The 55,897-nt window shown below is 41.8% G+C and carries 63 protein-coding genes and 1 pseudogene (2 of these 64 only partly in view); 28 read left to right on the plus strand and 36 right to left on the minus strand.

Annotated elements, in window-relative coordinates:
• From livF to EAE89_RS03660, 3 genes are all read left to right on the plus strand, one after another.
• Positions 1 to 255, plus strand: partial view of a high-affinity branched-chain amino acid ABC transporter ATP-binding protein LivF gene (livF, locus tag EAE89_RS03650; protein WP_054477094.1) — the final stretch only. It extends 447 nt beyond the left edge of the window; 255 of the gene's 702 nt are visible here — the last part of the coding sequence; its start codon lies off the left edge, out of view; it ends in the stop codon at positions 253 to 255.
• Between the two features lie 1,010 nt (positions 256 to 1,265).
• Positions 1,266 to 1,667, plus strand: a complete 402-nt coding sequence (locus EAE89_RS03655) for a hypothetical protein (protein WP_149615867.1) — start codon at positions 1,266 to 1,268, stop codon at positions 1,665 to 1,667.
• A 29-nt stretch (positions 1,668 to 1,696) separates the two neighbouring features.
• Positions 1,697 to 2,956, plus strand: a complete 1,260-nt coding sequence (locus EAE89_RS03660) for an insecticidal delta-endotoxin Cry8Ea1 family protein (RefSeq protein ID WP_054477090.1) — start codon at positions 1,697 to 1,699, stop codon at positions 2,954 to 2,956.
• Between the two features lie 282 nt (positions 2,957 to 3,238).
• On the opposite strand, the gene EAE89_RS03665 is transcribed toward EAE89_RS03660, so the two are convergent.
• Entirely contained in the window at positions 3,239 to 4,018 is a 780-nt protein-coding gene (locus tag EAE89_RS03665; protein WP_054477088.1) for an AraC family transcriptional regulator, read from the minus strand.
• A 103-nt stretch (positions 4,019 to 4,121) separates the two neighbouring features.
• Between EAE89_RS03665 and EAE89_RS03670 the strand changes: the two genes are divergently transcribed.
• A complete protein-coding gene (locus EAE89_RS03670) occupies positions 4,122 to 5,285 on the plus strand; it encodes a multidrug effflux MFS transporter (RefSeq protein WP_054477086.1) in 1,164 nt (387 codons plus the stop codon).
• A 157-nt stretch (positions 5,286 to 5,442) separates the two neighbouring features.
• Here the strand turns inward: EAE89_RS03670 and fis are convergent, their stop codons facing one another.
• The 5 genes from fis to EAE89_RS03695 form a co-directional block, all read right to left on the minus strand.
• Complete coding sequence (fis, locus tag EAE89_RS03675) at positions 5,443 to 5,739, minus strand: DNA-binding transcriptional regulator Fis (protein WP_010847912.1); 297 nt, start codon at positions 5,737 to 5,739, stop codon at positions 5,443 to 5,445.
• Between the two features lie 25 nt (positions 5,740 to 5,764).
• A complete protein-coding gene (dusB, locus tag EAE89_RS03680) occupies positions 5,765 to 6,730 on the minus strand; it encodes a tRNA dihydrouridine synthase DusB (protein WP_054477163.1) in 966 nt (321 codons plus the stop codon).
• Between the two features lie 284 nt (positions 6,731 to 7,014).
• Positions 7,015 to 7,905: a 50S ribosomal protein L11 methyltransferase gene (gene prmA / locus EAE89_RS03685; RefSeq protein WP_149615863.1), complete on the minus strand. Its 891-nt coding sequence runs from the start codon at positions 7,903 to 7,905 to the stop codon at positions 7,015 to 7,017.
• 39 nt (positions 7,906 to 7,944) lie between these two features.
• Positions 7,945 to 9,390 carry a sodium/pantothenate symporter gene (gene panF / locus EAE89_RS03690; protein WP_054477081.1) on the minus strand — a complete coding sequence of 482 codons (1,446 nt, stop codon included), beginning with the start codon at positions 9,388 to 9,390 and terminating at the stop codon, positions 7,945 to 7,947.
• A complete protein-coding gene (locus EAE89_RS03695) occupies positions 9,380 to 9,622 on the minus strand; it encodes a YhdT family protein (protein ID WP_214085382.1) in 243 nt (80 codons plus the stop codon). The genes panF and EAE89_RS03695 overlap by 11 nt, the downstream gene beginning before the upstream one ends.
• A 374-nt stretch (positions 9,623 to 9,996) precedes the next feature.
• Here EAE89_RS03695 and lhgO point away from each other — a divergent pair, with 374 nt between their 5' ends.
• On the plus strand, positions 9,997 to 11,184 hold the full coding sequence (lhgO, locus tag EAE89_RS03700; protein ID WP_149615861.1) for an L-2-hydroxyglutarate oxidase: 1,188 nt from the start codon (positions 9,997 to 9,999) through the stop codon (positions 11,182 to 11,184).
• A 213-nt stretch (positions 11,185 to 11,397) separates the two neighbouring features.
• Here lhgO and accC read toward each other — a convergent pair whose 3' ends face one another.
• The 5 genes from accC to EAE89_RS23960 form a co-directional block, all read right to left on the minus strand.
• Positions 11,398 to 12,747 carry an acetyl-CoA carboxylase biotin carboxylase subunit gene (accC, locus tag EAE89_RS03705; protein ID WP_054477075.1) on the minus strand — a complete coding sequence of 450 codons (1,350 nt, stop codon included), beginning with the start codon at positions 12,745 to 12,747 and terminating at the stop codon, positions 11,398 to 11,400.
• Between the two features lie 12 nt (positions 12,748 to 12,759).
• Complete coding sequence (gene accB / locus EAE89_RS03710; RefSeq protein ID WP_054477073.1) at positions 12,760 to 13,230, minus strand: acetyl-CoA carboxylase biotin carboxyl carrier protein; 471 nt, start codon at positions 13,228 to 13,230, stop codon at positions 12,760 to 12,762.
• 29 nt (positions 13,231 to 13,259) lie between these two features.
• Positions 13,260 to 13,712, minus strand: coding sequence for a type II 3-dehydroquinate dehydratase (gene aroQ / locus EAE89_RS03715; protein WP_054477070.1), 453 nt, complete (start codon positions 13,710 to 13,712; stop codon positions 13,260 to 13,262).
• A 210-nt stretch (positions 13,713 to 13,922) separates the two neighbouring features.
• Positions 13,923 to 14,900: an acrylyl-CoA reductase (NADPH) gene (gene acuI / locus EAE89_RS03720; RefSeq protein ID WP_214085383.1), complete on the minus strand. Its 978-nt coding sequence runs from the start codon at positions 14,898 to 14,900 to the stop codon at positions 13,923 to 13,925.
• A 472-nt stretch (positions 14,901 to 15,372) separates the two neighbouring features.
• Positions 15,373 to 15,495, minus strand: coding sequence for a hypothetical protein (locus EAE89_RS23960; RefSeq protein WP_262499856.1), 123 nt, complete (start codon positions 15,493 to 15,495; stop codon positions 15,373 to 15,375).
• A 33-nt stretch (positions 15,496 to 15,528) separates the two neighbouring features.
• Here EAE89_RS23960 and mreB point away from each other — a divergent pair, with 33 nt between their 5' ends.
• The 10 genes from mreB (at position 15,529) to EAE89_RS03770 (ending at position 27,635) form a co-directional block, all read left to right on the plus strand.
• Positions 15,529 to 16,572, plus strand: coding sequence for a rod shape-determining protein MreB (gene mreB / locus EAE89_RS03725; protein ID WP_036768430.1), 1,044 nt, complete (start codon positions 15,529 to 15,531; stop codon positions 16,570 to 16,572).
• Positions 16,573 to 16,681: 109 nt separating this feature from the next.
• Positions 16,682 to 17,716 carry a rod shape-determining protein MreC gene (gene mreC, locus EAE89_RS03730; protein ID WP_054477161.1) on the plus strand — a complete coding sequence of 345 codons (1,035 nt, stop codon included), beginning with the start codon at positions 16,682 to 16,684 and terminating at the stop codon, positions 17,714 to 17,716.
• Positions 17,716 to 18,204 (plus strand): rod shape-determining protein MreD, encoded by a 489-nt coding sequence (gene mreD / locus EAE89_RS03735; protein WP_054477066.1) that lies wholly within the window; start codon positions 17,716 to 17,718, stop codon positions 18,202 to 18,204. Before mreC ends, mreD begins: the two co-directional genes overlap by 1 nt.
• 406 nt (positions 18,205 to 18,610) lie before the next feature.
• Positions 18,611 to 19,198 carry a Maf family protein gene (locus EAE89_RS03740; RefSeq protein ID WP_214085384.1) on the plus strand — a complete coding sequence of 196 codons (588 nt, stop codon included), beginning with the start codon at positions 18,611 to 18,613 and terminating at the stop codon, positions 19,196 to 19,198.
• Positions 19,195 to 20,664, plus strand: coding sequence for a ribonuclease G (gene rng, locus EAE89_RS03745; RefSeq protein WP_054477062.1), 1,470 nt, complete (start codon positions 19,195 to 19,197; stop codon positions 20,662 to 20,664). Before EAE89_RS03740 ends, rng begins: the two co-directional genes overlap by 4 nt.
• Positions 20,665 to 20,708: 44 nt before the next feature.
• Positions 20,709 to 24,521 (plus strand): AsmA2 domain-containing protein YhdP, encoded by a 3,813-nt coding sequence (yhdP, locus tag EAE89_RS03750; protein ID WP_244866130.1) that lies wholly within the window; start codon positions 20,709 to 20,711, stop codon positions 24,519 to 24,521.
• Complete coding sequence (gene nit1 / locus EAE89_RS03755) at positions 24,518 to 25,369, plus strand: deaminated glutathione amidase (RefSeq protein ID WP_054477057.1); 852 nt, start codon at positions 24,518 to 24,520, stop codon at positions 25,367 to 25,369. Before yhdP ends, nit1 begins: the two co-directional genes overlap by 4 nt.
• A 13-nt stretch (positions 25,370 to 25,382) precedes the next feature.
• Positions 25,383 to 26,828, plus strand: coding sequence for a metalloprotease TldD (gene tldD, locus EAE89_RS03760; protein ID WP_054477056.1), 1,446 nt, complete (start codon positions 25,383 to 25,385; stop codon positions 26,826 to 26,828).
• 44 nt (positions 26,829 to 26,872) lie between these two features.
• Positions 26,873 to 27,352 (plus strand): ribonuclease domain-containing protein, encoded by a 480-nt coding sequence (locus EAE89_RS03765; RefSeq protein WP_054477053.1) that lies wholly within the window; start codon positions 26,873 to 26,875, stop codon positions 27,350 to 27,352.
• 4 nt (positions 27,353 to 27,356) lie between these two features.
• Positions 27,357 to 27,635 carry a barstar family protein gene (locus tag EAE89_RS03770; RefSeq protein ID WP_054477051.1) on the plus strand — a complete coding sequence of 93 codons (279 nt, stop codon included), beginning with the start codon at positions 27,357 to 27,359 and terminating at the stop codon, positions 27,633 to 27,635.
• A 147-nt stretch (positions 27,636 to 27,782) separates the two neighbouring features.
• On the opposite strand, the gene yjgA is transcribed toward EAE89_RS03770, so the two are convergent.
• The gene (gene yjgA, locus EAE89_RS03775) at positions 27,783 to 28,322 is read right to left on the minus strand and encodes a ribosome biogenesis factor YjgA (RefSeq protein ID WP_054477049.1); all 540 of its coding nucleotides are present in this window, start codon (positions 28,320 to 28,322) and stop codon (positions 27,783 to 27,785) included.
• Between the two features lie 200 nt (positions 28,323 to 28,522).
• Here yjgA and pmbA point away from each other — a divergent pair, with 200 nt between their 5' ends.
• Positions 28,523 to 29,863: a metalloprotease PmbA gene (pmbA, locus tag EAE89_RS03780; RefSeq protein WP_054477047.1), complete on the plus strand. Its 1,341-nt coding sequence runs from the start codon at positions 28,523 to 28,525 to the stop codon at positions 29,861 to 29,863.
• A gap of 46 nt (positions 29,864 to 29,909) precedes the next feature.
• Here the strand turns inward: pmbA and map are convergent, their stop codons facing one another.
• The 15 genes from map to EAE89_RS03855 form a co-directional block, all read right to left on the minus strand.
• Positions 29,910 to 30,686 carry a type I methionyl aminopeptidase gene (map, locus tag EAE89_RS03785; protein ID WP_054477045.1) on the minus strand — a complete coding sequence of 259 codons (777 nt, stop codon included), beginning with the start codon at positions 30,684 to 30,686 and terminating at the stop codon, positions 29,910 to 29,912.
• A complete protein-coding gene (locus EAE89_RS03790) occupies positions 30,679 to 30,885 on the minus strand; it encodes a ParD-like family protein (RefSeq protein ID WP_054477043.1) in 207 nt (68 codons plus the stop codon). The genes map and EAE89_RS03790 overlap by 8 nt, the downstream gene beginning before the upstream one ends.
• Positions 30,886 to 31,384: 499 nt before the next feature.
• Positions 31,385 to 32,926: a phosphoethanolamine transferase gene (locus EAE89_RS03795; RefSeq protein WP_054477041.1), complete on the minus strand. Its 1,542-nt coding sequence runs from the start codon at positions 32,924 to 32,926 to the stop codon at positions 31,385 to 31,387.
• A gap of 327 nt (positions 32,927 to 33,253) precedes the next feature.
• The gene (gene rnk / locus EAE89_RS03800) at positions 33,254 to 33,664 is read right to left on the minus strand and encodes a nucleoside diphosphate kinase regulator (protein ID WP_054477039.1); all 411 of its coding nucleotides are present in this window, start codon (positions 33,662 to 33,664) and stop codon (positions 33,254 to 33,256) included.
• Positions 33,665 to 33,853: 189 nt separating this feature from the next.
• Complete coding sequence (npr, locus tag EAE89_RS03805) at positions 33,854 to 34,126, minus strand: PTS phosphocarrier protein NPr (protein WP_054477037.1); 273 nt, start codon at positions 34,124 to 34,126, stop codon at positions 33,854 to 33,856.
• Positions 34,126 to 34,977: an RNase adapter RapZ gene (gene rapZ, locus EAE89_RS03810; RefSeq protein WP_054477035.1), complete on the minus strand. Its 852-nt coding sequence runs from the start codon at positions 34,975 to 34,977 to the stop codon at positions 34,126 to 34,128. Before rapZ ends, npr begins: the two co-directional genes overlap by 1 nt.
• A 75-nt stretch (positions 34,978 to 35,052) precedes the next feature.
• Positions 35,053 to 35,520 (minus strand): PTS IIA-like nitrogen regulatory protein PtsN, encoded by a 468-nt coding sequence (gene ptsN / locus EAE89_RS03815; RefSeq protein ID WP_054477033.1) that lies wholly within the window; start codon positions 35,518 to 35,520, stop codon positions 35,053 to 35,055.
• A gap of 139 nt (positions 35,521 to 35,659) precedes the next feature.
• Complete coding sequence (gene hpf, locus EAE89_RS03820; protein ID WP_015835763.1) at positions 35,660 to 35,947, minus strand: ribosome hibernation promoting factor; 288 nt, start codon at positions 35,945 to 35,947, stop codon at positions 35,660 to 35,662.
• A 23-nt stretch (positions 35,948 to 35,970) separates the two neighbouring features.
• Positions 35,971 to 37,410 (minus strand): RNA polymerase factor sigma-54, encoded by a 1,440-nt coding sequence (gene rpoN, locus EAE89_RS03825; RefSeq protein WP_054477031.1) that lies wholly within the window; start codon positions 37,408 to 37,410, stop codon positions 35,971 to 35,973.
• Between the two features lie 27 nt (positions 37,411 to 37,437).
• On the minus strand, positions 37,438 to 38,163 hold the full coding sequence (gene lptB / locus EAE89_RS03830) for an LPS export ABC transporter ATP-binding protein (protein WP_172909367.1): 726 nt from the start codon (positions 38,161 to 38,163) through the stop codon (positions 37,438 to 37,440).
• 9 nt (positions 38,164 to 38,172) lie between these two features.
• The gene (lptA, locus tag EAE89_RS03835; protein ID WP_214085386.1) at positions 38,173 to 38,706 is read right to left on the minus strand and encodes a lipopolysaccharide ABC transporter substrate-binding protein LptA; all 534 of its coding nucleotides are present in this window, start codon (positions 38,704 to 38,706) and stop codon (positions 38,173 to 38,175) included.
• Complete coding sequence (gene lptC / locus EAE89_RS03840) at positions 38,687 to 39,265, minus strand: LPS export ABC transporter periplasmic protein LptC (protein WP_054477025.1); 579 nt, start codon at positions 39,263 to 39,265, stop codon at positions 38,687 to 38,689. The genes lptA and lptC overlap by 20 nt, the downstream gene beginning before the upstream one ends.
• Before the next feature lie 17 nt (positions 39,266 to 39,282).
• Positions 39,283 to 39,846, minus strand: coding sequence for a 3-deoxy-manno-octulosonate-8-phosphatase KdsC (kdsC, locus tag EAE89_RS03845; protein WP_054477024.1), 564 nt, complete (start codon positions 39,844 to 39,846; stop codon positions 39,283 to 39,285).
• A gap of 17 nt (positions 39,847 to 39,863) precedes the next feature.
• Positions 39,864 to 40,832 (minus strand): arabinose-5-phosphate isomerase KdsD, encoded by a 969-nt coding sequence (gene kdsD / locus EAE89_RS03850; RefSeq protein WP_054477022.1) that lies wholly within the window; start codon positions 40,830 to 40,832, stop codon positions 39,864 to 39,866.
• A gap of 23 nt (positions 40,833 to 40,855) precedes the next feature.
• Positions 40,856 to 41,830, minus strand: a complete 975-nt coding sequence (locus tag EAE89_RS03855) for a calcium/sodium antiporter (protein WP_214085387.1) — start codon at positions 41,828 to 41,830, stop codon at positions 40,856 to 40,858.
• Between the two features lie 229 nt (positions 41,831 to 42,059).
• Between EAE89_RS03855 and mlaF the strand changes: the two genes are divergently transcribed.
• The 7 genes from mlaF (at position 42,060) to murA (ending at position 47,100) form a co-directional block, all read left to right on the plus strand.
• Positions 42,060 to 42,863 carry a phospholipid ABC transporter ATP-binding protein MlaF gene (gene mlaF, locus EAE89_RS03860; protein WP_054477018.1) on the plus strand — a complete coding sequence of 268 codons (804 nt, stop codon included), beginning with the start codon at positions 42,060 to 42,062 and terminating at the stop codon, positions 42,861 to 42,863.
• A 10-nt stretch (positions 42,864 to 42,873) separates the two neighbouring features.
• Positions 42,874 to 43,656 (plus strand): lipid asymmetry maintenance ABC transporter permease subunit MlaE, encoded by a 783-nt coding sequence (gene mlaE, locus EAE89_RS03865; protein ID WP_214085432.1) that lies wholly within the window; start codon positions 42,874 to 42,876, stop codon positions 43,654 to 43,656.
• A gap of 4 nt (positions 43,657 to 43,660) precedes the next feature.
• Positions 43,661 to 44,167, plus strand: coding sequence for an outer membrane lipid asymmetry maintenance protein MlaD (gene mlaD / locus EAE89_RS03870; RefSeq protein WP_054477016.1), 507 nt, complete (start codon positions 43,661 to 43,663; stop codon positions 44,165 to 44,167).
• 33 nt (positions 44,168 to 44,200) lie between these two features.
• A complete protein-coding gene (gene mlaC / locus EAE89_RS03875; RefSeq protein ID WP_054477014.1) occupies positions 44,201 to 44,833 on the plus strand; it encodes a phospholipid-binding protein MlaC in 633 nt (210 codons plus the stop codon).
• Position 44,834: 1 nt separating this feature from the next.
• Entirely contained in the window at positions 44,835 to 45,131 is a 297-nt protein-coding gene (mlaB, locus tag EAE89_RS03880; RefSeq protein ID WP_054477012.1) for a lipid asymmetry maintenance protein MlaB, read from the plus strand.
• A gap of 397 nt (positions 45,132 to 45,528) precedes the next feature.
• Complete coding sequence (ibaG, locus tag EAE89_RS03885; RefSeq protein WP_149615858.1) at positions 45,529 to 45,783, plus strand: BolA family iron metabolism protein IbaG; 255 nt, start codon at positions 45,529 to 45,531, stop codon at positions 45,781 to 45,783.
• A 51-nt stretch (positions 45,784 to 45,834) separates the two neighbouring features.
• Complete coding sequence (gene murA / locus EAE89_RS03890; RefSeq protein ID WP_054477007.1) at positions 45,835 to 47,100, plus strand: UDP-N-acetylglucosamine 1-carboxyvinyltransferase; 1,266 nt, start codon at positions 45,835 to 45,837, stop codon at positions 47,098 to 47,100.
• 124 nt (positions 47,101 to 47,224) lie between these two features.
• Here the strand turns inward: murA and dkgA are convergent, their stop codons facing one another.
• The 3 genes and pseudogenes from dkgA to EAE89_RS03905 all read right to left on the minus strand — a co-directional run.
• Positions 47,225 to 48,097 (minus strand): 2,5-didehydrogluconate reductase DkgA, encoded by an 873-nt coding sequence (gene dkgA / locus EAE89_RS03895; RefSeq protein ID WP_054477005.1) that lies wholly within the window; start codon positions 48,095 to 48,097, stop codon positions 47,225 to 47,227.
• A gap of 360 nt (positions 48,098 to 48,457) precedes the next feature.
• Positions 48,458 to 49,129 (minus strand): DedA family protein, encoded by a 672-nt coding sequence (locus EAE89_RS03900; RefSeq protein WP_054477002.1) that lies wholly within the window; start codon positions 49,127 to 49,129, stop codon positions 48,458 to 48,460.
• Positions 49,130 to 49,467: 338 nt separating this feature from the next.
• Positions 49,468 to 49,763, minus strand: a pseudogene (locus EAE89_RS03905) (nucleotidyl transferase AbiEii/AbiGii toxin family protein); the annotation flags it as partial.
• Between the two features lie 615 nt (positions 49,764 to 50,378).
• On the opposite strand from EAE89_RS03905, the gene EAE89_RS03910 reads away from it, so the two are divergent.
• Complete coding sequence (locus EAE89_RS03910; protein ID WP_422615500.1) at positions 50,379 to 50,591, plus strand: type II toxin-antitoxin system RelE/ParE family toxin; 213 nt, start codon at positions 50,379 to 50,381, stop codon at positions 50,589 to 50,591.
• Between the two features lie 93 nt (positions 50,592 to 50,684).
• Positions 50,685 to 51,023, plus strand: coding sequence for a helix-turn-helix domain-containing protein (locus tag EAE89_RS03915; RefSeq protein ID WP_036850009.1), 339 nt, complete (start codon positions 50,685 to 50,687; stop codon positions 51,021 to 51,023).
• 68 nt (positions 51,024 to 51,091) lie between these two features.
• On the opposite strand, the gene EAE89_RS03920 is transcribed toward EAE89_RS03915, so the two are convergent.
• Positions 51,092 to 51,415 carry a hypothetical protein gene (locus EAE89_RS03920; protein WP_036843602.1) on the minus strand — a complete coding sequence of 108 codons (324 nt, stop codon included), beginning with the start codon at positions 51,413 to 51,415 and terminating at the stop codon, positions 51,092 to 51,094.
• 118 nt (positions 51,416 to 51,533) lie between these two features.
• On the opposite strand from EAE89_RS03920, the gene EAE89_RS03925 reads away from it, so the two are divergent.
• Positions 51,534 to 51,893 carry a type II toxin-antitoxin system RelE/ParE family toxin gene (locus EAE89_RS03925; protein WP_118987844.1) on the plus strand — a complete coding sequence of 120 codons (360 nt, stop codon included), beginning with the start codon at positions 51,534 to 51,536 and terminating at the stop codon, positions 51,891 to 51,893.
• Positions 51,890 to 52,228: a helix-turn-helix domain-containing protein gene (locus EAE89_RS03930; protein WP_214085388.1), complete on the plus strand. Its 339-nt coding sequence runs from the start codon at positions 51,890 to 51,892 to the stop codon at positions 52,226 to 52,228. Before EAE89_RS03925 ends, EAE89_RS03930 begins: the two co-directional genes overlap by 4 nt.
• A gap of 79 nt (positions 52,229 to 52,307) precedes the next feature.
• On the opposite strand, the gene EAE89_RS03935 is transcribed toward EAE89_RS03930, so the two are convergent.
• Entirely contained in the window at positions 52,308 to 52,631 is a 324-nt protein-coding gene (locus EAE89_RS03935) for a hypothetical protein (RefSeq protein WP_046975949.1), read from the minus strand.
• Between the two features lie 176 nt (positions 52,632 to 52,807).
• Between EAE89_RS03935 and EAE89_RS03940 the strand changes: the two genes are divergently transcribed.
• Positions 52,808 to 53,155 (plus strand): hypothetical protein, encoded by a 348-nt coding sequence (locus EAE89_RS03940; protein WP_214085389.1) that lies wholly within the window; start codon positions 52,808 to 52,810, stop codon positions 53,153 to 53,155.
• Between the two features lie 174 nt (positions 53,156 to 53,329).
• Here EAE89_RS03940 and EAE89_RS03945 read toward each other — a convergent pair whose 3' ends face one another.
• The 4 genes in view from EAE89_RS03945 to EAE89_RS03960 are tightly spaced (at most 1 nt apart) and all read right to left on the minus strand, a layout consistent with a single transcriptional unit that may run on beyond the window.
• Complete coding sequence (locus tag EAE89_RS03945; protein WP_214085390.1) at positions 53,330 to 53,782, minus strand: tail fiber assembly protein; 453 nt, start codon at positions 53,780 to 53,782, stop codon at positions 53,330 to 53,332.
• A complete protein-coding gene (locus EAE89_RS23460) occupies positions 53,783 to 54,760 on the minus strand; it encodes a gp53-like domain-containing protein (protein ID WP_244866132.1) in 978 nt (325 codons plus the stop codon). It abuts the gene before it with no gap.
• Between the two features lies 1 nt (position 54,761).
• A complete protein-coding gene (locus EAE89_RS03955) occupies positions 54,762 to 55,337 on the minus strand; it encodes a phage tail protein I (protein WP_407072876.1) in 576 nt (191 codons plus the stop codon).
• Positions 55,330 to 55,897 carry the 3' portion of a baseplate assembly protein gene (locus tag EAE89_RS03960; protein WP_214085391.1) on the minus strand. Its footprint extends 536 nt past the window's final position, so the window shows 568 of its 1,104 coding nt (coding positions 537-1,104); its start codon lies beyond the right edge, outside the window; it ends in the stop codon at positions 55,330 to 55,332. Before EAE89_RS03960 ends, EAE89_RS03955 begins: the two co-directional genes overlap by 8 nt.

Raw genomic sequence — 55,897 nt, forward strand, 5'->3', positions numbered from 1 at the left:
AGTCAGCCACAGTTATTGTTACTGGATGAACCTTCATTGGGGCTGGCACCGATAATTATCATTCAGATTTTCGATACTATTCAGCAATTGCGGGAAGAGGGAATGACAATCTTTCTGGTTGAGCAGAATGCAAATCAGGCGCTAAAACTGGCTGACCGGGGATATGTACTAGAAAACGGTAAGATTGTACTGGAAGACAGCGGTTCTGCATTACTGACTAATGAAGCGGTGAGAAATGCGTATTTGGGGGGATAGGGACATATTTTTTTCGCATGATAAGGAATATCAGATGGTTGATTATCCTTGTAGTGCTGGAAAGGTTATTTCTCCCAAGGTGATGGCCCCATTAATGATGCTTTAGGTTGGGGCCAAGGCAACTAGTGTGGCTCCAAATGCTTTGAAATCTTCCTCATTTAAATGCAAAAAGCGTTGGGCTGGCAGAATGTTTTAAGCTTCCCGACCAGCAATAGCTAAAATATATAGTTAAAATTATTTTGCTATTAAGTTAATTTTCTATTATCAGAAATAGAATGTTTTTAAAAATATGATTGTGTATAAGATATAACTAATTTTCAATAATAACGTTGTTAATGTGGATATAACATATACCCAATGGATTTCAAGATGGATCGCGACGGCAAGGGAACGAATCCCCGGGAGCATAGATAACTCTGTGACTGGGGGGAGTGAGTGCAGCCAACAAAGAGGCAACTTGAAAGATAACGGGTATAAATATATCTCCAGAATACTGGGCTGTTTTATTTATTATCATTTAAATATTGTGAGTGGATTATTATCGCTCTCTAAATAAAGTTAAATTTATAAAGTGAAAAATAGAATTATATAGCACTGTAGTAACCAAGATTAACATTGTAAATTCAGTGAATAACATAATAGTAATAATTTTAATGTTTTTTTATATATTGTTTGTGTCTCGTATTATTTCAATAATTCCTAAATAATAGTAATTGCATTGAAGCATGGTGTTGACACGAACTATATTTCTGCTATATTTTTATATCATTGCGATTTTTTTTAGATATATCATCATTAATGATTGATTTATAGTATGGATATTTTAATGTTCTGGTAAGTTATGGTGGTATGTGAAGTCCACATAATAATCGGGGAATTAAGTTTCAAAGGTAATAGTGGTTCTATACTGGTTAAAGCGCGTCTTTAATTAAGTGGTAATACTGTTTTTTTGAAAATATTTATATGTAAGTTGAGTGAGTTTTATTTAAATTTTAATGAGGAAAATAAATATGTCTAGAATAACCATTGTTATTGATTCAGATGAACAGAAAGCAGAGAATTATTCTAATTCTCCTGTTCCGGTACGTAAAGACTTTAATACAGTTGCTATTTTGAGTGATCTGACTATATCACCTCATTCTAGTGTAGAAGTATTTAGAATAGATACACCAGTAATTCCAGAATCCAGAAGATCTCTGAGAGTTGTAAATACGGGGTTGGCAAGTAGTGTTACGGCTAAATTTTATTGGTCTCATAGTTTTACCTCTGAATGGTTTGAGTCTGGTTCTATGGATGTAGGATTAGGCGAAGATAAGGTATTAAATGTGCCTAGCAACTCTTTTTATTATAGTAAATTCATTATCTATAATAACACGGATAAAGTTGCTTATGTTACGGCAAATTTGGTTTAAATATCTTATTTTAATTGAAGGGTTTGATTATGCAGACAGAAAATGTTTTAGACATAAGAACTATTGTAGCTAATGAATATACTGTAAAAACGAGTGCATTAGAGTGGGATGTTACTGATATTGTAAAAAATGCAATCATAGGGGGAATATCCTTTATACCTTCGGTTGGTCCTGCTATATCTTTTTTAGTCGGTTTATTCTGGCCTCAATCGAAAGAAAATATATGGGAAGGGATTGTCAAGCAAATTGAGAGGATGATAGAGGAATCTGCATTAAAGACGATTAAAGGTATCCTTGCTGGTGATATTGCCTATATACAAGAGAGGATGGCAACCGTTGCTGAACTTCTTGAGAAACATCCAGGATCTGAAGAAGCGCGGAGTGCTTTTAATAATCTGGCAGAAAATATAGATGGTTATCATAAGAAATTTAATAATTTTTCGGATGATATTAACTATCAGATATTACCCATGTTTTCTACTACGGTTATGATGCAGATAACATATTGGGTTGCAGGTTTAGAGAAAAAAGATGAAATAGGGCTTAGTGATATTGATATTGAAAAAGTTCGAGGATTAATTAAAAAGACAGTAGAGCAGGCTAATAGTTATATTAATAATATATATGATAGAGAGCTTAATGATGCTCTTAATAATTCGACGGCTAATACTGTTGCAAACAATGTTATGTCTGTTCATGGTCACTGTCGTTTACATGGAATTGAATATATCAGTATTTGGAATAAATTAAGTGAAGCTGAGTCTGTAAATAACAGAATCTATGTTGATGTTTTAAGTTATTCAACTTTCTTTGACCGTCAAACAGCAAAAGCCAGAATTCAGGCATTGACGCCAGAGAAAGATATGACTCCACCTCTCAAACCGGCTCTTAATGGAGAAAATAGAAGAAAGATAAATTCGCTAATGGGACATATTGTACGCATTGGAGGCGCTCCGAGAGTAGGAGGGCTGACAGTTGTATTCGATGATGGTAGTCGACATCAATTAGGTACAATCTCTGGTGAGACGACATCTATTTCTCTGGATGGTAGTCGAATTACCAGTTTGGAAGTATGGGGCAATGGTGCTGTTGATAAAGCCATCTTTACTTTGAATGATGGCCGTTCGTTGTCATTTGGCGAACCCGGAACATCTAAATATCGGAAATTTTATGTTGGTGAAAGTCACTACATTTCAGGGATCTATTTGTCCAGTGATTACAGCCCATTAGCAGGTCAGGCAGCAAATATTGCTGTATCTTATCAGCTGATAAATGAGGATAAAAAATAATAGCTTTTAATAAGTATATTTTATGTACGTAGAATGTTATTAGCTTTTATACCCTTCATCTTTCAAGCTGCTGCTTTGTTGGCTGCGTTTACTTACCCCAGTCACATAGTTATCTATGCTCCTGGGGATGCGTTCACTTGCCGCCGCACTGCAACTTGAAATCTATTGGGTATATTTAATTATCTGCTTTATTTGATGCACTTGCCGATGTCTATGTTCATATGGTGAATAGTTCTTTTGATGTCGGCAATTTTTTGTATATTATCTCAATAACTACTTGCCTCAATAACTACGTTCCTTATAAGCAGACATATATTCTCTCGGTGGTTGCCCGGTCATTTTCTTGAAAAAGATGATAAAAGCGCTATCGCTGGAAAATTCTAATTCATTAGCGACAGATGACAAATTACTCTGTTTCGCCAGTAATTCTATAGATTTGATCAAACGCCACTGTTGGCGCCATTGTTGATAACTGAGTCCTGTTTCCCGGCGAAATATCCGACTGATAGTTTTCTCACTGGCTCCGATATTCATTGCCAGTATTTTGAGCTGTGGTGGCAGTGTTGTTATAGGGATGCAGGATAAACGACGATCGAAAGGGAGTGGTAATAATGTAGGCTCTCTCTTTGCCAGATGGATTTCGTCAAGACAAACGGCTAACAGGTTAGCCGCAGGTCCATCTAACCAATCTGTATTAAAAGGTGACAGTGCTATTCGCTCTAATACTTCACGTAACAGAGGTGTAACTTCCAATACTTCAACGTTTTCTGCTAAACATCCGATCCGATTTACATCTAGATAAATCGAGCGATACCCGACGGATTCTTTTATCTCAGCTCTATGAGTAATACGCGGTGGAATCCAAGCAACCCGAGTCGGTGGAAGTATGCATAAGTGATCTGCCAGGGTGATATTAATGCACCCTTGCTGGGTAAATAATAATTGTCCCATTTCATGTTGATGAGGTCCTGAATCATGCTGGCCTAGTTCAGCTGCAATCCCTATTACTGGTACTTCAAGGCTGTCAGGATCAAAACTATCATCACGGGAAAGCCATGCCATATTAATGTCCGATTTAATAAATAAATTGTCTTTATTATTATAATAAGACAATTGAGAGCATGCTAATTTACGTTTTATTGTCTAACTGATTAAGAAAAATACAATGCAACGTAAACCTGGACTTGCGCTGGCAACAGCGTTGATGATGTTTCCACAAATTGTAGAAACCATTTATAGCCCGGCATTAACCAATATCGCAAAGGAATTTAAAGTTAGCGCCGAGCAGGCTGCTCAAACTCTATCTTTGTATTTTTTTGCATTTGCTATCGGTGTGGTCATTTGGGGGCGTATGTGCGATCTCATCGGCAGACGGCCAACGCTGTTGGGTGGGTTGTTACTCTATAGCTGTGCTTCGCTAATGGCACTACTCAGCAGCCAGTTTGAGTTATTACTGGCCGCCAGAATGTTATCTGCGTTTGGTGCTGCCGTAGGTTCGGTAGGGACTCAAACAATGCTGAGAGATTCTTACCAGAGAAGTGAACTGGCTCGGGTGTTTTCTATTATGGGAATAGCCTTAGCAATAAGCCCGGCAATTGGCATGATAAGTGGTTCTATTTTGGTACACTTCTGGGGATATAAAGGCGTCTTTTTTGGTTTGTCTTTACTCGCGGTATTATTATCAGGCTGGTCTGTCATTCATTTACCTGAAACCCGCCCGACAGCAGTGGTGAAAGTACCACTAATAAGTACTTTAATTATCATGCTTAAGGATCTAGCAATTTGGTGCAATGCGCTGTTGATAGCTCTCTTTAACCTGTGTTTGTTTAGTTATTATCAATTAGCCCCATTTAATTTTGAGCGGTTAGGATTCTCTCCTGAGATGTTTGGTTACACGGGATTATTTTTGGCATTGGGAGTAGGAATTGGTGCTTGGTTGAATAAATTCTTGCTGAAAAAAGAATGGAATTCATCAAATTTAGTGCTGCTTTCTTCTGTCATTGTTCTTGTCGGTGGAGGATTGATAATGGCTATGGAAGTTACCTGGCTATTTATTTTACCTATGATTTTGGTTGTTGTGGCCTACGGAATTGCGATTCCTAACATCCTATCTTCTGCATTGATCAATTATACGGATAGATTGGGAACCGCAGGGGCATTATTGGGTTTACTTTACTATTTGATGTTGGGGGGCGGTTTGATGCTAACTGGTTGGTACCAACGCTTCGGTGTTGTCTTGGTATATTGTGGTTGTTTTATTTTATTGCTAGCGGTAAGTAATTATTTGAGGCTGGTAAAATCTGGAAATAACCGGTCAGTGATGAAATGACCTGATGTCAGGAGAACTTCGAATCATGAGTGAATAGTTAGTAGAATAGATAAAGATTTTATATTCTGCGGCTCCTTTTGCTGTATATAACAGGTAGCAAAAAAAGACACTTCAACAAAGTAAAAGTGTCTTTTTTTAGTAAGTTAACTGATTTCTATCAGTTCATACCGTATTTTTTCAATTTCTTACGCAGTGTACCACGGTTGATGCCCATCATCAGAGCAGCACGTGTTTGGTTGCCACGGGTATATTGCATCACCATGTCCAACAATGGTTGTTCCACTTCAGCCAGTACCAACTCATACAGGTCATTAACATCTTGACCATTCAGTTGAGCAAAATAGTTCTTCAGTGCTTGTTTAACTGAGTCACGCAAAGGTTTTTGAGTTACCTGATCTTGTGAATTTACAGTAGCAACGGTTAGTACGTCAGAATTTACGCGTTGTTCGAACATAGTTCTGTCAGCTCTTTTCTTTATATTACGCAAAATTTTCGAAATATGCCTTCAACACCTCCAGCTGTTCGCTGGCATCCTCTATGGTGTTAAATGTGCGCCGGAACTGGTCATCAGGAGCATGTTCCCGGAGATACCAAGATACATGCTTACGTGCGATACGGGCTCCCTTGCTTGGACCATAAAAGTCGTGCAATTCCCGTACATGCTCGTTCATTAAACGCTGCACTTCGCCAATTGGCATCGGTGGCAGCAGTTCCCCTGTTTCCAGATAGTGCTGGATTTCCCGGAAGATCCAGGGTCTTCCCTGAGCAGCGCGGCCTATCATCAGGGCATCAGCCCCGGTGTATTCAAGCACTGCTCTGGCCTTAAGCGGGTCAGTAATGTCACCATTGGCAATAACCGGGATGGCAACAGTCTGCTTAACTGTCCGAATATTGTCATACTCTGCTTTTCCGTTAAACAGACAGGTACGAGTCCTGCCGTGAATCGTTAGAGCCTGAATACCACAATGCTCGGCCAATTGGGCAATTTTTACACAGTTTCGTTCTTCTGGCGACCATCCAGTGCGAATTTTCAGCGTAACAGGAACATCTACTGCGTTTACAACAGCGGAAAGGATCTTTTCGACCAGTTCCGGGTAACGTAGTAAAGCTGAACCTGCCAACTTACGATTCACTTTCTTGGCTGGGCACCCCATGTTGATATCAATGATTTGAGCACCATTAGCGACGTTAATTTTCGCTGCCGCTGCCATCTCATCTGGATCATTACCGGCAATTTGCACGGAACGAATTCCCGGTTCGTCACTATGAACCATACGTAGCCGGGATTTGTCTGTCTTCCAAACTTGTGGATTGGAAGAAAGCATTTCCGATACTGTCATTCCCGCACCCATTGCATAGCATAGTGACCGAAATGGACGATCAGTGATGCCAGCCATTGGGGCCGCAATAAGACAGTTTTTCAGCTGGTATTGTCCGATACGCATAGACGAAAAAAGAGTGGCCATACTGTGACTGCAAGGGCGCGTATATTACGCATTTTTCGCAAAATATGAAAGGCCAAACTTTGAGCAAATCGACATTTGTTACAACTTTTTTCCAGCTTTTATTCTGGAGTAAATATAATTATTCATAAATAACATGGTGTTATATGTTATTGGTAAAGTTTATCACTTAGGATTTTTCTATCAGTAAGTTTTCTGATAGCACGGATTACCACCAGTAAGTGATCAAAAGTTACTCTTACTTATCATAACAAAATAAAATAATCTTAATTTGTTACTATTTTTACCCCAGATATCCGACACCACTCTTCTTGTTCCGCAACAGGATCTATCATGAATTTATCAGTATAGGCTTGAATAACACTTTCTGCCTGACTTGCTAACACACCAGATAACCCTAACAGACCCCCCGATTTTGGTAATGTACCAATTACAGGGGCAAGCTCACGTAAGGGGCCTGCCAGAATATTAGCAATTACTACGTCAGATTCAAGATTGTTTGGTTGATCTTTCGCCAGATACAGCGTTAAACGCTCCAGAACGCCGTTACGCTCTGCGTTATCTCGGCTGGCTTGAATGGCTTGTGGATCGATATCTATGCCAATAGCGTGCGCTGCACCGAGTTTTAATGCAGCAATTGCCAATATGCCGGAGCCGCAACCAAAATCAATGATGGTTTTACCCTCGAGATTAAGGCTATCCAGCCATTGAAGACATAATGATGTCGTTGGATGGGTACCTGTACCAAAAGCCAGCCCAGGGTCTAGCATGACATTGACAGCATTAGGATCAGGAATGTCACGCCAGCTTGGACAGATCCATAGACGGTCACCAAAACGCATTGGGTGGAAGTTATCCATCCATTCGCGTTCCCAGTCTTTATCTTCCAGTTGCTCAATTTTATGAATAAATCCTTTACCCAGCTGGGGAACTTGTTCAAGTTGGCGGATAACTGCTTTCATATCGGTTTCAGCATCATAAAGCCCGATGACGTCTGTATCTCCCCACAAACGGGTTTCACCTGGTAGAGGCTCGAATACAGGGTTATCATGGCTGTCCTGAAAAGTGACTGATACTGCTCCACTTTCCATCAGATTATCCCCCAGGGATTCAGCTAGCTGTCCTGTGGTATTTAATCGAAGTTGTATCCAAGGCATAAAAATTCTCTTTCTTAAAAATAAGTTAAAACGACCAGCTTAATGAAGCTTGATCACTCGTTGTGACAACTGGTGGCCGATGGTATTACCAATCCCAAAAGCCAGCAGGCTGAGTAGCAGTGATGGTACGATCGGATGAAAGTTTAATAGCTGAATATTGAAACTGGCGAGCAGGGTGTAACTTGCGGCCCCTGTGATCATTGAGCTGACTGCGCCATATGCATTAGCTTTTTCCCAGTATAGTCCCAGCACTAATGGCCAGAGGAATACGGCTTGTAAGCCCCCGAAAGCCAGTAAATTCAGCCAGATGATCATTTCTGGTGGACGCCAGGCAGCTAAAAGTAGCAACAAGCCAAGAACTAAGGTAGAACCATTGGAAATCCGGGCCAATTTCTTTTCTTGAGCGATTTGTTGTGGAAACAGGTTTAGATAGAGATCTTTTACGATCGTGGCAGAAGATTGCAGTAATTGTGCATTGATCGTTGACATAATTGCCGCCATCGGTGCGGCCAGAAAAATTCCGGCGGCGAATGGTGGCAACACGGTGATCATCAGGGTTGGGATCACTTGATCGGGAATGGTCAGATCCGGAATAATTGCCCGGCCAAGAGCGCCTGCCAAGTGCATACCAAATATGAGGATGGTCATGACGATGGTACCGATGATAATCCCATGATGGACGGCTTTGCTATCGCGGTAGGAGATGCAACGAACTGCGGTATGAGGTAGCCCGATGACGCCAAAACAGACGAGTATCCAAAAAGATGCCATGAAAGGCCCGTTGAGGATATGGTCTGCTCCTTGTGGGGAAACTAATTCAGGATTAATAGCTCGTAATGTGGCAATCGCTTCCGGCAAACCACCTGCTTTATAGATAACAGCTACTAGCAGCAGAACTGTGCCTAGCAGCATGACCAGCCCTTGCAGGGCATCATTGAGGACTCCTGCTCTAAAACCACCAAATGCGGTATAGAGAGCGATAGAGATACCAAAAATCATTAATCCAGTGCCATAAGGGATACCTGCGGCGGTCTCTAGCAGGCGTGCGCCGCCAATAAACTGAACTGTCATTGCTCCGATAAAAGCCACTAAAAGGCTTAAACTGGCAAACCAAACCAGAAAACGACTGCCATAGCGGGCATACAGCATGTCATTGAGAGTGACAGCATTATAGCGCCGGGCGAGAATGGCAAATTTTTTACCCAGTACGCCAAGGGACAGCCATATTGCTGGCAACTGAATCAGAGACAGTAATACCCATCCAAGGCCATATTTATAGGCTGCTCCTGGCCCGCCAATGAATGAGCTGGCACTGATATAGGTCGCGGTAATGGTCATTGCCAGTACAAAACCACCCATTGAGCGATTACCAAGGAAATATTCAGTCAAGAAAGAACCTTGCTGGCGGCGTCTATAAGCGTAAATTGATAAAAGAAATACCAAAGCAAGGTAGCCTAGCAGAGGTAAGATAACTTCACTTTGCATTCTCATCCTCCAATGGGACTTCTTTGAAAATAAATTTAACCATCAACCAGCAGAGGATGATAAATGTTACAGGCAGTAACAAACATGCCATTTCAAACCAGCGCGGTAAGCCAGTGACACCAGGAGCATCATCGGGCAAATAGGCTGTCAGCAGCCAGCCAATAAGATAGGCGAGCGTCAGGAATACAGCCCAGCGTGCTTCTTTATGGGATTGAACAAATCGTTTGTCCATTCGTTCTTCCGGTAATTAAATAAACAAGATGGGAAAGGAAGGATTGTACGGCAAGATATGGATTTATTCAGGCAAAATATGATGATGAAGTAAATAATTTTAGTTTTGCTGAAAAATTAATACCGTGAAACGCAATATGAAATTAAATTATTGTTGGCAGTAATTTGTCTAATATTTGTCACTATGTTTGCTATAGTGGGGAAAATTAAAAATATTGGTAAAATATTTTTATCGATAGTGACTATTCCTATTGGAAGAATCTACTATTCTACGGAAATTGGCCTGACTAATATCAGGAATATCAAACTTTACTCATTGAAAAAATTTAGAAGAATAGGTTGAACAGTAGTTGAGTCAATAATAAGGAATAGAGTATGTATGATTATATTATTGTTGGTATTGGTATTGTCGGGCTTGGCGTTGCTAACGCGTTGCAGGAGGCTCAGCCGAACATCAAGATATTGATGTTAGATAAAGAAAACACGCCAGCTAGGCATCAGAGCGGTCATAATAGCAATGTGGTGCATTCAGGTATTTATTATAAACCTGGCAGCCTGAAGGCTCGTCTGGCGACGCGTGGTAATAAAACCATGTTTTCCTTTTGTCGCGAGCATGGGTTGTACCATGATCGCTGTGGTAAGGTGATTGTTGCCACACAGCCGAAAGAATTACCATTGCTAGAAAGTCTCTATCAGCGTGGATTGCAAAATGGTTTGGAAATTAGCCGACTAAACTGTTTGCAACTTAATGAGCGTGAGCCGCATGTTAATGGGTTAGAAGCGTTACTTGTTCCCGATGCTGGTATTGTGAACTATAAAGAAGTTGCAAATAAAATGGCAGAGATCATCCAGCGGCGTAGTGCGACTTTGATTTATGGTCAAATGGTTACAGATATTAAAGAACGCAGTGACAAAGTAGACGTTATCACGCCACAAAATAGTTATCAGGCAAAATGGTTGATTAATTGCGCCGGGTTGCATAGCGATCGTATCGCCTGTTTGGCAGGTTATGATATCGGTATGAAAATCATTCCCTTTCGTGGTGAATATTATGTGTTAAATAGTGAAAAAAACGACTTGGTTAACCATTTAATCTACCCAGTACCGAATCCCGATTTCCCTTTCCTTGGTGTACATTTTACCCGCATGTATAATGGTAAACGTGATATTGGTCCGAATGCGGTACTGGCATTTAAGCGCGAAGGCTATAAGAAAACCGATATTAATCTGAAAGATCTTAGTGAGATATTGAGTTACCGTGGTTTTTGGAAAATCGCTCGAACTTATTTTGGTGAAGGAATGGCGGAGATGTACCGCTCATTATGTAAAAAGCGGTTTGTTGCCAATGCCCGTTGCTTGATACCTGAACTCAATGTCGAGGATATTGTTCCTGGCCCCTCTGGTGTACGTGCCCAAGCATTGACTGCCGATGGCAAGTTGGTTGATGATTTTCATATCGTTGCTGGTAAGCGCTCACTACACGTTTGCAATGCGCCTTCACCGGCAGCAACGGCTTCAATTGAAATAGGCCGTGAAATTGTTCACCAGTATTTGTCTGCTTAAATGGGTGATAAATAAAATAACGATGACTCTATAAAAAAGGAGCGTTTAAACGCCCCTTAAAAATATATATACCTGTTATCTTTCAAGTTGCCTCTTTGTTGGCTGCACTCACTCACCCCGGTCACAGAGTTCTCTATGCTCCCGGGGATTCGCTCCCTTGCCGTCGCGATGCATCTTGAAATCTATTGGGTATAGATGTTATCTAAACCGGTTTTAAGTTTCCTGTAATCCCAGTTTTTTCTCCAGATAGTGGATATTAGTGCCACCATTCTGGAAATTTTCATCATTCATAATCGCTTGCTGAAGCTCGATATTTGTCTTAATGCCATCGATAATCAGTTCTGCCAATGCGTTTTTCATACGAGCAATGGCGTTATCGCGATTTTCACCGTAAGTAATCAACTTACCAATCATTGAATCATAGTAAGGTGGCACGGTGTAGCCGGCGTAAATATGCGATTCCCAACGCACACCAAATCCACCGGGTGAGTGGAAGCGGGTGATTTTACCTGGGCTTGGCAGGAAAGTGTTCGCATCTTCAGCGTTAATACGGCATTCAATAGCGTGACCACGAACGATAACATCTTTCTGCTTAATTGAAAGCGGCATTCCTGCGGCAATCCGCAACTGCTCTTTAATCAGGTCAACACCAGTAATCATTTCTGTCACTGGGTGTTCAACCTGAATACGAGTATTCATTTCAATGAAATAAAACTCACCGTTTTCATACAAGAACTCGAAGGTACCCGCACCACGATAGCCAATTTCGATACATGCGTTGGAACAGCGCTCACCAATGTTGCGACGCATTTCTGGCGTGATACCCGGCGCAGGGGCTTCTTCAACAACTTTTTGGTGACGGCGTTGCATAGAGCAATCACGTTCAGCCAAATAAATTGCCTGACCCTGACCGTCAGCCAATACTTGGATCTCAATATGACGTGGGTTTTCAAGGAATTTTTCCATGTAAACCATATCGTTATTGAAAGCAGCTTTTGCTTCCGCACGGGTCATATTAATTGATTGTTCCAGATCTTGATCTCTGCGGACGACGCGCATACCGCGACCGCCTCCACCACCGGATGCTTTGATGATTACGGGATAACCGATGCGTTTAGCAATGGCTTTATTTTTCTCTGTGTCATCAGACAGTGGGCCATCAGAACCAGGTACACAAGGAACGCCGGCTTTTTTCATCGCATTGATAGCGGAAACTTTATCACCCATCAGGCGGATCGTTTCTGCTTTCGGGCCAATAAAAATAAAGCCAGAACGTTCAACTTGTTCCGCAAAGTCTGCGTTTTCAGACAGGAAACCGTAACCAGGGTGAATGGCTACTGCACCCGTGATTTCTGCCGCCGAAATAATCGCCGGGATATTCAGATAGCTTTTTGCAGAAGCTGCTGGGCCAATACAGATAGTTTCGTCTGCCAATAGTACGTGTTTTAAGTCACGATCCGCAGATGAATGTACCGCAACGGTTTTGATCCCCAACTCTTTACAAGCTCGCAGGATACGCAGTGCGATTTCACCACGGTTAGCAATTACAATTTTATCAAGCATGGGAACGCCTCGTTATTCGATGACGACCAATGGCTCGTCAAATTCAACGGGTTGACCGCTTTCCACAAGAATCGCTTTAACCACACCTGATTTGTCGGCTTCGATCTGGTTCATCATTTTCATTGCTTCAACGATACACAGGGTATCACCCACATTGATACGTTGTCCGACTTCGATAAATGGTTTCGCATCTGGGCTAGGTGTACGGTAGAAAGTACCCACCATTGGAGAACGAACAATGTGACCACTAATTTCAGCTGATCTTTCGCTGATCGTTTCCGGCAGAGCTTGAGAAGGTGCAACAGCGTTAGCCAGCGCAGGTTGTTGTGTTTGAACGGGAATATATTGTTGAGCTACCTGAAAACTCTGGGGTGCTAATGCGCGGCTGATGCGCACTGACTCTTCTCCTTCAGAGATTTCCAGTTCAGAAATGCCAGATTCTTCAACCAGCTCGATCAGTTTTTTTATTTTACGAATATCCATGAGTGTGATTCCGTACTCTTCTGTTTTATTTAGTTGAGTTTTGACAAGCGGTTTACCGCTGCCTGTAATGCAAAGCTATAGCCATCGACTCCTAAACCGCAGATTACACCAACGGCAAGATCTGAAAGGTATGAGTGATGACGGAATGGCTCGCGAGCGTGAACATTGGAGAGGTGGATCTCAATAAATGGGATCTTTACCGTCAACAATGCATCACGTAGTGCCACGCTGGTATGCGTGAATGCAGCTGGGTTAATTAAGATAAAATCAGTATTACCCTGTGCAGAATGAATTCTGTTTATCAGCTCAAATTCTGCGTTGGATTGCAGATGACTGAATTTAATCCCCAATTTATGGGCTTTTTCAGACAATTTGCTGACGATATCATCAAGCGTTAAGCTGCCGTAGATATCTGGCTCCCGGGTTCCCAACATATTTAGGTTAGGGCCATTAAGGAGTAAAATGTGAAACTTGTCTGCCATTGTGCTGGTATCTCCGGCAATTTGTCAACAATCGCCTCAACATAATCCGCTGTTAACGATTTGTCATCTTTTTATAACCGTCACTAAGCTTGTTTCTGCGGTAAAGCGCGACATTATAACAATATCGTGGCATTTAGCAGCTAAATACTGGTCTTATCAGAGAAAATGTCAAGAATAAAACAGCTGTACTTTCGAGGCTAGTCACAATTCTCAACGAACCTTGACTAACGTCCGTCCTGTTACTTGGTTAGCTATTAATTTATTCGCGTATTCTATGGTTTGATCCAGTGTTATCTCAGTGGTTGCCTGTTGATAAAAAGAGGCGGGCAACAGTTTTTGCAGGCGTTGCCATACAGCAGGCCGCTTTATTGATGGAACAGTGACAGAATCTACTCCTTGCAGACGTATATTCCGTAAAATAAATGGCATAACTGTTGTTGGCAAATTGACTCCACCAGCGAGCCCACAAGCTGCAACGGTACCACTGTAGTGAGTTTGAGCCAGTATTGTTGCCAGTACATTATCGCCCACTGTATCAATGGCTCCAGCCCAAAGCTGTTTTTCTAGTGGGCGAGGGGGACGATTAAATTCATTGCGAGGTAGAACTTTTTTTGCGCCAAGGGAGAACAGGTATTCGTGATTTTCCTGCCTGCCGCTGACAGCAACAACGGAATAGCCAAGTTGTGAAAGTAGTGCTACCGCAGTACTCCCTACACCGCCGCTGGCGCCAGTCACAATGACATCACCATTTTCTGGTGCGACTTCGCCTTCTTCCAGGGCTATAATACATAGCATTGCAGTAAAGCCGGCAGTACCAATGATCATTGCCTGTCTGCTATCCAAACCGGCTGGTAAAGGCGTCAGCCATTCTCCTGAAACTCGGGCTTGTTCTGCCAGGCCACCCCAGTGATTTTCGCCTACACCCCAGCCAGTTAGCAGCACATGCTGACCAATGTGAAAACGGGGATCTTCAGTACTATGCACAATTCCTGAAAAATCAATACCCGGTATCATCGGGAACTGGCGGATAATTTTTCCTTTACCTGTGATTGCTAATGCATCTTTATAATTCAAGGTTGACCAGTGGATATCAACGGTAACCTCTCCCACAGGCAGAAGGGAGGAGCTAACTTCCTGTATAGAAGCTGATAATTGATTCTGTTGTTGCTCAAGTAGCAGGGATTTCATTATTGTTCTGCTCTCTGGTAAGTGATTTTCTTATTAAATAATAATAGATAAAAATTGGCGGTTTACATAAGAAATATAAGAAAAAATAAAGTTTTGATGGATTGTAAAACGGAATTTGTTCGCGTTTTTTCTATGTTGTTTCAGTATATTGCGAGCTATTTCAGAAAATTCTGTCTTTTATTATATTGTAGCAGGAAGTATTGTATTTTACGTGGAATTTATTACATGATTAGCTGGTTCGTTACACAGACTGATAGTTGCAGTGATTATCGGGAATAATAAGTAAAAACGTGGATTTTAGTGAGTTTACAGGAACAACGACGGGTTAGAATAGAGATATGTTGCTCGACTATCACAGTAACGATGGCACTATCCATAATGTTGAATTATGCAAAATCGGGTAGTTTCTACATTTCGTTATGGAACAATTGGCAAAATTAACCCATTTTTATGCAGTTTTTTTCTGCTCTGTTTAAGAAAAGTAACGTAGAATATTGCGTTGTTGATATGAATAACGTAGCCACTTTTTTATTGAAGCAGGTGCTAATGCGCCTTGTCGCTGCTTCATGTGGTTGGTAGAGTAGACGGGTTTCATTCCGTCCCCAGCTTGCAGGATTATCCTTTCGCTATGTTTAAAAAATTTCGTGGCATGTTTTCCAACGACTTGTCTATTGACTTGGGTACCGCCAATACCCTTATTTATGTCAAAGGTCAGGGTATTGTATTGAATGAACCTTCTGTAGTGGCAATCCGTCAGGATCGTGCAGGTTCATCGAAAAGTGTAGCAGCCGTTGGGCAAGAAGCAAAACAAATGCTGGGCCGCACCCCAGGCAATATCGCTGCAATTCGTCCGATGAAAGATGGTGTGATTGCTGATTTTTATGTTACAGAGAAAATGCTGCAACACTTTATTAAACAAGTTCATAGCAACAGTTTTATGCGCCCAAGCCCACGGGTGCTGGTTTGTGTGCCAGTTGGTGCAACGCAGGTTGAACGTCGGGCAATTCGTGAATCTGCACTCAGTGCTGGAGCCCGCGAAGTATTTTTGATTGAAGAACCCATGTCTGCGGCTATCGGCGCTGGTTTACCTGTTTCTGAAGCGACAGGTTCAATGGTTGTGGATATTGGAGGCGGTACCACGGAAGTGGCGGTTATTTCTCTGAATGGGGTTGTTTATTCATCATCTGTACGCATCGGTGGTGATCGTTTCGATGAGGCGATTATCAATTATGTCCGCCGTAATTATGGTGCGTTGATTGGTGAAGCGACGGCTGAGCGTATTAAACACACTATTGGTTCAGCCTATCCCGGCGATGAAATGTTAGAGATCGAAGTTCGTGGTCGTAATTTGGCTGAAGGCGTACCTCGTGGTTTTACCCTTAATTCCAACGAAATTCTTGAAGCTCTGCAAGAGCCATTAACAGGTATCGTTAGTGCTGTCATGGTTGCCCTTGAACAGTGCCCACCAGAATTGGCTTCCGATATTTCAGAACGAGGCATGATTCTGACCGGTGGTGGTGCGCTACTGCGTAATCTTGATCGTTTATTGATAGAGGAAACTGGTATTCCTGTCATTGTTGCGGAAGATCCATTGACATGTGTTGCCCGTGGCGGTGGAAAAGCACTTGAAATGATTGATATGCATGGTGGTGAGCTCTTCAGCGAGGAGTGAGTGTTAACTTGCAAGTGGGGGAGGGATGACAGGTAGATTCAGACCTCCTCGCTATTGTTGTCTGGATTCCATTGCTTATGAAACAGTACAGTTTGGAATAGCACAGCTTATGAAGCCAATTTTTAGCAGAGGGCCTTCTCTGCAATTACGACTTTTTTTTGCTGTTATTGTTGCCATTACTCTGGTCGTGGCGGATAGCCGCCTTGATGCTCTCAGTAAAATACGCAGTTATATGGATACAGCAGTCAGCCCATTTTATTTTCTTGCTAATGGTCCGCGTCGAGTACTTGATGGTGTGTCAGAAACGCTTGCCTCCCGTGAACAACTTCAATTGGAAAATCGCGCCTTACGCCAAGAATTATTGATGAAAAACAGTGATATGCTGTTATTAGGACAACTTAAACAGGAAAATTCCCGCCTACGTGAGTTATTGGGATCACCGTTGCGTCAGGATGAGCATATGATGGTGACTCAGGTGATCTCCGGTAAGGCTAATCCTTATAGTGATCAGGTGGTAATTGATAAGGGATCAAGAGAAGGCGTTTATGAAGGGCAACCGGTTATCAGTGATAAAGGCATTGTTGGTCAGGTTGTTGCTGTCAGCCAGTTTACCAGCCGGGTATTGCTGATTTGTGATACGACTCATGCTCTGCCAATACAGGTCTTGCGTAATGATATTCGGGCTATTGTTGCTGGTGCGGGTTGTGCTGATGATTTGCAATTTGAGTTATTGCCAAGCAATACAGATATTCGGGTTGGGGATGTATTAGTCACTTCTGGATTAGGTGGCCGCTTTCCTGAAGGGTATCCGGTAGCTGTAGTTTCGTCAGTTAAAGTCGATAATCAACGGGCCTATACTGTGATTAAAGCTCGGCCAACGGCAGAGTTACAGCGTTTGCGTTATTTACTGTTATTGTGGGGGGCGGACAATAACCCATCCGAGCCATTACCTCCATCAGATGTTTATCGGGTAGCCAATGAGCGTTTAATGCAAATGATGCCTCAAGTATTGCCACATGCAAATGAAATGGGGCCACCAGCACCCTCTTCTGTTTCTGATGAAATAACCAAGACGACAGAAACAGTGAAAAATTCTGAGCTGACAGTGACGTCTGCTAAATTTATAAGCGTGAGAAATCATTAATGAATCAATACCGAAGTCATGGGCGTTGGATCATTTGGTTATCTTTCTTGATTGCAATGGTGCTGCAAATTATGCCTTGGCCGGAGCAGATTTATATGTATCGGCCTACCTGGTCAGCACTATTGCTCATTTATTGGGGGATGGCATTACCCCACAGAGTCAGTGTTGGTACCGGTTTTGTTCTGGGGATTATTATAGACCTGATTCAGGGAGCAACATTGGGTGTTAACGCTTTGGCTTACAGTCTTGTTAGTTATTTGGTGTCATTTAAGTTTCAATTGTTCCGCAATATGGCACTTTGGCAGCAGGCTTTGGTAGTCGTTGTTTTATCGGTGCTGATGGACCTTAGTGTTTTTTGGGCAGAATTTTTGTTATCAAATGTTGCTTTTCATTCAGAAATATTCTGGAACAGTTTGGTCAATGGTATCCTTTGGCCGTGGTTATTCCTGTTAATGCGGAAAATTCGTCGTCAATTTAATGTGCGTTAATGATTGAACTGTAGTTTTTAATGCTTTGACGAAATGCTTATTCCAGTAAACATTATTGATATCGGTCGTTCTTTCTAATAAATCGTGGATACGGGCGGCGTACATAACTTATGGATACATATAGATATAGTACGTGAGGATGACTCGCTTTGCTCGCCTTTGGGCTATATTAAGTGCGTTCAAAAGTTAATACTTTTGTCTGAGTTCTGTTTAAGCTGACTCTTTATTATAAAGAAGAGTAAATGAAATAGCCTAATGGTATATACCCAATGGATTTCAATATGGATCGCGACGGCAAGGGAGCGAATCCCCGGGAGCATAGAGAACTCTGTGACCGGGGTGAGTGCAGCCAACCAGGAGGCAACTTGAAAGATAACGGGTATAGGTAGTAAAGGATAATATCATCATGAAAACCCTCTATTTGGCTTCTGGCTCACCAAGACGGCGTGAGCTGGTTGAATTATTGGACTTTAAATTTGAAATTCTTTCTCCTCAAATAGAGGAGCAATGGCAAGAGGGTGAAACTCCGTGTCAATATGTCAGCCGATTAGCAAGAGATAAATCTCTGGCGGGGGTTGCTATTGCTCCTGAGAATTTTCTGGTGTTGGGAGCGGATACGATTGTTGTATTGAATGATAAAATTCTGGAAAAACCGCGCAGTGAACAACATGCCATTGAAATGCTTAGTACACTTTCCGGTCAGTGCCATCAGGTAATTACAGCTATTGCTTTATCAGATAGTCAGCGTACTTTAAGTGATATAGTTGTTACGGATGTGACTTTTCGCCAATTATCTACGCAGGAAATTTTGGATTATGTAGCATCTGGTGAGCCAATGGACAAAGCGGGGGCTTATGGTATTCAAGGAAAAGCGGGTTGCTTTGTCAAAACGTTAAACGGTAGTTATCACGCAGTAGTTGGTTTGCCATTGGTGGAAACGCATGAATTAATCACAAAGTTTTTTGCGTTAGTTGATGGAAAGAGGAACACATGACAGCAGAGCTATTGGTCAATATAACACCGTCTGAAACGCGCGTTGCCTACATTGATGGTGGGATCTTGCAGGAAATCCATGTTGAAAGAGAAGCCAAAAGAGGAATTGTTGGCAATATTTACAAAGGTCGTGTAAGCCGGGTGTTACCTGGAATGCAAGCGGCTTTTGTGGATATTGGGTTGGAAAAAGCCGCCTTTCTGCATGCCTCGGATATTATGCCTCACACGGAATGCATTGCTGGTGAGGAACAAAAGAACTTTCATGTCCGAGATATTGCTGAGCTGGTTCGTCAGGGGCAGGACTTAATGGTTCAGGTAGTGAAAGATCCGCTTGGCACCAAAGGAGCCAGGCTAACTACGGATATTACATTGCCTTCCCGCTATCTTGTATTTATGCCCGGTGCTTCTCATGTGGGGGTTTCACAACGTATTGAAAGTGAAGCAGAGCGTAATCGCCTGAAAAATATTGTGGCTGACTATTGTGATGAGCATGGTGGTTTCATTATTAGAACTGCTGCTGAAGGGGTTGGTGACGATGAGTTAACTCAGGATGCGGCTTTCCTGAAACGACTGTGGAGTAAGGTAATAGAGCGTAAAAAGCGCAATGTCACCAAAAATAAACTTTACGGTGAACTGGCTCTGGCTCATCGTATTCTACGTGATTTCGCTGGGGCGGCTCTTGATCGTATTCGTGTAGATTCTCGTTTAACGTTTAATCAGTTACAAGAATTTATTAGTGAATATATTCCTAAAATGACCGCCAAGCTGGAACTTTATAACGGTAATCAACCTATTTTCGATCTGTTTGATGTAGAAAATGAGATCCAGCGGGCACTTGACCGTAAAGTTGAATTGAAGTCAGGTGGTTATCTGATTATTGACCAAACAGAAGCGATGACCACAATTGATATTAATACTGGAGCATTTGTCGGACATCGTAATCTGGAAGAAACTATCTTTAATACTAATATCGAAGCGACGCAGGCGATTGCCAGACAATTAAGATTGCGTAATCTGGGTGGTATTATCATTATTGATTTCATTGATATGAACAGCGAAGACCACCGTCGGCGAGTATTAGCTTCTCTTGAACAGGCGCTGAGTAAAGATCGCGTTAAAACAACGATTAATGGTTTTTCACAGCTCGGATTAGTAGAAATGACGCGTAAGCGAACCCGTGAGAGCATAGAGCATATACTCTGTGACGATTGCCCTACTTGTAATGGAAGGGGAACGGTGAAATCTGTTGAAACGGTCTGTTATGAGATTATGCGTGAAATTGTGCGTGTTCACCGGGTAGTTGATGCAGATCGCTTCCTTATTTATGCATCGCCAGCTGTGGTCGAAGCGCTGAAAGGGGAAGAATCTCATGCACTGGCAGAAGTGGAAATTTTTGTCGGTAAACAGGTAAAAGTTCAGACAGAACAGCTCTACAGTCAGGAACAGTTTGACGTAGTTATGATGTAATAACCATCTGGTTTGCTGACATAACAGCACTGGCAACCAAGGAGATGCGTGTGAGGCGACTGCCGGGAGTATTATTAGCGACAGCCGCAATAGTCATTATCATTGTGGCTTTGCTTGTCAGTGGATTGCGTTTTCTATTGCCACATATTAATAGCTATCGTCCGCAATTGCTCGCTAAAGTTGAGTCAATTATCGGTGTACCTGTTGATGTTGGATATATTGCGGGAGAATGGGAATCTTTCGGTCCCGTTCTTGAACTACGTGATATTAGTGTGAAAACTGCAAGTGCAGATGTGAAAGCTAAAAAAATCACAGTTGCATTGGATATCTGGTTATCTTTATTAAAAATGCGGTGGAGTTTCCGCGATCTTACTTTTTATCAGTTGCAAGTGAATTACCATCAACCGCTGTTTGATGATCAAAGTGGTAATATATTTTCTCAATCAGATTCGTTTTCTGATCTGTTTCTCGAACAGTTTGACCATTTTAATTTGCAAGATAGCCGCCTGACTTTTTTGACTCCCTCTGGTGAGCAGGCTGATCTGTTGTTACCACGATTAACTTGGCTGAATAAAGATAACCGTCATCGTGCGCAGGGGGAAATAAGTCTCTCTTCTATCAATAATCAGCATGGGAATGTACAAGTTAAATTTGATTTGCATGATACTCATGGCGTATTGGATAACGGTACTATTTATTTACAGGCAGATAATGTTGATATTCACCCATGGCTGAGTCATTGGTTACAGGATAATACCGGGTTGAAAGATGCTGAATTTAGCTTGTCTAGCTGGATTATGCTTAAAGATGGGCGAATTGATGGCGGCCAACTGCAATTACACCGGGGAGAAGCTAACTGGAAAGTTGCTGACAAATTCCACAATCTTTCTGTCAGTGATTTGGTGTTACGGATGCGCCGTCAGGGCAATGGTTGGTTGTTTGATGTGCCTGAGTTGGCAAACCTGGTCACTGATGGTCAGCAATGGCCGTCAGGAAAGACATCAGTGCTCTATATACCGGAAGCTAAGAAGTATGATAGTAAAGATCACTGGCGTATCCGGGCAGAAAATATTCAACTTGAGCGGTTGAATAGCATTTTACCCACTTTTTCTTTTTTGACCCCTGACCTTGTCAGGGATTGGGAACATCGCCAGCCACAGGGGTTGGTAAATCATTTTGCTCTTGATATTACACCGGAACTTGCAGATAACTCGCGCATCAGTGTTCAGTGGCAAGATGTCGGTTGGCAGCGCTGGCAGGGATTGCCTTCCATTGATCATTTCTCTGGCTCTCTCAATGGGAGTTTGCAGCAGGGAGAACTGAGTTTCACGTTGAAAGATAGCGTAGTTGATTATCAAGGTATGTTCCGGGCACCGTTTGAAATATCCCAAAGTCATGGTGAAGTGTTTTGGCAGCAGGATAAACGAGGTTTACAACTTTGGAGTCAGGGGTTGGATTTACAGGCAAAATCGTTGTGGCTCAATGGTGATTTTTGTTATCAACAACCAAAAGAACAGCCTCCGGCGCTAAGTATTCTGGCGGGAATACGGGTTTATGATGCAGGTGATGCTTGGCGATATTTTCCTGAGTCTTTGATGGGAACATCTCTGACTGACTATCTGACGGCTTCAATTATTAAAGGGCAGATAGAAAACGCAACTTTCGTTTTTCAGGGCAATCCAAAAGATTTTCCATTTACAAAGAATGATGGCCAGTTTCAGATTTTTGCTCCACTGCGCCATGCCACTTTCCAATATCAACCAAACTGGCCGGCATTGCAGGATTTGGATATTGACCTTAATTTCCATAATAACGGTTTATGGATGCTTGCTCCGCAAACGGCACTTGGCAAAGTAAAAGTGGGCAATGTTTCAGCGGTAATTTCTGATTACGGTAAAAAGAAATTGTTAATCGACGCGGATCTTCTGGGGGATGGTAAAGATATCCATGAATATTTTACCCATAGCCCGTTAGCAGATTCCGTTGGTAAAACGCTTGATACATTGCAGGTTGGTGGTCAGGTTACTAGTAATTTACATCTGGATATTCCGCTTGATGGTGGCAATGTGGATGCCAGTGGTGAGGTCACTTTAAAGAATAATCATCTGTTGATTAAGCCGTTGGATAGTGAGATGAAAAATGTCAGTGGCCGGTTCCGTTTTAATAATGGTAATTTACAAAGTGATAAATTATCAGTGCGGTGGTTTGGGCAGCCTGTTACTGTTGATTTTTCCACCCAGAATTTACCGAAAAACTATCGGGTGAATGTTGGCTTGAATGCTGATTGGGCAACCGAAAAGTTACCGAACCTGCCACCAGCGATTGCTAAAAAGCTGTTTGGTTCCGTTGACTGGAAAGGTAAAGTAGGTATTAGTTTACCGTATCAAGGTAAGGTTCAATATGATGTGAAAATCGACGCTGATTTGTCACAAATGGGCAGCCAGTTACCCGCCTTGAAAGTAGATGAACTGAGAAAACTTAAAGCCCTGCATATTTTGGCTGATGGTGATATGGGCCAACTGCACGTGAAAGGCATTTTGGGTAAACAGTATGTATTTAATACTCAATGGCGTTTGGCAGGGAAAAATAGTCAACTGTTACGGGGAATTTTACAAAGTAATGGTGACAAAGTTCCTAACTTACCTGAGAAGTCACTATTGGAGTTGAATTTTCCTTCAATTAATGGTGAAGAGTGGTTGGGGTTGATGACTCCTCTGGTTTCTGGTTCTTCATTTTCAGGGGAGTCAATGTTGCCACAGTACCTGCGGGTATCATTCCCATCATTGGATGCGGGAGGACAGCGTTGGGATCAATTATCGTTGGATGTGGAAAAACAGCCCTGGGGGATGCAGATCAGTGCTAATGGTCAGGATATTAACGGTAAGCTTAATATTCATAATAATGGCCCGTGGCAGGTGAATCTGAACCATCTTTACTATAATCCTCAGTGGAACAGCGTTGAGCAACCTGAATTAGATTTGCCTAAGCAATCTCAGACAAATACAACTCAGCGTTATTCGCTGAACCGATGGCCGTCATTAGATATCATCTGTTCTGAGTGCTGGATTATGGGATTGAAACTAGGGAAAGTGTCAGGGGCCCTGATACCAGAAGGCAATGCGTTGGTATTAAAAGATGGCAAGGTGGAAAACAGCGTTAGTAAACTCAATTTGGCCGGTCGTTGGCAGGAAAGTACTGTAGGGAATAATACTCATCTTGTGGGACAATTCTCTGGTGAGAGGTTTGATGAGATGGCATCTTATCTTGGTATGGTTGTGCCAATTGTTAATTCACCGTTTACCTTCCATTTTGATTTTAACTGGCAAGATGTACCTTGGAAACCCGATTTGCAAACGCTGAATGGTGATCTTAAAAGTAATTTAGGCAAAGGTGCAATTGAAAAACTGGGAGGAGGGCGTGCAGGTCAACTACTCAGATTAGTTAGTTTTGATGCTCTGCTGCGTAAATTACAACTCGATTTTAGTGATACTTTTAGTCAGGACTTTGAATTTGACTCAATCCGTGGTGATGCTTCAATAAAAAACGGGATACTCAATACCAAAAATTTACGGGTTGATGGGTTGATTGCTGATTTGACAACGCAAGGGGAGATTGATTTCGTTCGCCAACAGATCAATATAGAAGCTGTTGTCACGCCAGAAATTTCGGCTACTGTTGGTGTAGCAACAGCTTTTGTTATTAACCCAATGGCAGGTGCTGCCCTATTTGCAGCGACTAAGGTTTTGGGGCCATTATGGAATAAGATATCGGTTATTCGTTACCGGATTACTGGTAATTTTGATCAGCCGAAAATTGATGAAGTTTTGCGTCAGCTTAAGGAGAACAGAGGAACATGAGAAACGTCAATGTTGCACTCTTACAGTTATGCAGCGGTGAGAATATCAAACATAATTTGGCGCAAATTGAACAACAAATAAAGCAGTTGCCGGATACTATCAAACTAGTCATGACCCCGGAAAATGCATTGTTGTTTGCTGATGCTGCCCGCTATCGTGAGCATGCAGAACCGCAGGGAGAAGGGCCTTTACAGCAGGCCGTCAGTGATATTGCGCGCCGTTATGGTATCTGGTTATTAATCGGTTCTATGCCGCTTATCAGTCGTGAAAATCCTGAACAGATTACTAGTAGCAGCTTGTTATTTGATGATCAGGGTGAGATCCGCGCACGTTACGATAAAATCCATATGTTTGATGTCAATATTAATGATGAGCATGGAGCATATAACGAGTCGGCCAGTTTCCAGCGCGGGGAACATATTACTGTTGTGGATACACCTGTTGGTCGTCTTGGGATGACCATATGTTATGATCTGCGTTTCCCAGGGTTGTTTCAGGCGCTACGTGAACAAGGCGCTGAATTGATATCTGTTCCGGCGGCATTTACCCGTTTAACAGGAAAAGCACATTGGGAGCCATTGTTACGGGCACGTGCTATTGAAAACCAGTGTATTCTGTTAGCACCCGCTCAGGTTGGTGTACATGGGACTCGCCAGACATGGGGCCACTCAATGGCAGTAGACGGCTGGGGGAAAGTGATAAAGAAAAACCCAGATGCAGTCAGTGCACTACAACTGAATGTCAGGGCTGACAGCCTGAAGATTATGCGTGAGCAGATGAAAGTGGTTAAACATAACCGCTTTCGACCGCAACTGACTTCCCTGATTAAAAAGAATATCGCAAATTAAAGAGTAAGCAATTATGAGTTTAACTTCTGTCAGTGAATATTTACTGACTGCAAATAAATTAAGTCATCAAGATCTGTTTTCAGTATTGGGTCAATTGGCTGAACGCCGACTGGATTATGCCGATCTCTATTTTCAGTCCAGCTATCATGAGTCTTGGATATTGGAAGATCGTATTATTAAGGATGGTTCCTATAATATTGATCAGGGCGTTGGTGTTCGAGCAATCAGTGGTGAAAAAACAGGTTTTGCTTATGCAGATCAGATCACTCTCAATGCGTTGCAACAAAGCGCGCAGGCTGCCCGTAGTATCGTCCATGAAAAAGGGAATGGTAAAGTTCATACCCTTGGAGAAGTGGCTTACTCTCCACTTTATGCAGCAATTGATCCATTGCAAAGCTTTTCCCGTGAAGAAAAGATCGCGTTATTGCAGCGTGTAGATCAGGTTGCTCGTGCTGAAGATCCGAGAGTACAAGAAGTGAATGCCAGTCTGACAGGGGTCTACGAACAGGTATTAGTTGCGGCAACTGATGGTACTCTGGCTGCTGATATTCGTCCTCTGGTACGCTTATCTGTTTCTGTATTGGTGGAAGATAACGGTAAACGTGAACACGGTACTGGCGGTGGCGGTGGCCGTTATGGTTATGAATATTTTCTGGAAATGATGGATGGTCAGAATCGAGCAGAACAATTTGCGCGTGAGGCTGTTCGTATGGCGCTGGTGAACCTTTCGGCTGTTGCTGCGCCTGCTGGTACTATGCCTGTCGTTCTGGGGGCTGGTTGGCCGGGAGTGTTGCTGCATGAAGCGGTTGGTCACGGTCTGGAAGGTGATTTTAACCGCCGTGGTACTTCCGTATTCTCTGGTCGGATGGGTGAGAAAGTCGCTTCTGAACTTTGTACCGTGGTTGATGATGGCACGATAAAAGGTCGTCGCGGATCATTGGCGATTGATGATGAAGGTGTTCCTGGGCAATACAATGTATTAATTGAGAATGGCATTCTCAAAGGTTACATGCAGGACAAAATGAATGCCCGCCTGATGGGGGTAGCGCCGACGGGTAATGGTCGCCGTGAATCTTATGCTCATCTGCCAATGCCTCGTATGACTAACACTTATTTGCTGGCGGGCAATTCTACACCGGAAGAAATTATAGGTAGTGTAGAAAATGGTTTGTATGCACCAAATTTTGGTGGTGGTCAAGTGGATATCACTTCCGGTAAATTCGTGTTCTCGACATCCGAAGCTTATCTGATCGAGAACGGCAAGATTACCAAACCAGTGAAAGGTGCAACGCTAATCGGTTCCGGTATTGAGGCTATGCAGCAGATCTCTATGGTAGGAAATGATCTTGATCTGGATAAAGGTGTTGGGGTTTGTGGCAAAGAAGGCCAGAGCGTACCCGTTGGTGTTGGTCAGCCTACTTTGAAACTGGACAACTTGACCGTTGGAGGAACAGCCTGATTTTTTTGCTGTTTATCTGACATAGATCATCATTAAGGATAGTCATGAAGAAGACTTGGTTAGCAGGTGTGTTACTGACTGTTCTAGTTGTGGCTTATGGCACCTTTGCTAAAGGTGTTGGTACGCAAGGTGTTGAGGAAACACTGGTACAGACTGCGGAAACAGATAGCAGTACTTCGGCAATACAAAGGATTGATAGGCTTACTGAACAGAATAATGTGGTAGCTTACTTACGGCAGAATAATAAATTGCCTGATCTATATATTACCAAAAGGCAGGCCCGCGACTTTGGCTGGAATGCAAAACAGGGAAACTTATGTCAGGTTTTGCCGGGTCGGGCAATTGGTGGTGATAAATTTGCCAATCGTGAGAAAAAGTTACCAATGAAACCGAAGCGTCAGTGGTTTGAGGCAGATGTTAACTATCGTTGTGGGCACCGAGGGAGTGACAGATTGGTTTATTCATCTGACGGTCTGATTTATCTGACGTTAGATCATTATAAAAGCTTTACCCTGATGGAGTAACGTTATGCATAAAGTGGAGTTTGATTTTGACCGAATCCCTGATCTGAATATGTTCTATCAGCAGTTTTCTGAGCAATTTGAGTTAGGAGACGAGTTTGGTAACAATCTGGATGCTTTGTGGGATGTTGTGACAGGAGGAATTGGTTTACCTGTGGAGGTCAATTTTATCCATTTTACGCAGCAGAAAAGACGCCATTTTGCCTCGTTAGTACTCTTGTTTGAAGAAGCGGAAGGAGAACTGGAAGGGGAACTTTGTTTTAATATTGTCCCCTCACAGAATTAGAACCTTGTATACCCGTTATCTTTCAAGTTGCCTCTTTGTTGGCTGCACTCACTCACCCCGGTCACATAGTTCGCTATGCTCCCGGGGATTCGCTCCCTTGCCGTCGCGATACATCTTGAAATCCATTGGGTAATATATTTATGAGCGTTAGGTCGATTCAGCCATATCTTTAAGATACTGGAAAATCTGACGATAAGATTTAGGTGGCTTATTAGCCACCTTTTCTTTTTTGGCATTTCGGATCAGTGTACGCATCTGTTGGCGATCGGTTTGTGGAAAGAGTTCCACAACTTCATCAATAACTTCATCGTTGCCATTAACCAGTTTATCACGCAGCTCTTCTAATTTATGGAACAGAGCAGTTTGCTGATTGTGGCGATTTTTCAGTTTATCAAGTGCGGTGGTAATTGGCTCGACATCTCGGGCACGTAGCATTTTACCGATTAATTGTAACTGGCGACGGCGTCCCTCTCTTTTTATCTTCTGCGCAAGTTCAATGGCCGCTAGCAGATCATCATCCAACGGGATGCGTTCAAGAGCGCTTTTACCGAGATCAACTAATTCTGCTCCTAGCTTTTTCAATGCTTCTGCATCACGTTTAATTTCGCTTTTACTGACCCAAATTATCTCTTCTTCTTCCTCTTCAGCAGGATAATCATTGAGCCAATCTTCAGGCTGCTTTGCCATGGTGGTTTTCCTTTTAAAAAGGCCGGATCAGACAGGTTGATTTTGGAGAATGACCTGTAGCCCGGTGGGTGTTAACATCCTAATATTGTGTATTGTAACTGGGAAAAACCCCTGATTACCACTCGGCATTATCTTTGTGGATAAGATGGTTCTGTTTTCTCGACAGATTTTCCCTTTATTTATCAAATTACGGGTAATTAATGAAAATCATTGATCAAATTGCGGAACAACGCAAACAACTGGAAAATGCGGTTTCACAGGCATTAGAACTGGCAAAAGCGGGTTGTGATGCTGCGGAAGTGGCTGTTAATAAAACAACGGGTATTGGTGTCAGTACCCGCTTTGGTGAAATAGAAAATGTAGAATTCAACAGTGATGGGGCGCTAGGGATCACGGTATATCATCAGCAACGTAAAGGTAGCGCATCATCAACAGACTTAAGCCCGGATGCCATTAACCGTACCGTCCAGGCTGCGATTGATATTGCTCGCTATACCTCTCCAGACCCATGTGCTGGCCCGGCGGATAAAACATTACTGGCGTTTGATGCGCCAAATCTTGATTTGTTCCACCCAACAGAATTGGATGCTGATAAAGCAATTGAATTAGCTGCTCGTGCAGAACAAGCTGCATTACAGGCAGATAAGCGTATTAACAATACTGAAGGGGGAAGTTTTAACAGCCATTATGGTATTCGGGTGTTTGGCAACAGCCACGGTATGCTGCAAAGCTATTGCTCTAGCCGTCATTCGATGTCGAGTTGTGTGATTGCTGAAGTTGATGGTGATATGGAACGGGATTATGCATATACCATCAGCCGCCGTTTTGAAGATTTAAAATCGCCAGAATGGGTTGGGCAGGAATGCGCTCGTCGTGTGTTATCTCGTTTGTCGCCCCGTAAATTACCGACCATGAAAGCACCTGTGTTATTCGCTGCCGAAGTTGCAACGGGTCTTTTCGGTCATTTGGTTGGTGCTATCAGTGGCAGCAGTATTTACCGTAAATCTTCTTTCCTGCTTGATCATCTGGGTAAACAAATTCTGCCATCATGGTTGACGATTGAAGAACGGCCACACTTGTTGGCGGGGCTAGCATCCTCTCCATTTGATAGTGAAGGTGTGTGTACCAGTAATCGAGATATTATTAAGGATGGTGTATTACAAACCTGGCTTCTGACAAGTTATTCTGCCCGTAAACTGGAAATGGCAAGTACTGGTCATGCTGGGGGTATCCATAACTGGTGTATTGCAGGACAAGGGCAGGATTTTGCTGGTTTACTGCGTCAAATGGGAAGAGGATTAGTAGTTACTGAACTGATGGGGCAGGGAGTCAGTGCAGTAACCGGCGATTATTCTCGTGGTGCCGCCGGTTTTTGGGTAGAAAATGGTGAGATTCAGTATCCTGTCAGTGAGATTACTATTGCCGGTAATTTGAAAGATATGTGGGCTAATATGGTCACTATTGGGGATGATATTGAAACTCGTAGTAATATCCAGTGTGGTTCAGTGTTACTGCCGGAAATGAGTATCGCTGGTCAATAAAGGCTCACCCACAAGTTAAATTATGAGCTGAATGTAGTTAGTCGTGTTAAACGGCTAACTCTTCATCTCTAATCGTGAGCACTTCATATCCGTCGTTTGTAACCAAAATGGTATGTTCCCATTGAGCAGATAGTTTTTTATCTCGTGTCACGACTGTCCAACCATCTTTCTTCGTTTTGATTTTTGCGGAACCTTGATTAATCATAGGTTCAATAGTAAAAGTCATACCTTCTTTTAGAATTAAGCCCGAATCACGATGACCATAATGTAAAACTTGTGGACTTTCGTGCATTTCGCGTCCAATGCCGTGACCACAATATTCGCGCACAACACTATAACCTGCTCGTTCAGCGTGATTCTGAATTGCATAGCCTATATCGCCTAAATGTGCGCCTGGTTTCACCACTTTGATGCCTTCCCACATAGCAGCATAAGTTGTTTTTACTAAATTTTTTGCGGGCAATGACGCTCCTGGGAACAGATACATTTTACTTGAGTCGGCAATAAAACCGTTTTTTTCCAATGTGATATCTACGTTAATGATATCGCTGTTTTTAATTTTATAATTTCTATTAGGAATGCCATGACAAACAACTTCATTTATTGAAGTGTTTAATACATATTGATAGCCATATTGCCCTTTACTTGCAGGACGAGCTCCTAAAACATTAACGATAACGTCTTCAACTTTATCGTTAATGTCCATTGTAGTAATTCCAGGTTTAATAAACTGATCAAGCATTCCAAAAACTTGTGCAAGTAATTTGCCAGATTGCCTCATTAACTCTATTTCGGTGGGAGTTTTTATATAAATATTATTCACTATATACTCCTGATAATAATGTATTTTCTTTTTTGAATTGCTGCTGAATTATTTCACTAAACGTCAAATTAGGATTTAATTCTGCGAGCATCCCCATTTTTATCCAGAACTCAGCTTGGGAGTTGATTGAACGAAACATCACACTACTCGCTTTTCTGATTTCTTCGTGTAGTTCATCAGAGATCTTCACAATTCCCATAAAATAGTCCATATATGAAATATATATGAAGCATATGTTATATGTATATTGATATCAACGTTATTGTTTAATATTTAATTCAATAATCTGTTAGATGGCATGGTGTCCAAGTCTTTTATCCGTAGGCTTCTGGTTGGTTTATATGGAGTATTGAGCGGGATTGCCTCTTTGTTGGCTGCACTCACTCACCCCGGTCACAGAGTTATCTATGCTCCCGGGGATTCGCTCCCTTGCCGTCTCGATGCATCTTGAAATCCATTGGGTATATATCAGAACCACTTCTGGTCAATGGTTGCCATTAGAAATACCTGTTAATCAAAGAGTATTTTCTACTCAATGGCCTGGGAATTGGTGGGGTAGAATTGAATTTATACCACCTTCGACATTGAGATGGCAGAATGGGGCACAAATAATGGACCAAGTGATATTGTCAAAATAGGAAATACAGAATATAACTTACGACCACAATAAATAAGTGGTCGTAATCTTATATCTGATCTCATTCTATCTGTGAAAACGGTAAAATAGATTCATCTGCTGTTAACACCCTGTCATTGTTTTTTTCCTTGTTAACGATTGATGGTTCAATATCGTAGCCTATGAGTTCTGATAATATATATTTATTCATTAACCCGCTTAAATAGCCATCTTTATTTTTGAATGACTCTATGAATTGACAGTTATATTGGTGATTATTTGATTTGTACATGAAAGGCACGAGATATTGCTCTCTACCTTTTTGATAACCATGGCCTTTATTAATTATTTCCCCATGATCGGAAGTATATATCAGTGAATAATTGATGTTTTTTTTGTTAATGACCTCGTATATATTCTTTATGACTCTATCTGTATAGTGGATAGTTAAGTCATACTTATCTGCATTAGGTAGTGCTAATTTATCATCATTATCGTAATTCTTATAAGGCATATGGCTACCATGTAAATGAATTACGATGAATCTTTTTTCTTCGTTATCTGAAAGAACGTTACGTAATAAAGCGCTTAGATTGTTATCTTTATAGTTTGTGAGTTTTATTATATCGGATTTTTTTGCGATAAATCCGTATTTGGATGAGTGAAGCCCATCCAGCTCTTGTGAACCCAACCAATAAGTCTTATAGCCGTTTGATTTAGCCATTTCTATTATTGATTTGTTTTTAAATAAGTTTTCTTCGCTTTCAGGTGTATGAAATGCAAGAGACATAGAGATAGAGTTTCTTGTTATTGGTGCGCTAGAATGTGCGTTATTAATTATACATCCTCCGTTAGAGGAAAATATATTATGCATGTTTGGCGTCGTATTTAACTCATATCCATATGCACTATAATGAGTTGATAATGATGATTCACCAATTATAAAAATAATAGTGTCAATATCATTATTTTTCTTTCCTATTATTGAATCGTTGAATTTCTTTATTTCACTTATATCTGCATACTTATCATTTGAATTTCTGGAAATATACAAATAAGCAAAGTCCCCAATGACAGCGGGATATCTGTCTCTTATAAATCGCCCAACTGTTTTATCATCCTCTTTAATGTCTGATAATAATTGCTTATCTATAGCAGAAACACTAAGATAAAATGTAGTAAAAAAAACAAATATAGGTAATGCTTTAAATGATATGTGATAATGAATGTTTCTTGTCTTCTTAATTATTAAGTAAAATAAAGCTATTGTTACGATTATTGCTGGTAGTAACATTATGAAAAATAAATGACTGACCATAGATAATGATTCTTTTTTATTCGTCTCAACAAATGAATCAAGAACTGATACTGATATTCTTTCGCTAAAAATAAGAGAATAATTTATTTGGATGAGAAGAAAGAAAAGGAGTACACCTCCAATACTGTTTAGGATCTTGTTTTTTTCCTTAATTAGAAGGAAAATGGATAATAACAGTGAAAAAGTTGACAAGTGAGGTATACTGGAATCTTTTTGAAAGATGAAAGGATTCAATAGATAAGTTAAACCTAATCCAATAACTATAGCTAAAATATATTTATAATATCTACGATCAATTAATTTCATGTTATTTAATTTTATGAAAAATAAAGTATGTATTATTATACCTTCTTTTGCATTCTATCGCCACAATAGGGCCGGATTTCATACTTTTAATGTGGTTATTATGGGTAAAAATAGCCCTTTTTTGTGCTCCATAAACACACAAAAGAGATATCAAAACCTATCAATAAAATCATATTGAATATGCGAAATTATCAATATCTGTGTGGAGATTGATTTTTCTGCAAAGTAGAATCCCGCCCCGCTGCCAGAAATGAGTATCGCTGGTTAATAAGAGATACTCAGATTCAATTATTTGTGATCAGCCATGATTTAAATGGGCGTACTGAATTAACGGTGTAGCTCACCGGCAGCTTCTGGTTGGTAAAGTAATTCTAATACTTTTACCCGAGTTTCTTCGCCATTTGGCAATTTCCAACTGATTTCATCGCCAATACGAAGCCCCAGTAATGCAGCACCCAGAGGAGCCATGACAGAAAGCTGGTCTGAACTGTCTTGCAGTGATGCTGGATAAACTAAAGTTCGTACCCGCTCTTCGCTGCTTGTTAGATCAAGGAAACGAATCCGGCTGTTCATAGTCACGACGTCTGATGGAATTTCTGCTGGCGGTACAATCTCTGCACGATCCAGCTCCTCATTCAAAGCATCAGCGATACTAGTATCTGCAAACGCCGGTTGTTCCAACAGGGAGTCTAAACGTTCCGCGTCTAATTCGTTGATAATAATTGCTGGTTTAGTCATACCACACTCCAAATGGATTCCAACACAAAATAACACCCCGCACCGTAAGGAGGGGGGTGTTATTTAAAATAATTAACCTGATAGTAGGCTGTTCTTACTCGAAAAGAAAGAGATCATGATCACGAACTGTTTTGTGTTGCTAATGAAAAACGGTGAAAAGCATGATAAGGCCCTAGTGAGTAGGTGATGTTATTCTTCGTCAAATCCCGAATTAAATAGATCAATGATAGCTGCAAGAGCCAGCTCTTCATCTGGACCGCTGGCTTCAACTTCAATATAGCTGCCTTTTTCTGAATCCAGCATCAGCATGGCAATCACACTGCTGGCTTCAGCTTCAACATGGCTATCATTGCGTAAGATAACGTGGGATTTAAAAAGCTGTACCAGGTCATACAGTTTCATTGCAGGCCGAGCATGCATTCCCAGCCGATTTTTGATTTCAAGCTTCTGCTTGACGGTCATTATTTTCGCTTTTCGAGAGTACGGTGGCGTGACTGTACATTTTTACCACGAGAACGGAAATAATCAGCCAATTGTTCTGCTACATAAACAGAACGGTGTTTACCACCAGTGCAACCAATAGCAACAGTTAGATAGCTGCGGTTATTCGTTTCAAGCATGGGTAGCCACAGTTCAAGATAACTGCGGGTTTGATAGATGAAGTTATGCACTTCCGTATGGCGGTCAAGGAAAGCGGCGACGGGACGATCAAGACCTGTCATTGGCCGTAGTTTCGGGTCCCAGTGTGGATTTGGCAGGAAACGTACGTCAAAAACATAATCGGCGTCAATTGGAATACCATGCTTAAAGCCGAAAGATTCAAAAACCATTGTCAGCTCGCGTTCTCGTTTGCCTAACAGACGAGTCCTTAACATCTCAGCCAGTTCATGGACTGACATTTCCGAAGTGTCGATAATGAGATCGGCTCTTGAACGAAGAGGCTCCAGCAGATCGCTTTCTTGATCAATCGCACTTTCCAGAGAGAGATTTTTGCTTGATAACGGATGCAAGCGGCGAGTATCGCTGTAACGGCGGATTAACGTATTACGGTCAGCGTCAAGAAACAGTAATTGTGGTGAGAAACTGGTCGGTAGTTTAGTCAGTGCTTCTTCGAAAATTTCTGGTGATTCCGGCATGTTTCTTACGTCAATACTGACAGCAGCAGAAATATCGCGGTCAGCCAGCGTATCTGCTAATTCCGGCAGCAATACTACCGGCAAGTTATCCACACAATAAAAACCCATATCTTCCAGCGCGCGCAAGGCAACGGATTTACCCGAACCGGAACGGCCACTGACTATCATCAGCACCATGAGGCGACTCCCCTTAAATTTCTCAGTGGTTGTTATGAGCCACTGCTATCTGTTGCTTTCCATTCATTGCAACAGCTATTCAGTGATAATTGCGTAAAGTTCTTCATCACTTTGTGCTGATCTTAAACGACGGCAGAGATTTTTATCTGCAAGACGTTTGGCAATCAATGACAATGTATGTAAGTGGGTCTGGCATTGATCGTTTGGAACCAGTAAAGCAAACAGCAAATCAACGGGTTGATTATCAATAGCATCAAAAGCAATAGGTTGTTCCAGATTAAGGAAAACCCCAACAGTTTTATCCGAGCTATTTTCATCCAGTTTACCGTGAGGGATAGCAATACCACTGCCAATTCCAGTAGTGCCCACTTTTTCGCGGGTCAATATTGCTTCGAATACGATATTCTCTGGTAATTTGAGCTGCTTAGATGCCAGCTCACTGATAATCTCTAAAGCCCGTTTTTTGCTCGAACAATGTACATTATTACGTGTACATTCAAGGGAAAGGACTGAGCTTAATAGTAAATCTGCTTGGTTATTCATTTTTCTATTCGCTTAGGTGCCTATTGATACCGGATACCATAGATTATCTGTGGCATCCGGTATTTTTGCACTGTTTACAGCAAAACTCCGCTGTTGTTACTGTAGCCTTTAAAAACTACAGCTTTCGTTAAAAGGGTTGTTAATGTTGTCTGAGTTTGTCTTTATGTTTGGTTAGCTGACGAGCTAGTTTGTCGACCAGTCCATCAATTGCTGCATACATATCCTCATGTTCTGAGGATGCGTGCAACTCACCTCCGTTAATATGTACAGTAGCCTCAGCGATTTGTTGCACCTTTTCCACCCGGAGGATTACCTGAGTCAGGTTGATCCTGTCGAAATATTGATCCAGCTTGCTGCATTTTGCAGTGATAATGTCGCGTAATGCATCAGTAATTTCAATATTGTGGCCAGTTATTTTGAGTTGCATATTGTCTTCCTTATCTGTTCATTTCAAACCAGACGCTTACGTTGGTTTGATGGCGGAATGGATAACGACTCTCGATATTTTGCGACAGTCCGTCGGGCAACTACGATGCCTTGGTCGGTCAGCATGCTCGTCAGTTTGCTGTCACTTAATGGTTTGGCGGGGTTTTCCGCTGCTACCAGTTTTTTCACCAAAGCCCGTATTGCAGTTGAAGAGGCTTCGCCCCCACTTTCTGTATTAACATGGCTGGAGAAAAAATACTTCAATTCAAAAATACCACGCGGACTGTGCAGGAATTTCTGGGTAGTCACCCTAGAAATGGTAGATTCATGCATATCAACCTGGAAAGCAATGTCTGCCAGAACCATAGGTTTCATATGTTCTTCGCCATGTTCGAAAAATTCCTGTTGCTGCTCTACAATGCAACGCGTAACTTTTAGTAGGGTGTCATTTCGGCTTTCCAGACTTTTGATAAGCCACTTCGCTTCCTGTAAGTTATTGCGGATAAACTGGCAATCACTTTCATTGCGTGTATGTTGTCCAAGTTCCGCATAATGCTGATTGATGCGTAAACGAGGAGTGTTATCTGCGTTCAGTTCTACTTGCCAGTATTCACTTTCTTTTCGAACTAACACATCAGGGATGACATACTGCGATTCACCCGTATTTACCGCCAGACCAGGTCTTGGTTCAAGTGACTGAATTAAATTTATGACTTCTTTCAGTGTATCTTCTTTCAGGCGACTAAGGCGGATTAAATTACGGAAATCCCGATGACCCAGCAACTCCAGATGTTCGCAGACGATCAATTTTGCTTCTTGCAGATAAGGTGTTTCTGGTGGGAACATTGATAGCTGGATCAGAAGGCAATCTTTTAGATCACGGGCCGCGACACCTATAGGATCAAAATGCTGTACCCGTTTTAGCACGGTTTCTACTTCTGCCAAAGTGAGTTGATTGTCACCAATACTAGCAAGAATATCTTCCAGTGGCACAGTGAGATAACCTGTATCATCTATGGCGTCAATAATTGATGTGGCAATGGCGGCATCTGTTTCCGTGAATGGAGTCAGCTCTGCTTGCCACATCAAATAGTCTTGTAGGGTTTGAGTTGTCTCGCCTTGGTAAAGTGGCAATTCATCAGCACTATAGTCATTACGTGTACCAGAAGGCGTTCCGGCTGTGTAAATCTCATCCCAGCTTGCATCTAGTGGTAGCTCGTCTGGCATATCCTTTTGTTGCAGGGCATCAAGCGTATCCATAGCTTCAGTTTCGTTGTCAGGAGATTCCTGACTGCCGATTTCCTGGTACTCTTCATCCTGTTCAAGCAAAGGGTTCATTTCTAACGCTTGTTGTATTTCCTGTTGCAGCTCAAGCGTAGAAAGTTGCAACAAACGAATGGCTTGTTGAAGCTGTGGTGTTATTGCCAGTTGCTGACTAAGCCTGAGTTGCAAACTTTGCTTCATAGAATTATTTCAATTCTCCTGGCTGAATTAGAGCCGGAAACCTTCGCCTAAGTAAACACGCTTCACCTGTTCATTACTAAGGATGTCATTAGGTGTGCCATGAGCAATCAGATGCCCTTGGCTAACAATATAAGCACGCTCACATACATCCAATGTTTCACGGACGTTATGGTCTGTGATAAGAACGCCTAGTCCATAATCTCTCAAATGCTGAATGATCTTTTTGATATCGATAACTGAGATGGGATCTACGCCTGCAAAGGGTTCATCCAGTAAAATAAATTTAGGATTGGCTGCTAGCGCACGGGCAATTTCTACACGGCGACGTTCACCGCCGGATAGTGATTGACCAAGGTTGTCACGGAGATGGCTGATATGGAACTCTTCCATTAGCTCTTCGGCACGTTCTTTCCGCTGTTCCTGAGTTAGATCCTTGCGGATTTCCAATACGGCCATCAGATTGTCGAAGACGCTCAGACGGCGGAAAATTGAAGCTTCCTGAGGTAAATAACCAATACCACGGCGTGCCCGCTCGTGAAGTGGCAGTAAGCTGATATCTTCATTATCAATGGTAATGGTTCCGGTATCCCGTGAAACAATCCCCACGACCATATAAAAAGTTGTGGTTTTCCCAGCACCGTTGGGCCCAAGCAGGCCAACAATTTCACCGGAGTTCACGTTCAGGCTGACATTTTCAACGACCTTACGGCCTTTATAAGCTTTTGCCAGGTTTTCTGCGTTTAGTGTTGCCATATATTATCGTTATTTACTCTTGTTGTTAGCCCCAGGGCCTTCTTCCTGTAACTGAGAAGGTAACAGGACGGTTGTCACTCGTTTACCTTTGTCACTGAATGCTTCCATTTGCTGGGTTGGCACCAAATAGGTGATCCGGTCGCCTTTTATATTGCTGTTCAACTGTTCCAGATAGGCGTTGCCAGTCAGTGTAACCAGCTCTTTATCCATTTCGTAGCGCATTTTTGCACCGCGGCCTTTGATTGGTTTGCCGTTATCCTGTAACTGATAGAAAGTTACAGGATTACCGAATGCCTCAATAATCATTTTTTTAGAATCACCATTCGGGCGGGTTATAACGACTTTGTCGGCGTGGATATCAATAGAGCCCTGTTTAACGATCACATTTTCTGTAAATGTGGCAGTGTTTCCTGTCATGTCAAGGGATTGCTTGTCAGAATCAATATAAATTGGTTTCTGGGTGTCATCTTTTAGTGCTAATGCGGGAAGGCTGACCACAAAAATAGCACTGGCAATAAAAGCATTACGGATTCTGTTGTTCATGTTGGATTTCATAGTAGGTGTTAACCTTTTCAATCAGTTCAGCGGTTTTGTTCCGCAGATTGCCACGCATTTTCATTCCTACGGATTTCAGCCCTACACCGATAAGTGTGACCTGATCATCGGATGAGACATCCTGGGTTACCAGGTTGACGACAGCATTCTCTGTAGTAATACGTTGTAATTGTGACGTATCAGTCAGGCTGTCAACTTGCACATCTCCGTAAAGATAGAGCATTTTATCATTAGTCAATTTTGCTTTGTTAGAACGTACTGTCCATGTAGCAATGGCATTTGAATCATATGTAATTAATACTGGTTTGGTAAACCAGGTGATTTTTGGCTCAGCATAATTCTGGACATCATCAGAGACCAGTTTATATGTCAGCTTACCAGTAGGATCATAAACAAAGGTTATGGTTTCCTGACTTTGATATGTCGGCTGGTTGTTATCTGCGGCAGAAGACGGTTCAGTCTCGTCTGAGTCAGATAAGTTCCAGCCAATTAGAGCCATGGTGATTAGTGCTAGTATTATAGCCAACCCGGATTTGATTTTACCCATTCTTGTTTCGCTTCAACCTATATTGATAATCCTTTGGCATCTTCCAGCTTATTCTGAGCGAAAAGCACCAAATCACAAAGTTCTCTTACTGCACCGCGACCACCTGCAATTTGGGTGACATAATGTGCTTTTGGTAATAGCAATGGATGTGCATCTGCCACAGCGACAGATAAACCCACTTGTTTCATGACTGGCCAGTCAATCAAATCATCACCGATGTAAGCAACCTGTTCTGGTTTTAATCCCAGTTTATCTAACAGTTCTCTATACGCCAAAGCCTTATCACTCTGTCCCTGGTAAAGATGTGTAATGCCTAGCGTGTTTGCTCGATCTTCCAGCAATTTAGCCTTACGACCAGTGATAATAGCGACTTCAATTCCTGAAGTAATTAAGCAGCGAATCCCGTAACCGTCACGAACATTAAACGCTTTTAATTCTTCACCATTGTTTCCCATATATACCAGGCCATCTGACATGACACCATCAACGTCACAAATCAGCAGGCGGATTTTACTGGCTTTTTCAATAATGTCTTTATTTACTGGGCCATAACAGGTGTCCAGATAAACTAATTGGCTCATTAAAACGTTCTCATAGGTTAAACCACACCGGCTTGTAAAAGGTCATGCATATGTAATACACCCAGCAATTTATTTCCCTCTGTAACCAATAGAGAAGTGATATGACGTGATTGCATTAAGTTTAATGCATCAACTGCAAGGGCATTAGGCTTTATACGGACCCCACCCGCAGTCATAACATCTGAAATTTTGACGTTGTACAAATCAATTCCCATATCAAAAACGCGGCGCAAGTCACCATCGGTAAAAATACCATCAATATACATATTTTCATCACAAATAACTGTCATACCCAATTTTTTGCGGGTAATTTCAACTAGTGCTTCACGTAAGGAGGAATCCCGGTTAATTCTTGGGATATCTTCGCCGGTATTCATTAAATCACTTACCAGTAGTAGAAGCTTACGTCCAAGTGTGCCGCCAGGATGTGATAGTGCGAAATCTTCAGCGGTAAAACCACGAGCCTGAAGCAATGCGACAGCTAAAGCATCTCCCATCACCAATGTTGCAGTGGTACTCGTCGTTGGAGCCAAGCCTAGCGGACAGGCTTCTTGTGGAACTTTGATACATAGATGGATATTTGCGGCTTTTCCCATGCTGCTGTTGTGATTGTTAGTCATACAGATAAGAGGAATTTTTTGGCGTTTTAGTGCAGGGATAAGTGACAAAATTTCATTGGATTCGCCAGAATTTGAGATTGCCAGAACAATATCTTTAGGGGTAATCATACCGAGATCACCGTGGCTGGCTTCCCCTGGATGAACAAAAAAGGAAGGTGTGCCGGTACTGGCGAAAGTTGCGGCAATTTTACATCCGATATGACCGGATTTACCCATCCCCATGATAATAATCTTACCTTCACAGTTGAACATTAGTTCACAGGTACGAGTGAAATCTTCATTTATGTATTGTTCGAGTTCTGCTAACCCATCACGCTCTATGTGTAATACTTTCTTACCCGCTTGTTGAAAATCAAATCTAGGCATTTCTTTTTCCTACTCACTTGTGTTTATTCAATGCTGTAATTGGAAATAAACAGTATGACAAAATAAGCAATAAAACAGCTTAATAACAGAACACCTTTCACCCGGTTTAACCGGTGTTTACGACCCAGACAAAATGCAGTAAATATTATGCTGGCTATCATCATTACCCAAAAATCACGATGGAAAGATTCAGGGGAAATGGCTGCTGGTGAGAGTAATGCGGGAAGACCCAGAACAATTGATATATTGAATATATTCGAGCTGATAATATTCCCGAATGCAATATCATCTTCCCCTTTGAATGCTGCTGCAATAGAGGTTGCTAATTCTGGTAGGCTGGTACCGACTGCAAGCACAGTAAGTCCGATAACTAATTCACTAATGCCGTAAATACGAGCAATAACAGTTGCATTGTCAATCACCATTCGGGTCGCCATAGGCAAAATAATGAGTCCTAGCAGTATCCATAGCAAGGCAATATGCTTATTGCCCTCTATTGGTAATTCGGAAGTCTGCTCTTGAGTGTAAATATCAGTTTCAGCACGGTGTGGCAGTGTAGCCATTTTTATCATCAGTAAAATACACGCTATAGCAGAAATCAATAATACCAGTCCATCCATCCGGCTAAGGTAATTATCACTTATCAAATAACCACAGAAAGCGGTGATCAACAGCATCAGAGGCAGTTCCTGCCGCAGAATATCTGATTTTACTTCCATTGGACGAATAAGTGCAGCGGCACCGGCTATCAGTAACAGGTTGGTAATGTTGGAACCAATGACATTACCAATTGCCATATCAGGTTGACCATCCAGCATGGCAGTAACTGAAACCATTAATTCTGGCAGAGAAGTTCCAATGCCGACTATCGTCATACCAATAATAAATGGGGGCAGGCCCAGTGTACGAGCAAAAATTGCAGCACCATATACTAATCTATCGGAACCATATACTAGTAAAATCAACCCAGCAATTAAGAGTAAAAAGGTTATAAACATGAAGCCGCCCTTATAAGGTATATTCCGGATTTAATGTTAACGTTGGTTGATTTTTTAAACAAAAATTGTTTGTTCAGTTAGATGAGGTATATTCTGACGGCGGCGGGTAGAAAAGTAAAATTTGTCACAACTTTAGTGGCGAAAACTCTCCAGTTTTTTTGTAGTATATGTGATTAATATGTAAATCAAATTATAGAGCCAGTTTATTAACCGTTAAGGGCTATTAATAATGAGTCAACAAACAGCAAATCTCATCGAGATCCGAGGTATGTATTTTACCCGTGGTAACCGTTCGATTTTTGCTGATATTAATCTGGCTGTGCCCAGAGGAAAAATCACGGCAATTATGGGGCCTTCTGGAATAGGGAAAACAACACTATTACGGTTGATTGGTGGTCAGCTACGTCCTGATCGGGGAGAAATCTGGTTTGATGGGGATAATATTCCTGCTTTGTCCCGTCCTCGTTTATATACTGCCCGTAAGAAGATGAGTATGTTGTTTCAGTCAGGGGCATTATTCACTGATCTAAATGTTTTTGATAACGTCGCTTTTCCTCTACGTGAACATACGACTCTGCCTGAAGAGATCATCCATACTACCGTGATGATGAAACTGGAAGCCGTTGGGTTACGCGGCGCTGCAAATCTGATGCCTTCCGAACTTTCCGGTGGTATGGCAAGACGTGCTGCTTTGGCTCGTGCTATTGCCCTTGATCCTGATTTGATTATGTTTGATGAACCTTTTGTTGGTCAGGACCCGATTACCATGGGTGTTTTGGTGAAACTAATTGATGAACTGAATAAAGCACTTGGCGTCACCTGTGTGGTTGTTTCCCATGATGTGCCGGAAGTTCTGAGCATTGCAGATTATGCTTATATTATTGCTGAACAGCAGATTATTGCTGAAGGTACGGCTCAACAGTTGCAGATTAATTCTGATCAGCGGGTACGGCAATTTCTTGATGGTATTGCTGATGGGCCGGTACCTTTCCGGTTTCCGGCAGGGGATTATAAAACTGAGTTATTAGGATAATGGGATGTTAATGTTAACACAGGCGCTGGCGGCACTTGGCAGGCGGGCTATTGAGGTATTTGCCTCTTTTGGTCGTGCAGGTTTTATGCTTTTTAGCGCGATAATTGGCAGACCAGAACCTGCCAGACAATGGTCATTGCTGCGACAACAACTTTTCAGTGTGGGCGTTCAGTCATTATTAATTATCGTGGTTTCAGGGTTGTTTATTGGCATGGTGCTCGGCCTACAGGGATATCTGGTACTGACAACATACAGTGCAGAAGCCAGTCTTGGTATGATGGTAGCGGTATCTCTGTTGCGTGAATTGGGGCCAGTTGTGACGGCCCTGTTGTTTGCAGGTCGTGCAGGGTCAGCCCTGACCGCCGAAATAGGTTTGATGAAAGCCACGGAACAAATTTCCAGTTTGGAGATGATGGCGATAGATCCATTGCGGCGTGTGATAGCCCCACGTTTTTGGGCTGGGTTTATCAGTATGCCGCTATTGTCCTTGATTTTTGTGGCTGTAGGTATCTGGGGGGGGGCGATAGTTGGTGTTGACTGGAAGGGGATCGACAGTGGTTTCTTCTGGTCTTCAATGCAGTCTGCTATAGAGTGGCAAAAAGATTTACTTAACTGTTTTATTAAAAGTGTTGTTTTCGCCATTACTGTGACCTGGATTGCTTTATTTAATGGTTATGATGCGATCCCTACCTCAGAAGGGATAAGCCGCGCAACGACCAGAACGGTGGTTCATGCGTCGTTAGCAGTTTTAGGTTTAGATTTTGTGCTGACAGCACTTATGTTTGGGAATTAATTCAATGCAAAGCAAGAAAAGTGAAATTTGGGTTGGATTTTTTATCTTGATTGCACTGGCTGCAATCGTCTTTTTATGTCTTAAAGTGGCAGACATTAAATCGGTAGGTAACCAGCCAACTTACCGCTTATACGCAACTTTTGACAATATTGGTGGTCTGAAAGTGCGCTCACCGATAAAAATTGGTGGTGTGGTGGTTGGCCGTGTTGCAAGTATTTCTCTTGATGAAAAAACTTATACGCCGCAAGTGGCACTGGATATTATGAAGCAATATAACCGTATCCCTGATACGAGTTCTCTTTCTATCCGTACTTCTGGTTTATTAGGTGAACAATATATTGCTTTGAATGTAGGGTTTGAAGATCCAGATATGGATACTGGGATTCTGAAAGAGGGTGATCGCGTGCAAGATACCAAATCAGCAATGGTACTTGAGGATCTTATCGGTCAATTCTTGTATAAGAGCGGCGATAATACCCAGAGTGGGGCAGAGCACACTCCGACACCATAGCCAGCAACTGAGTATCATTAAGAGGAACTAATTATGTTGAAGAAATTATTAATGGTGGCGTTGTTGATTATTGCGCCATTAGCGAGTGCAGCCGTTGATCAGACGAATCCTTATAAGTTGATGCAGGATGCGGCAGAAAAGACTTTTACTCGTTTGAAAAACAGTCAGTCACAAATTCGTCAAAATCCAGATTACTTGCGCCAAGTGGTGAAGGAAGAATTACTGCCATATGTTCATATCAAGTACGCAGGGGCATTGGTTCTAGGGAGCTATTATAAAGATACGACGCCAGCACAACGCGAGGCTTATTTTACCGCATTTGAATCCTATCTTGAGCAGGCTTATGGGCAGGCTCTGGCAATGTATCATGATCAAACTTATCAGATTGGCCCTGAGAAACCGTTGGGAGATAACAATATTATTGCTATTCGTGTCACTATCCTTGATCAGAATGGCCGCCCTCCTATCCGCCTTGATTTTCAGTGGCGTAAAAACAGCAAAACGGGTCACTGGCAGGCATACGATATGATTGCTGAAGGTGTCAGTATGATTACAACCAAGCAGAGTGAATGGGTTTCTATCTTGCGTCAACAAGGTATAGATGGTTTAACTAAGCAGCTTGAAATTAGCGCTCGTCAGCCAATCACTCTGGAAGAGAAAAAGTGAGATGAATGAAAGTCTGAGCTGGGAAAAAGCAGGACAGACATTGATTCTCAAAGGTATTTTGGATCGTGACCGTTTGCTTCCTCTTTGGCAGCAAAAGGAAAAGTTATTGACCGATATCAACTGTATCAATGTGTCACAGCTTGAGCATGTGGATTCTACTGGGTTAGCTCTTTTAGTCCGTTTTAAACACTATATGCAAAAAGAGGAAGGGACTGAATTGCTCTTTTCTGGCATTAGTGAACGGTTTAGTACCCTGATTATGCTTTACGATTTGCAGGAAATTATCATTGATGGCTAGCCGATATTCTCAGTAATTATCTGTATATACCCAATAGATTTCAAGTTGCAGTGTGGCGGCAAGAGAACGCATCCCCAGGAGCATAGATAACGATATGACTGGGGTGCGTGAGTGCAGCCAACAAAGAGGCAACTTGAAAGATAACAGGTATAATCAGCACCCTTGTAAGCAGAAATGTTACAAGGACGTTTTCATGTTTAAGAGTAAGTCGGATTCTATTAGGATAGATGACTGTCTATTACTATTATACCCAATGGATTTCAAGATGGATCGCGACGGCAAGGGAGCGAATCTCCGGGAGCATAGATAACGATGTGACCGGGGTGAGTGAGAGCAGCCAACCAAGAGGCAACTTGAAAGATAACGGGTATATTTCTAACTACAGAATTGAGCAATTATGGATACTAATGAGATTAAACAAGTGCTGATGGACAAATTAGCACTAGATGAAGTCATTGTTAGCGGAGATGGCAGCCATTTCCAGGTTATTGTTGTTGGTGAAATGTTCGTTGGTATGAGCCGGGTAAAACAGCAACAAGCTGTTTATGCACCTTTGATGGAATACATTGCTGATAATCGTATTCATGCCCTGTCAATCAAAGCTTATACACCGGATGATTGGAAAAAAGATCGCAAGCTCAACGGTTTTTAACGCTGTTTGCCTCGCTGCGAACGACAAATTATATAAAGAGAGTAGTCACAGATGGATAAATTTCGTGTGAAAGGACCAACTCGCTTGTCGGGTGAGGTTTCTATTTCCGGGGCAAAAAATGCTGCACTGCCAATCCTGTTCGCCGCGTTGTTGGCTGAAGAGCCTGTTGAATTGCAAAATGTTCCAGAACTGAAAGATATTGACACCACTATTAAGTTGTTGAATCGCCTTGGAACCAAAGTTGAACGTAATGGTTCTGTATTTGTGGATGCTCGTAGTGTGAATCAATATTGTGCGCCTTACGATCTGGTGAAAACTATGCGTGCATCTATTTGGGCATTAGGTCCTTTGGTAGCGCGTTTTGGCCAAGGGCAAGTCTCTTTGCCAGGAGGTTGTGCTATTGGCGCACGTCCGGTTGATCTGCATATCAGTGGCTTGGAACAGTTAGGTGCTGAAATCGTTTTGGAAGAGGGTTATGTTAAGGCTTCCGTTAATGGGCGTTTGAAAGGTGCCTGCATTGTGATGGATAAAGTCAGCGTTGGGGCGACAGTGACTATTATGACTGCGGCAACGTTGGCGGAAGGGACAACCGTTATTGAAAATGCAGCACGTGAACCTGAAATTGAGGATACAGCTAATTTTCTCAATACGTTGGGAGCGAAAATCACTGGCGCAGGCACTGACCATATCATCATTGAAGGTGTAGAGCGTCTTGGCGGTGGTGTATATCGTGTATTACCGGACCGTATTGAGACAGGTACATTCCTTATTGCAGCTGCGATATCTGGAGGTAAGGTTGTTTGCCGTCATGCTAAGCCTGATACGTTGGATGCAGTATTGGCAAAATTGCGTGAAGCGGGTGCTGATATTGAGATTGGCAAGGATTGGATAAGTCTTGATATGCACGGTAAACGACCTAAAGCTGTGACATTACGTACTGCACCACATCCCGGTTTTCCGACCGATATGCAGGCACAGTTTAGCTTGCTAAATTTGGTTGCTGAAGGTGCTGGTATGATCACAGAAACTATTTTCGAAAACCGTTTCATGCATATTCCTGAATTAATTCGTATGGGTGCTCATGCTGAAATTGAAAGCAATACGGTGCTTTGTCATGGTGTTAAAAAGCTTTCCGGTGCCCAGGTAATGGCGACTGATTTACGCGCATCGGCAAGCCTGGTTCTGGCGGGTTGTATTGCTGAGGGGGTGACTGTAGTTGACCGTATCTATCATATTGACCGGGGTTATGAACATATCGAAGATAAGCTGCGCGGACTTGGTGCAAACATTGAACGAGTGAAATCAACGGAAAAGTAATTTTGTTTCCTTATATTGGAAACAGGAAGCACTGTAGTCTTAGCAAAATCCGCCGTAAACCCTCGCCTAATGCGAGGGTGTCGCAAAAGATCAATATCTCTTATTACGCGTGCAAATTTTGGCACTAGCCATTTGGATCAATATCATCAAGGAGGTGACTGAATTCACTGAAATCAACGAATGTTTCGGGGGTTGGTCCCAGACGTTTGCCTATATCCAGAGATGTCATAGCGGTTAGATCTTCTTTTTCCAATTTGAAATTGAATATCTCAAAGTTCTCTTTAATTCTTGAGAGCGTGGCTGATTTTGGGATCACAATCATACCGTTATCAATGTGCCAGCGGAGAACGATCTGAGCTGGTGTTTTACCGTACTTTTGTGCCAGATGTTGAACCAGTTGATCATCAAATACGTTTTCACCACCTTGTGCCAAAGGACTCCAGGATTCGGTAACGATATGATGTGTGGCATTCCAGGCATGAAGTTGACGCTGCTGGAGCATCGGATGTAGCTCAATCTGATTAATAACAGGATGAACACCAGTTTCATTGATCAGCCGCTGGATGTGCTCAGGCTGGAAATTAGAAACACCGATACTACGGATAAGCCCCTCTTTTTGTAATTCAATTAATTGCTGCCAGGCACCGACATATTGATCCTGCGGTGGTGCTGGCCAGTGAATGAGATAAAGGTCGACATAATCGAGTTGTAATTTTTCTAAACTTTCTGCTAGCGCAGCCCGGACATCATTATGTCTGTCATTCCACAATTTGGTTGTGACAAAGATATCTTCGCGGGGAATGTCTGTTTCTTGTAGTGCCTTACCTACCCCTTTCTCATTATTGTAAATAGCGGCGGTGTCAATTGCTCGATAACCTACATCTAGGGCGGCGTGAATTGCTGTCACTACTTGCTGGTTATCTGCGGCCCATGAACCCAGTCCCAATTGTGGCATATGGTTTCCGTCAGCAAGTCTAATGATAGGTTGATTATCCATTACTACCTCCTATAAAAAAGATATACCTGTTATCTTTCAAGTTGCCTCTTGGTTGGATGCGTTCACTTACCCCAACTTGCCATCGCGATCCATCTTGAAATCTATTGGGTATAGACAGTTAAAATATCAGCTAAAATGTATCGTTATAAATAATGATGGTTGATATTAAGTTGATATTCAGAATAGTTGAAGAAAGTAATACAAGTGGCGTGATCTAAACCATATATTGATATTGTGGAACATCAACACAGAAACATCATTCGATAACTGAGCTGAAGTCCACATACGATTGGTTCGCAAACTTTCTAACTTGAAGTTAAGGATAAAAACCCTGTTGCGGTTTGTAAACCATGATGACTTTTATTTACGTTTTACCGTAGAGGCCCTGCGGTGGCGCCAATACATCAATAGAGATGCACCTAAGCCACTTAACAACAGCACGATAGGTAAAATCACCAGAATGTTCATGACTAGATCCTGATGGTTTTTAATAAACGGGATCTGATTGAGAAGATAGCCGAAACCAACCACGGTAATGACCCATAATAAACCACTTAGCCAATTAAAAATTTGAAAACGTTTACTGTTGAGGCCAGATATACCTGCAAGTATAGGCAATAGAGTTCGGACAAAAGCTAAAAAACGGCCAAGTAGCAGAGCAGCCAGACCATGCTTGAAAAATAGCATATTAGCCCGTTGGTGGTACTGAATGGGAAGTTGTGCTAACCAACCCTTAACCCGTTTAGTATCACCAAGCCATTGCCCTTGAAGATAACCGAGCCAACAACCGATACTTGCCGCGGCTGTCAATATGAAAACGGTTGGGATAAAACTCATTACCCCTTTGGCAATCAACGCACCGGTTAGGATTAATAATGTATCACCGGGTAGAAAAGCTGCGGGTAATAAGCCATTTTCCAGAACCAGTGTCATGAACAGAATGCCATAGATAATCCAGAGAATATCAGGGTTGGCAAGTTTAGAAAAATCATGCTGCCATAATGCCCGCATAATCTCGTGTAGCACTTCCATTATTTATATTTATCCTGTGACTGTTATACCCTTCATCCTTCAAATTGCTGCTTTGTTGGCTGCTTTCACTTACCAGTCACATCGTTATCTATGCTCCTAGGATGCGTTCACTTGCCGCCGCGCTGCAAATTGAAATCTATTGGGTATAAGTAAATTTATTTCATTTGCATATATAAAGTCAGTTTACCGTAAAATCTTAACCATGGCTTGCTTGATCCTTGATGAATAGTTTTATTGGTTTACCACGACAGCTTTGACAAGAACCCAGAACAACATGAAAATTTATCTGCACATAAATATAAAAATAATTAACTTATCTACATATTGAATTCGTTCTTAAGACCTGCATATTCAGGTTCGTTTTTTAAATCGGCTGGTTCTTTAACTGAAACTTCAAAACCATAACGCTTGCCAATGTAGTGTTCCAAACACGTTTTCATGGCCTGTAATTGATTACAGTTAAAGTTAACACCGCCGGAAAAGTCCAGATCTTCACTAAAACGCGGAGCACCGTGACACAAACGCAGAGATGTGCCGCCTTGGAAAGTCAATTGATCTAACAGTCCATCAGTATCAAGGCCATAGAGAATATCGTAATGCAGTATTCCTTCTCAATAACTGGTCGCATATGGGAGCGTCCAGGTACCTACATTGCCAGTTCGGTAAGTTGGGTAAAATATCTTCCTGTTGGCGTTTAGTATGATGCCGCGCGCGATAAATTTTACTCATTCGCGCAATAAATGAAACGGTAATTGCGTTTCATCTATTGAAAAGTTATTACATAACTAACCGTCATAGATATGATTGTAGTTTACCTAATTTACCCATTTTTCCTTTGAATCTGTAGTACGAGCCTGTAGGACAACTCGATATCGAGACATAACTTACTACCCGTTGCCTCAACATAATGTTTGAGGGAAGCCAGTTTCAAATCGCGACCAAGCTTCTTCATGTTAGAAACTGTGGATTAGTAATAACTTTGGGCTCTTCATTCGCCAGTATTTGGTTGAGCACTCTTGCAATGCTTGGATTGGATCGCCTTTGCTTTGGACACGCGGTTTTTGCTTGTCAGTGGCCTGAAACATACTTCTCGCATATTTTCTCCTCGCTAGGCTTCAAATTCCTTCAATTCTTCATTTGCAATTTTGTGCGCAGTGGTATAAAATTTTATACAACCAAATGAGGAAGGAAGCTATAATAAAAATCAGGGGCGGTACTAGAGAAAGAAATTGTCTGTAATCGGTCCTTTTTGTGGAGATTTGTTAGCCTTTCCTTACAGATCGCACGTAAAGACGCAGGCTATCAGTTTCATAGAATACAGCATGGAATAGATCCTGAAGACTGGAAACCCTTTTTTGGCATCGGTTCTGGTGTAAAAGAAATGCGGCTAAGAGACAGTATAGGTATTTATCGTATTATGTATGTTGTTAAATTTGATGAAGCTATTTTACATATTACATAGTTTTCAGAAGAAAACTTAACAAACGAATAAACAGGACAAGGATATCGCTAAAGTGCGATACAACGTAGTTATCCAGCATCGGGGAAATATCAAATGACCACTAAAATTGACACTGAAATTCGTAGGGTAACTCCAGCCGGACATAATATATTTTCTGAATTAGGTTTTACTGAGCAAGAAGCTCAGCAACTTCATACAACCTCTTTACAAGAAATAGAAAATACACTGCAAATTAAAGAACGGTTAATGGAAGAAATTACTTTATGGATTGTGGATGAAAAAATGAAACAAGCTGAAGTAGCAGAGGTATTACACATTTCTCGTCCAAGAGTATCTGATGTTGTGAATAAAAAAGTAAATAAATTCACCATTGACGCATTGGTTAATATGTTAATCCGTATAGGGAAGCCTGTTCAGATTACGGTGGGTTAAGGCATATATATTAACAATTCAAAATAGGAGGCACTTAGAATAGGTGCCTCTTGGTATTTCAAAATGATTCAACCTTTCGGTTCAATACCACGTGCCAGCAGCTCTTTGCGCAAAATTCGTTTTATCCATGTTGCTAAAGATGTATCACCATCTTTCTTCATTTCTGCTTCAAGCTGGAGACGAAATTCCTCTGTTAACCTCATCGGAAATTGAGGAGATCTTTTATTTTGTATTGACAAGGTATATACCCTATGATTTAATGCTACTGTATATACCAGTGTATATTCAAAGAGTTTCAAAAACAATGGAGCTTGGTAGTGTCTCACCACTAATCGGGTTTCTAACCACAACATTATTGGAGCTAATGCTATGGCTAACGCTAATAGTAACATACGCACGCATTCAAAACGCTATACATTTATAACGTACCTTTCTTATCGATTGATAATCGAACTTCGCCAATTACACATGATTTCAGCATTGCATACAATTAAATAAGGAAGGAAAGCTATGACGAAAATCAGGAGCGGTACAGAGAAAGAAATTGCCTGGATTGGCTCTTCTTATGAAGACTTGTTAGCCTTTCCTATAGATACACGTAAAGACGCAGGCTATCAGCTTCACAGAATACAGCGTGGAATAGATCCTGAAGACTGGAAACCCTTTTCTGACATCGGTTCTGGCGTAAAAGAAATACGGCTAAGAGACAGTACAGGTATTTATCGCATTATGTATGTTGCTAAATTTGATGAAGCTATTTACGTATTACATAGTTTTCAGAAGAAAACTCAACAGACGAATAAACAGGACAAGGATATCGCTAAAGTGCGATACAACGCAGTTATCCAGCAACGGAGAAATATCAAATGACCACTAAAATTGACACTGAAATTCGTAGGACAACTCCAGCCGGACATAATATATTTTCTGAATTAGGTTTTACTGAGCCAGAGGCTCAGCAACTTCATGCAATCTCTTTACGAGAAATAGAAAACACACGGCAAATCAAAGAATGGTTAATAGGAGAAATTACCTTATGGATTGTAGATAAAAAAATAAAACAAACTGAGGTAGCAATAGTGTTGCACATTTCTCGTCCAAGAGTATCTGATGTTGTGAATAAAAAAGTAAATAAATTCACCATTGACGCATTGGTTAATATGTTAACCCATATAGGGAAACCTGTTCAGATTACGATAGGTTAAGACACACATATTAAAGTCATTAGGACAATTTAAAATAAGAGGCACTTAGAATGGGTGCCTCTTGGTATTTTAAAATGATTCAACCTTTCGGTTCAATACCACGTGCCAGCAGCTCTTTACGCAAAATTCGTTTTATCCATGTTGCCAAAGACGTATCACCATCTTTCTTCATTTCCGCTTCGAGCTGGAGACGAAATTCCTCTGTTAATCTCATCGGAAATTGAGGAGATCTTTTATTTGGCATTGACAAGGTATATACCCCATGATTTAATGTTACTGTATACACCAGTGTATATTCAAAGGGTTTCAAAAACAACGGAGCCCGGTAGTGTCTCACCACTAACCGGGCTTCTGACCACAACATTATTGGAGCTAATGCTATGGCTAACGCTAATAGTAACATACGCGCGCATTCAAAGCCCTATATATTTATTAACGTCTGTTCTAACCGACTGATAATCAAACTTCTCCCATTACGCATGATTTCAATGTTAGCTACCACGGAAATAGAAGCTTGTATTCTGCTCGCAGGCTTTCCTTTGGTATTTGCCTCATGCAAACCACTGGAGGAACTGAACCATGCTTAATACTAAGAATATTAAGAATACTGCGGACATTGAGAATTACTGTGATATCTTCTATTCCGACATGGCGAATGTTGTGTCAGTACTGGATACGGCGGATATGAGTGAACAAGATATTGAACTACTGGAAGAAGCCTGCGAAGCTAACAGTGCTGGACTCTGTCATGGGTTACATTTTCTGGGAGATACTCTTGTTACTTTTGCCGCTAATGACGTGGTCGAATTCACCCCAGAAAGTCTTTGTCAGTTAGGCCATTGTCTGGCTGCTATCAGCTCACTATTGCCGATGTTGTTTACTCTGTATCAGAAAGCCAATAAAGAAACTCAGTTACGCAACCTTTAACTCGGAAATGGCCTAAACGCTCATTATGCTAATCTCATCCACTTGTAATCCCATGATCTACAAGTGGATGCTATCCACGTACATCTTATACTGCTTTGGAATCATCCCCGATATAGTCCGTAACTGTACGGAATTGGTTACCGTATCAGAAATAAGAATAGGGCCATTGATCCCTTATTCCGTAATTCTAGGTTTTTCGGGCCAATAAATATCTGTCGCTAAGCTAGCATCAACACGGTTCAGCAATACTCTATATTTTTTCAAAGCGGTCAACCGAGAATGTTCCTCATCACTCGCCATCCCCAAATCTACAGCATCTTGTAACGGAGCTATCTGTTTACTTACAGTGAACATGAGTTGCTGTTTCTTATGTTCTGCTTGTTGCTGCTGTTCCTGCCTGAGTTTTATCACACTGCTTTCTGATATTATCCATTTTTCACCATCGTATTTATGATAAACGGACGGAGCACGTTCAGTAAGCACTGGATAACCCTCTTTATTACTGACAATTGACAAACCGTGTGACTGCCCTGTAAGTAATTCATTGTGTTTCTCTGCGGTTATTTCAACGCATTCTTCATGAGCTTCACTATAAAAAGCGCCTTCTTTTCTGGAGAAATAAACCATTTATACCCCCCAAAATAATATATGAACAACTTTGCCTGGATTCTCATTGTTGTTGGGAGTGCCAGCTTGATATTCAAACGTCGATAATGTTGCATTACGTACTAATGTATGACCTGTTGATGTATTTATACTCGACATGCTTGCGACATAGCCAATAAACTGATTTTTAAAAGAAATTGGATAATTGATTTTTACCCATGACTGTTGGTTTGATGCAACTTTAACCCATTGAATAATTATTCCCGTATCCCCACATTGCCACCAGCCATTTTCAGATTTTATAGCTGCGTTTTGCAATGCGAGCGTACCGCTTCGCTCAGGTATTAATATATTATAACGTCGCTGATTGTTTGGATCGTTAGAATAAATATGTAACAATTTTCCTTCCGAACCATTAATTCCTACCATATACCCATCTTTCGATTTGAAACGTAGCTCAGGAAAGGGAGTTTTACTATCAATTAATAAACTACCAACGGTTGCGGTCTTATCGCTAGAAATACGCAAGAAAGTATTATCGCTCTCAGATTTAGCATAACTTCCCACATCCCCGGCATTCAATGAAATATCAAATGACAACGCTTTTCCATTCACTTTACGAATGGATGGTACTCGGCTATTAGCGTTGTTATTTGCAGCTACAGCACTTTGATTCGCCGTATTCGTCAGTGATTGCACAAATGCTGTTGTTGCAATCTGAGTATTATTAGCGTTTTTAGCCGGTGTGGGGGCGGTTGGTGTTCCTGTGAAAATGGGACTGTCTTTCGGTGCATACTGAGTATGCGGGTCTTTCGCTTCGGTGTGTTCTTTCAGCTCATTCCCATTTTGTTCTAGTTTCTGTTTAAGATAGTTTGTGCGGTTGACCAACTGTTTAGCCTGCCGATTGGAAATACCATCAGGCCCACCTAACACGGGGTCTGAGGTTTCTATTTGATACACGCCCTCTGACCACTGTGGGGTTTCCGGCAAATTAGCCATTTTAACTGCTCCCATAATTGTAACTACCGTCATAACTGACAGTATTGTTGTAACGAATTGATACAGACTGATATTCCAAGCTGGCAAGGTGGCAGCGTGCAGGCGCAAACGCTGCCAGTGTAGTGCGCAGTAGCGAGGCTTGATCATTGGTAATAGGTTGCTGAAGTATGACGCGATAATCTGCCCAGGATGTTGAATCTCCATAAATATAATTACCGTTATGGCTGGCATGACCGTCATAATTGATTTGACCAGTGCCTTCAATTAAATCAACTTCACCAAACCCAAAGCGCCGAATAATTTCATGAATTGACCAAGGTGTACCTTTATACCGATGCAATTCTATAGCTGATTTGATTAACGTACGGCGAGCATTGTCTGATTCGACAAGCTCCCAGCCATCACCAAATAGGGAGAATTGATTTGCCAGCCAATGCAGCGTGCTGCTATCGACAGTATCAATGAGATAAACCATTAATTGGGTTAAATCGATATCATCAAAACGGGAGGCCAACTGACCTAATGCACGCATACTGATATCAGCTTCCAGTGGAGGTGGTAGATGTAACTTAACCATCAGCGACTCCGGTGACCACAACAGTGATACCGATACAGTTCGCCCATTCATTTTCACCTACAACCTGAAACGTGGGAGACTCCAGTACGACTTGATAGACGCCAGAAACAGACAATGTTGAGATGATTTGGCTGGGAACAATATCTTTTCCTAACGTTGTTGCTCGTTCAGCTACCCATGTTTGTATGGCTTGTTCTGCTGCCGGTTGAATATCAAGCGTATTAACGCCACTGTACAAGGTCAGTTTCGCCTTGATGGTATAATCAACCTTCACGGGAGGTTTTGCATATACAGTGTCAGTCAACGGGCGGATTTTTTCATCAGAGCAAGAGCTTTTCACCAGCGTTAAAATGCTTTCATCAGGCAATCCCGTAGCTAATAGTGGAAACAGTTCAACAACGCCCGGAATGGGAGACATGACTGCGACATCAACAATATTGGGATGGGCACGCATGGCATGAAAACGATAAGCCTGACGACTGCCCGCATTAGTAAACGATTCAGGGGCCATTTTGATTCGTACACGTAGCCTCTCGTCACTTTCCTCTGCCGAACCACCA

It is taken from the genome of Photorhabdus heterorhabditis, assembly GCF_018448905.1.
Classification (GTDB): Bacteria; Pseudomonadota; Gammaproteobacteria; order Enterobacterales; family Enterobacteriaceae; genus Photorhabdus; species Photorhabdus heterorhabditis.

What these genes read in the sequence shown, in the direction of transcription:
- EAE89_RS03655 (WP_149615867.1), top strand. Translation starts at nt 1,266, where the DNA reads ATGTCTAGAATAACCATTGTTATTGATTCAGATGAACAGAAAGCAGAG.
- EAE89_RS03660 (WP_054477090.1), top strand. Translation starts at nt 1,697, where the DNA reads ATGCAGACAGAAAATGTTTTAGACATAAGAACTATTGTAGCTAATGAA.
- EAE89_RS03665 (WP_054477088.1), bottom strand. Translation starts at nt 4,018, where the DNA reads ATGGCATGGCTTTCCCGTGATGATAGTTTTGATCCTGACAGCCTTGAA.
- EAE89_RS03670 (WP_054477086.1), top strand. Translation starts at nt 4,122, where the DNA reads ATGCAACGTAAACCTGGACTTGCGCTGGCAACAGCGTTGATGATGTTT.
- fis (WP_010847912.1), bottom strand. Translation starts at nt 5,739, where the DNA reads ATGTTCGAACAACGCGTAAATTCTGACGTACTAACCGTTGCTACTGTA.
- dusB (WP_054477163.1), bottom strand. Translation starts at nt 6,730, where the DNA reads ATGCGTATCGGACAATACCAGCTGAAAAACTGTCTTATTGCGGCCCCA.
- prmA (WP_149615863.1), bottom strand. Translation starts at nt 7,905, where the DNA reads ATGCCTTGGATACAACTTCGATTAAATACCACAGGACAGCTAGCTGAA.
- panF (WP_054477081.1), bottom strand. Translation starts at nt 9,390, where the DNA reads ATGCAAAGTGAAGTTATCTTACCTCTGCTAGGCTACCTTGCTTTGGTA.
- EAE89_RS03695 (WP_214085382.1), bottom strand. Translation starts at nt 9,622, where the DNA reads ATGGACAAACGATTTGTTCAATCCCATAAAGAAGCACGCTGGGCTGTA.
- lhgO (WP_149615861.1), top strand. Translation starts at nt 9,997, where the DNA reads ATGTATGATTATATTATTGTTGGTATTGGTATTGTCGGGCTTGGCGTT.
- accC (WP_054477075.1), bottom strand. Translation starts at nt 12,747, where the DNA reads ATGCTTGATAAAATTGTAATTGCTAACCGTGGTGAAATCGCACTGCGT.
- accB (WP_054477073.1), bottom strand. Translation starts at nt 13,230, where the DNA reads ATGGATATTCGTAAAATAAAAAAACTGATCGAGCTGGTTGAAGAATCT.
- aroQ (WP_054477070.1), bottom strand. Translation starts at nt 13,712, where the DNA reads ATGGCAGACAAGTTTCACATTTTACTCCTTAATGGCCCTAACCTAAAT.
- acuI (WP_214085383.1), bottom strand. Translation starts at nt 14,900, where the DNA reads ATGAAATCCCTGCTACTTGAGCAACAACAGAATCAATTATCAGCTTCT.
- EAE89_RS23960 (WP_262499856.1), bottom strand. Translation starts at nt 15,495, where the DNA reads ATGAAACCCGTCTACTCTACCAACCACATGAAGCAGCGACAAGGCGCA.
- mreB (WP_036768430.1), top strand. Translation starts at nt 15,529, where the DNA reads ATGTTTAAAAAATTTCGTGGCATGTTTTCCAACGACTTGTCTATTGAC.
- mreC (WP_054477161.1), top strand. Translation starts at nt 16,682, where the DNA reads ATGAAGCCAATTTTTAGCAGAGGGCCTTCTCTGCAATTACGACTTTTT.
- mreD (WP_054477066.1), top strand. Translation starts at nt 17,716, where the DNA reads ATGAATCAATACCGAAGTCATGGGCGTTGGATCATTTGGTTATCTTTC.
- EAE89_RS03740 (WP_214085384.1), top strand. Translation starts at nt 18,611, where the DNA reads ATGAAAACCCTCTATTTGGCTTCTGGCTCACCAAGACGGCGTGAGCTG.
- rng (WP_054477062.1), top strand. Translation starts at nt 19,195, where the DNA reads ATGACAGCAGAGCTATTGGTCAATATAACACCGTCTGAAACGCGCGTT.
- yhdP (WP_244866130.1), top strand. Translation starts at nt 20,709, where the DNA reads ATGCGTGTGAGGCGACTGCCGGGAGTATTATTAGCGACAGCCGCAATA.
- nit1 (WP_054477057.1), top strand. Translation starts at nt 24,518, where the DNA reads ATGAGAAACGTCAATGTTGCACTCTTACAGTTATGCAGCGGTGAGAAT.
- tldD (WP_054477056.1), top strand. Translation starts at nt 25,383, where the DNA reads ATGAGTTTAACTTCTGTCAGTGAATATTTACTGACTGCAAATAAATTA.
- EAE89_RS03765 (WP_054477053.1), top strand. Translation starts at nt 26,873, where the DNA reads ATGAAGAAGACTTGGTTAGCAGGTGTGTTACTGACTGTTCTAGTTGTG.
- EAE89_RS03770 (WP_054477051.1), top strand. Translation starts at nt 27,357, where the DNA reads ATGCATAAAGTGGAGTTTGATTTTGACCGAATCCCTGATCTGAATATG.
- yjgA (WP_054477049.1), bottom strand. Translation starts at nt 28,322, where the DNA reads ATGGCAAAGCAGCCTGAAGATTGGCTCAATGATTATCCTGCTGAAGAG.
- pmbA (WP_054477047.1), top strand. Translation starts at nt 28,523, where the DNA reads ATGAAAATCATTGATCAAATTGCGGAACAACGCAAACAACTGGAAAAT.
- EAE89_RS03790 (WP_054477043.1), bottom strand. Translation starts at nt 30,885, where the DNA reads ATGGGAATTGTGAAGATCTCTGATGAACTACACGAAGAAATCAGAAAA.
- EAE89_RS03795 (WP_054477041.1), bottom strand. Translation starts at nt 32,926, where the DNA reads ATGAAATTAATTGATCGTAGATATTATAAATATATTTTAGCTATAGTT.
- rnk (WP_054477039.1), bottom strand. Translation starts at nt 33,664, where the DNA reads ATGACTAAACCAGCAATTATTATCAACGAATTAGACGCGGAACGTTTA.
- npr (WP_054477037.1), bottom strand. Translation starts at nt 34,126, where the DNA reads ATGACCGTCAAGCAGAAGCTTGAAATCAAAAATCGGCTGGGAATGCAT.
- rapZ (WP_054477035.1), bottom strand. Translation starts at nt 34,977, where the DNA reads ATGGTGCTGATGATAGTCAGTGGCCGTTCCGGTTCGGGTAAATCCGTT.
- ptsN (WP_054477033.1), bottom strand. Translation starts at nt 35,520, where the DNA reads ATGAATAACCAAGCAGATTTACTATTAAGCTCAGTCCTTTCCCTTGAA.
- hpf (WP_015835763.1), bottom strand. Translation starts at nt 35,947, where the DNA reads ATGCAACTCAAAATAACTGGCCACAATATTGAAATTACTGATGCATTA.
- rpoN (WP_054477031.1), bottom strand. Translation starts at nt 37,410, where the DNA reads ATGAAGCAAAGTTTGCAACTCAGGCTTAGTCAGCAACTGGCAATAACA.
- lptB (WP_172909367.1), bottom strand. Translation starts at nt 38,163, where the DNA reads ATGGCAACACTAAACGCAGAAAACCTGGCAAAAGCTTATAAAGGCCGT.
- lptA (WP_214085386.1), bottom strand. Translation starts at nt 38,706, where the DNA reads ATGAACAACAGAATCCGTAATGCTTTTATTGCCAGTGCTATTTTTGTG.
- lptC (WP_054477025.1), bottom strand. Translation starts at nt 39,265, where the DNA reads ATGGGTAAAATCAAATCCGGGTTGGCTATAATACTAGCACTAATCACC.
- kdsC (WP_054477024.1), bottom strand. Translation starts at nt 39,846, where the DNA reads ATGAGCCAATTAGTTTATCTGGACACCTGTTATGGCCCAGTAAATAAA.
- kdsD (WP_054477022.1), bottom strand. Translation starts at nt 40,832, where the DNA reads ATGCCTAGATTTGATTTTCAACAAGCGGGTAAGAAAGTATTACACATA.
- EAE89_RS03855 (WP_214085387.1), bottom strand. Translation starts at nt 41,830, where the DNA reads ATGTTTATAACCTTTTTACTCTTAATTGCTGGGTTGATTTTACTAGTA.
- mlaF (WP_054477018.1), top strand. Translation starts at nt 42,060, where the DNA reads ATGAGTCAACAAACAGCAAATCTCATCGAGATCCGAGGTATGTATTTT.
- mlaE (WP_214085432.1), top strand. Translation starts at nt 42,874, where the DNA reads ATGTTAACACAGGCGCTGGCGGCACTTGGCAGGCGGGCTATTGAGGTA.
- mlaD (WP_054477016.1), top strand. Translation starts at nt 43,661, where the DNA reads ATGCAAAGCAAGAAAAGTGAAATTTGGGTTGGATTTTTTATCTTGATT.
- mlaC (WP_054477014.1), top strand. Translation starts at nt 44,201, where the DNA reads ATGTTGAAGAAATTATTAATGGTGGCGTTGTTGATTATTGCGCCATTA.
- mlaB (WP_054477012.1), top strand. Translation starts at nt 44,835, where the DNA reads ATGAATGAAAGTCTGAGCTGGGAAAAAGCAGGACAGACATTGATTCTC.
- ibaG (WP_149615858.1), top strand. Translation starts at nt 45,529, where the DNA reads ATGGATACTAATGAGATTAAACAAGTGCTGATGGACAAATTAGCACTA.
- murA (WP_054477007.1), top strand. Translation starts at nt 45,835, where the DNA reads ATGGATAAATTTCGTGTGAAAGGACCAACTCGCTTGTCGGGTGAGGTT.
- dkgA (WP_054477005.1), bottom strand. Translation starts at nt 48,097, where the DNA reads ATGGATAATCAACCTATCATTAGACTTGCTGACGGAAACCATATGCCA.
- EAE89_RS03900 (WP_054477002.1), bottom strand. Translation starts at nt 49,129, where the DNA reads ATGGAAGTGCTACACGAGATTATGCGGGCATTATGGCAGCATGATTTT.
- EAE89_RS03915 (WP_036850009.1), top strand. Translation starts at nt 50,685, where the DNA reads ATGACCACTAAAATTGACACTGAAATTCGTAGGGTAACTCCAGCCGGA.
- EAE89_RS03920 (WP_036843602.1), bottom strand. Translation starts at nt 51,415, where the DNA reads ATGTTACTATTAGCGTTAGCCATAGCATTAGCTCCAATAATGTTGTGG.
- EAE89_RS03925 (WP_118987844.1), top strand. Translation starts at nt 51,534, where the DNA reads ATGACGAAAATCAGGAGCGGTACAGAGAAAGAAATTGCCTGGATTGGC.
- EAE89_RS03930 (WP_214085388.1), top strand. Translation starts at nt 51,890, where the DNA reads ATGACCACTAAAATTGACACTGAAATTCGTAGGACAACTCCAGCCGGA.
- EAE89_RS03935 (WP_046975949.1), bottom strand. Translation starts at nt 52,631, where the DNA reads ATGTTACTATTAGCGTTAGCCATAGCATTAGCTCCAATAATGTTGTGG.
- EAE89_RS03940 (WP_214085389.1), top strand. Translation starts at nt 52,808, where the DNA reads ATGCTTAATACTAAGAATATTAAGAATACTGCGGACATTGAGAATTAC.
- EAE89_RS03945 (WP_214085390.1), bottom strand. Translation starts at nt 53,782, where the DNA reads ATGGTTTATTTCTCCAGAAAAGAAGGCGCTTTTTATAGTGAAGCTCAT.
- EAE89_RS23460 (WP_244866132.1), bottom strand. Translation starts at nt 54,760, where the DNA reads ATGGCTAATTTGCCGGAAACCCCACAGTGGTCAGAGGGCGTGTATCAA.
- EAE89_RS03955 (WP_407072876.1), bottom strand. Translation starts at nt 55,337, where the DNA reads ATGGTTAAGTTACATCTACCACCTCCACTGGAAGCTGATATCAGTATG.